Raw genomic sequence first — 48,997 nt, forward strand, 5'->3', positions numbered from 1 at the left:
CCTTTATTCCTCCTTAGCTCAGTCGGTAGAGCATGCGGCTGTTAACCGCAGTGTCGTTGGTTCGAGTCCAACAGGGGGAGTTTTCGGAAACGTGTGTTCCGATTAAATTTAATAATTGGCTCCATGGTCAAGCGGTTAAGACACCGCCCTTTCACGGCGGTAACAGGGGTTCAAATCCCCTTGGAGTCATTTAAATAATGAAATGTGATTTTTGAGGCTTGATTCTGTTACAACATGCCGATGTGGCTCAATTGGCAGAGCAGCTGATTTGTAATCAGCAGGTTATCGGTTCGAGTCCGATCATCGGCTTTTTGGACCTTTAGCTCAGTTGGTTAGAGCAACCGGCTCATAACCGGTCGGTCCTGGGTTCGAGTCCCCGAAGGTCCACTTTTCAATTATTTTGGCCCAGTGGCTCAGTTGGTTAGAGCGCCGCCCTGTCACGGCGGAGGTCGAGAGTTCGAGTCTCTTCTGGGTCGTTAGCAATTGGCTGACGAATATTTACTAATTGCGTCATGGAATCTTAGCTCAGCTGGGAGAGCATCTGCCTTACAAGCAGAGGGTCATAGGTTCGAGCCCTATAGGTTCCATATGCCGCAGTGGCGGAACTGGCAGACGCACAGGACTTAAAATCCTGCGGGACTTATACTCCCGTACCGGTTCGATTCCGGTCTGCGGCATGATTTTAAGTGAGAGAAACGTTGTAAAATCAACGTTTCTCTTATTTTTTTTCTTATAGGTTTTGAACACACTTGAACACAATTTTTACAATCTGGGCTACTAAAATAGCTATTTTAATTTTTCATCTCCCTGTAGTCCTAGTTTAGGGCTAATACGGAATTGGATACAGTAGGTTGTGAAAACAGCTGAATCAATCCGGCTAAAGCGGAATTGGATACAGTAGGTTGTGAAAACAGCTGAATCAATCCAACTAAATCCAGCATTATAAAAAGAAAATATGTTCGATATTTTATTGCGGAATTTTTGATATCATGGTATTATATATGTATGAAAGAAAATCTTACATATTACCGTACTTGTGTGTGTAAGATTAATTATCATATGGTATGGCCAGTGAAATACCTGAAGGGGATCTCCGGCAGGAAACTTTTCAAACGTTTTCCGGAAATAAGAAACCAGCTTTGGAAAGGGGAGCTGTGGAACCATTCCAGACTGCCCAGGAAGTCTGCAGGCTGCTGGACAAGGCATGGAAGTCTTTTTATGCCCTGAAAAGATCCGGAGGGATCGAGACTCCCAGACCGCCGCGGTTTAAGCAGAAAAGTATCCCCATTACCTATATGCAGATGGGGATCGTGTATGAGCGGGATACGGGCAGAGTCCGCCTTTCCCTTCCAAAGGCATTAAAAAATATATGGAAGAAACGTATCAGATCCATGAAAACTTTCTTTACCTTGAAAATAAGATTTTCAGGGGCATGGATCAGACCAAACAACTGCGGATATACCCGCCGGAGAAGGGAAACTGTAAAATTATTGTTGTTTATGAGGTCCCTGACCAGGAAGAACTTCCACAGAACGGACATGAACTGTCTATTGATCTGGGGCTTCATAACCTTATGACGTGTTATGATTCCGAAAATGGGAAGACGTTTATCCTGGGCAGGAAGTACCTTGAATTGGAAAGATATTTTCATAAAGAGATCGCAAGGGTGCAGGCCCAGTGGTATGGACAGCAGTCAGGAAAGGGAGTCAAACATCCGGTCACATCAAAACATATCAGGAAGTTATATAAAAGAAAACAAGACTCAGTAACGGACTATCTGCACAAGATCACAAGATATCTTGCAGAATACTGCCGGGAACAGGGGATCACCTGTGTCGTTACAGGGGATATCAGGAACATCCGGAGAGAAAAAGACCTGGGACACAGGACAAACCAGAAGTTTCACAGCCTGCCGTATAACAGGATCTACATCATGCTGGAATATAAGCTGAAAAGATATGGGATCCGTTTTGTAAAACAGGAAGAAAGTTATACCAGCCAGTGCAGTCCGCTGTCACCAGAAGTAGGGAAAAGATTTGAGGAACCGTCCAACCGGAAAGAGAGAGGGTTGTACAGAGATGGAAACAGAGTCTATAATGCAGATGCGGTAGGCGCATATAATATCCTGAGAAAATATCACTCCGTATCCGGAGTAAAAAAAGAACTGTCCGTAACCGGACTGAAAACACCGGAAATAATAAAAGTAGCTGTATAGCTCTAAAGAGCAAACAGTAGTGGTGCCATGGATGCACCCTGAAAAAAGGCGGTATCCCGCCTTAATTCAGATGCTCTGGTAACTCAGTTACCGAGTAATTCACAATAAAGATAATAAGAGATAAACAGAAAGAGAGAAACAAAGTAATGTCACAAAAACAAAACACGTTAACAAGAACAGGAATCGTAGCACTTCTTGCCTGTGTATGCTGCATTTTATGGGGAAGTGCAATTCCGGTGATCAAGACGGGATATAGCTTGATGAATGTAGATTCCGCAGACACTGCCAGTCAGATCGTATTTGCCGGAATTAGATTTACATTGGCGGGAATTCTGGTTCTGATATTTGCATCTGTTCGTGAGAAAAAGATTATGATCCCGGACAGGGAAATCCTGAAATATGCTGTGCCGGTATGTCTGGCTCAGACAGTAGGACAGTATTTTTTCTTTTATATAGGCGTTGCGCATACGTCCGGAGTTAAAGGTGCTATCATTACCGGGCTTGGAAATTTTATCGCAATTTTATTGTCCTGTCTGGTTTTTCGAAAAGAACGTATGACGGGGAGAAAAATTGCAGGCTGTGTACTGGGATTTGCAGGAGTTGTAGTAATTAATCTTATGGGAAATTCTCTTGATATGGGATTTAAGCTGGCAGGAGAAGGATTCATTCTGATTGCACAGCTTTCCTATGGAATCTCTACGGTACTGATCAATCTTTTTTCCAGAAAAGTCTCTCCGGTGGTATTGAGCGGAACCCAGTTTACGATGGGAGGGATTGTCCTGACATTGATTGGTATCGGAATGGGGGGTCATTTGGGAAATGTTACAGTGGGAGGTGTGGCTATTATCTTTTATTTGGCAATGGTTTCTGCGGTGGCTTATACACTCTGGTCGGTTCTGCTTGCATGGAACGATGTCTCGAAAGTTGCTATTTTTGGATTTGTCAATCCGTTGTGCAGTGTGATATTGTCCGCATTGATACTTGGAGAGGTAAAGCAGGCATTCAATATCGGAAGTCTGGTGGCTCTGATCCTGGTTTGTGCCGGAATTTATATTGTCAATGCGAAGATAAAAGACTCGAAAAGGGAAATATAAAACCATGTAAGCAAAAGGGGTTGTTTTGAAAATGTAATTCAGCGATATCCCATAAACGAGTATAAAAAAATGAAGCAGACAAAACATCTGCTTCATTTTTTTATACTTGTATTCTGTCTGCAACTTCGTTTCCCAGAACGATTTTTCGATCAGCGGAAGAAATGATCAGAGAGTCGTGGAATTTCCGAAGGACGCGGATCGTACTGCCTTCATGAATGTCCATATCGTGCATAGCTTTCATAACTTCTGGCAGTCCGAACATCCATTTGATCGTATAAGTGCTTCCCTGACTGGATTTTGATAATGAATGCATAAAAACAACCTCCTTGCATAAAAATAAGGCGGGTAATTAAAATTTACCTGGTGTCAGGTATTTGTCATACCTGAAATTGACAGAGACACATGGAAACGGATTACCATAAAATTACTAAAAGTTAATATCAGATAATTTGTTTCTTAAGTTTTAATAATTGTATAACTGCAAGTGCCAGTTCGTCAATTATAACATTATTCTATGCAATATCTGAATAATCCTTCATTTATTCGGATATTTCAGGCTGACTGAGGCTTTTTTATTTGTGCAATCAGATTCGCAGACAAGTAAATGATATAGTTATTTCGATAGATCAGGCAAGTCCTTGGATTCAATTCCGGATATCCGATTACTCGAAAGTCATTCTACGAATTTCAGATTTTCCAGAGCATAGCGGAGTGCCATGCACATCAGTTCATTTCTCGAACGTCCGCTTTTTGCAGATAATTTATCATATTCTTCCTGAAGTTCACGTTCAAGTCGGATGGTCATAGTAATAGATTTATCCTCTTTTTTATCAGTATATTTTGGCCGGACAATAAAATCTTTTGTCATGATTATACCTCCTATAATATAAAGTATAATTACAAGGCATTGACATTGATATATCACAAAACTATAATACATATATGTAACACTATACAAAAGAAAAAGCATTGCCATAGGTTTATATGCTACAAAAGAGGGGAATATTATAATTAGTGTAGCAGTAGATTTCCGGAATAATTTTACGCTTAAATTTCTTATTTCTGCATTACCATTGGTTGTTATAGCTACCGCTACGTCTTGAAATAAAAATTTATTCGGAAAGATTATTTCAAGAATCAACTTGTTAGTACACTGATGATTGGCTGGGATTAATTTTTAGAGAGTTAGAAGAATAATGAAAAGTATAATTCAGAAATTGTACAATCTGTACATGGAAGAAAATGACAGGACAGACATTGAGAGGCTGAGAACACAGGGCGATGATCTGTGTAAAAAGAAAAGAGAGGATGCCTATCAGTCATACCAGAAACTACGCTCCAGGCTGACAGGAGAACTGGCAGAGGAACTGGACATACTGATGGATAAACATCTGGAAATATTTCCACAGGAATTGGAAAACAGTTTTGAGGCAGGATTTAAAACAGGAGCAAAATTGATGTGTGAAATTTTTTCAGAAGAGGCAGAGACAATAAAGAGATACGGTTCGTTCCGCGACCAATGACAAGAAAGACAAAAGCTTATAGATTTGCAGACAGATGCCCGTGGAGAGATCCGCAGGCATTTGTCTGAGGAAAAATGTTAGTTAATCGTAACTGTTCAGTTCCCTGCAGATAGCAGACTGCTGAATAGTTAAAGCTATTCAATAAACCGCGATTGCATTTTTGTTACTTTAGACAGTCGCAGGAGGTTCATCCTTATCAGCAGTTGTAAGAGTATTAAATGGAATCTCATTTAAAAGCCGCTCAATCGTATGCATATGCTCATTCATAATTTTTTCTGCAAGAGGTGCATCTTTGTCAGTTATTGCATGAACAAGTCGTGTGTGTTGAGAATCAATTTCAGGTGCATCGTTGTTCTTTTTCATAAAATAAGAACGTATTCCGGTAATCATGTTTTCTGTAAGCTGGGCAGAGGCATTCAACACGCTCAGGATTAATGGATTTGCAGAAATCTGTGCAATTTTCATATGCAGATCACGATCCAGATCACCGCGGACTTTTTCATCCTGGGTGCTGTCCAGTTTGGCAATAATAAGCTGGAGTTCAGCGGCATCTAATGGTGTACAGTTTTGGGCTGCGAGAAATGCAGCTTTACTTTCCAGTGCACCTCGAAGCTGCAGGGCGTCCTGAATTTTACTGTTATACATCTGAAACAGGATAGATAATGGTTCAGTAAGACAGTTGCGGAGATCTGCTGCAATATAATTAGCGCCGCCATGTACGCTGACAGTAATCCCCAGCAGGGAAAGTGCTTTCAGAACTTCACGTAAAGCAGGTCTGGAAATTCCGAATTCTTCAGCCAGAATACGTTCCGCCGGAAGAGCATCTCCCGGTTTCAGTTCTCCTGTCTGGATTTTCTCGATGATCTGTTTGAGAACATCATGGAATGTGCTGGTTTTATCTATTTTTCTAAACATCTATTTTCCTCTTTCTTTATCCTTTTGTCATACAGCGGAATGCACGTATATTCATTATTATAACTTATAAAAACACAGATGCAACTGATTCTTTTTGAATTTATTGTGTCTGTTTACTGTCCTTAAGATGTTAGTGTTCGCATATAGTTATTAGCCTGAACATGCAAGCCAAGTCCGTCAGTGCGTAAAAATCATTCCTGCAATCTGCACGCCCCACCTACAGGACCTGCCACTGGCAGTTCCTTACGGATGCATAGCAACTTTGCGGTATATTTTGCAGAAAGCCTTTTTCAAACACACTCTAAGACAGAGGATTTTGACGTAAACTTGCAAAAAGTTATAACTTGTTTATAAATTTTATAATTTTATTAGAAATTAGACAAATTTCTCTCACATTTATACGTTATGATATTTACATCTTAAGGAGATGACAGACCTTAAGAAAAAATCTTTCCTTTCCCTAAAAAGTGTAAAATGAACAGTAGATCACCGCTCAACCGACAAGATCGCCGGAGGGGCGGTGATTTTATTTTATAAGAATCCTGTGCTGGGTTCTTATGAACGTCTGTAACGGTTGAAGCAGGCGTAGATTTCCTGAGAACGTGGGACGGCATAACCACAGGAAATTTTATGGTTGTCTGCGAAGAAAGCCAAACCGTTTTGAGTCATATTTTTTTGCAGGAATTCTACGATTTCAGGAAGTGTTCTTTTTCCATCAATCAGATGCTCTACCGCATATTTCAGAAGGAGGCTTAAAGCGGCAGTCTGTTCTGTATCGATCAGCTGCTCGATATAGCGAAGATCGATTTCCTGCCGGCCAAGAGAGAATCCGTCTGTTTTAGAGACTTTGGCTTTTAAACGTTCAGGTCTGTCATTATTGTGCTGGTAGCTGTTACGCTGTGAAGAACCAGAAGATTGCACTGCTTTCGTCATTATACGATGACTTTCTGGAATGCGAAATTCCGGAACCGGAACATTCGCCAGAGGATATTGGCCGCATAATGATTTGACAGAAGCGGTAATGTCCTTGGGTATATAATTGTCCATCTGAATGACTGTGTCTGCAATATGAAAGAATGCTCCGGAACTTCCAGCTACCAGTATGGTAGAAATACCTGCTTTTTCATAAAGGTCACGTGCACGCTCAAGGAAAGGCGTGATTGGCTCTTTATCCCGTTGAATGACTTGCTGCATAAAGGCGTCCCGTACCATAAAATTAGTGGCAGAAGTATCTTCATCAAGAAGGAAAAGCTGGCTTTTTGCTTCTATACTTTCTACGATTCCGGCCGCCTGGGAAGTACTTCCGCTGGCGTCCAGTGTGGAAAAACAATGGGTATCTTTTTTATTTGGAAGGTCATTGATGAAGAGAGAAATATCGACATCTTTGATAAAACGGCCTTCCTCAGAACGAAGCTTAACAGCTGTGTTATCTGTGATTACATATTCGCGTCCATCTCCTAGGATATGATTATATACGCCAAGTTCAAGCGCATTCAGAAGAGTAGATTTGCCATGATAACCACCGCCTACGATCAAAGTGATTCCCTTTGGAATTCCCATTCCTGTGATTGTTCCTTGGTGTGGAAGCTCCATGGAAATACGCAGACTTTCAGGAGAATTGAAAGGGATGGAATCCTTCATAGGGCGGGAAGAAATGCCGCTTTCTCTGGGAAGAATAGCACCATCAGCTACAAATGCGCAGAGATTTCGGCAGGACAGTTCATGACGGATGAATTCCTGATCTTCGGCAAGCTGCATGTAATTTAACAGATTCTGTGCATCAAGACTGTAATAGAAGAAAGACTTGCGAACACATACAGGCAGAAAATCAAAAAGAATTTTTTCCAGTTCTGTGGCGTTAATGGTACGTCCATTGGCAGGAAAGCCTACAAAGAAACGGACGGTTATGCCTTTTGCATTGATTTCACATGCTGTTCGGGAAAGAATTTCCTGATCGCAGTGGCTTACTGTGATAAGACCGCTTTTACCGGAGCCTTTTGCACGGAAACTAAAGTGGCTGACCTGTTTTTCAAACTGGCGGGTGAGGTAGTCACAAAGAGTTGTTCTGGAGAGAAAATTTTTATAATATTCTTTCGGAAAGCGGGCATCTGTGTGGGAAATCTGGACGCTTACGTGAGAAGGGGATGCAAAAGGATCACCCTGTACATGGTCGATGGAAAGAAGATAATTTCCGAAATGATAGACACCTTTCAGAGCTTTGTAGGCTGGATAACTTTTTCTGTTTATGGAATGAAGCTGCTGACGCAGCTCTTCTGAATTATTCATGTGGAAACCTCCTGAATTATTTGATAGATTGTTACTATTCACACACCACTATTCTGAGAGGGATTGTCATGTATATGCCAAAATCTCGGGACATACAAGTTCAAAATCCGTTTTTGCAGACAATCTGAAATGAATTTTGGTTACCTTATAAAAGAACAGAGTGAAATAGTTATGTAGGCTTTAAATATAACTATAATAGAAGCGGAGACGATTGTCCAGACACAGGAAGTTAGGAATAAAAAACTTTTTGAGCATAATATCATTGTATGGAAAAATTAAGAAGGATGTTTTATAATAGAGAAAGCAATACTAGTACAGCGAATATTAAGTAACTGCTATATTGACTTGTCTGATTTTTCATCTGCGGCGTTGTCGTCAATCGCCGTAGCCACCGCTACGCCTCATTCCTCCGCCTTGCAGCTGAAGAAATCATCCTGCGTCAATATAGCAGAAACTTAATTTTCGCTGTACTAGGAATAAGAGTCAGATAGAAAGGCGGAATCATAAATGGAACGTAGAAATGCATGGCTTTCTTATACAGAAGCAGAAGAAAAAGAATTAGAAAAGACTGCAAAAGCATATAGAAACTTTCTTAATGCAGGCAAGACAGAACGCGAATGCGTGATACAGATCGTGAAAGAAGCCCGCGAAGCAGGTTACGAATCTCTGGAAGAAAAGACTGCAAAGGGTGAGAAACTGAAATCCGGAGATAAAATTTATACAGTAGGAATGAAGAAAATTGTTGCGCTTTTCCATATCGGTCAGGATGATATTGAAGAGGGAATGAACATTCTGGGTGCACATATCGATTCTCCGCGTCTTGATGTAAAACAGAATCCTCTCTATGAAGATACAGACCTCGCATATCTGGATACTCATTACTATGGAGGTGTTAAGAAATACCAGTGGGTAACACTTCCACTTGCGATCCATGGAGTAGTAGTAAAGAAAGACGGAAGTGTAGCAGAGGTAAATATTGGTGAAGATGAAGAAGATCCAATCGTATATATTACAGACCTTCTGATCCATCTGGCAGGAAAGCAGATGCAGAAAAAAGCTGCCGAAGTAATTGAGGGAGAGAATCTTGATATTCTGATCGGAAGCAGACCATTAAAGGATCTTCCGGATGATAAGAAGAAAGAGGCAGTGAAACAGAATGTACTGAATATCCTCAAAGAGAAATATGCTATAGAAGAAGAGGATTTCCTTTCTGCTGAACTTGAAATCGTACCGGCAGGTAAGGCAAGAGAGTGTGGCCTTGACAGAAGTATGATCGCGGCTTACGGCCAGGACGACAGAGTCTGCGCGTATACTTCTCTGATTGCAATGCTTGAGATGGAAGCACCGAAACGCACCTCATGCTGTCTGCTCGTAGACAAAGAAGAAATTGGAAGCGTAGGTGCAACAGGAATGCAGTCCCGTTTCTTTGAGAATGCAGTGGCAGAACTTCTGGATGCAATGGGCTGCTACAGTGAGCTGAAATTAAGAAGAGCGCTGAAGAATTCCAGCATGCTTTCCTCCGACGTAAGCGCGGGTTATGATCCTTCCTATGGAGAAGCATTTGAGAAAAAGAATGCCGCTTATCTGGGAAGAGGTATCGTACTGAATAAATTTACCGGAGCAAGAGGTAAATCCGGATCAAATGATGCAAATGCAGAGTATGTGGCAAGAGTAAGAAATATTTTTGATACTCATGAAATCGCATTTCAGACTGCTGAGCTTGGTAAAGTAGATGTAGGTGGTGGCGGAACAATCGCATATATCGCAGCTTTATATGGAATGGAAGTAATCGACAGCGGTGTTGCGGTACTGAGTATGCATGCGCCTTGGGAAGTAACGAGCAAAGCGGATGTTTATGAAGCTAAGAAAGCGTATAAGGCATTTTTACTGGATGCATAAAAATATGAAGAAAATGCAGTTTTTGTTTCGTTTATAGTTAACAGAGACTTGCTGATTCCACAGAAAAGGACAGAACTTTTTGGAAAATTAAGGATCTGTCCTTTTCTTTATAGCAATTTCAGAAAATACTGTAATTAATCCAGCCCATCAGAGAGTGAAACCCTGCTGGACTGTCTTACTTGCATTATTTTCTGGAATTGTTATAGGAAATTACTTTGTAATTTTTCCGGGATATAATAAGATCCGTCGGGATGAATGAATTATAGCGGACAATATATTGTATATTGGAATTGCGGGATAAATGGAGGAAAAAATGGGAGAAGCGCTGATCAGAGTAAAAGATTTGTGTAAGATATATAATCCCGGTGAGAATGAAGTGCGGGCACTGGATCATATTAATCTGGAAATCGATAAAGGTGAATTTGTTGCGATCATCGGACAGTCGGGATCCGGGAAATCTACGTTTATGAATATGCTGGGATGCCTGGACGTTCCTACTTCCGGCGAATATTTTCTGAATGGTACAGATGTATCTACGATGGAAGACAATGAACTTTCAGAAGTGAGAAATCGAGAGATTGGATTTATTTTTCAGGGATTTAATCTGATTTCCAATCTGACTGCCATAGAGAATGTAGAACTTCCCCTGGTATATAGGGGTGTAGACAGAAAAACCAGACATAAACTCGCCGTGGAATCCCTGACCATGGTCGGACTTGAGAAACGAATGGATCACAAACCAAATGAAATGTCAGGCGGACAGCAGCAGAGGGTTGCCATTGCCAGGGCGATAGCAGCGCAGCCACCGGTAATCCTGGCGGATGAGCCGACTGGAAATCTGGATTCTGCGTCCAGTAAGGAGATTTTGCAGATTTTGAAAAATATGCATGAGCAGGGGAAAACAGTCATACTGATCACTCATGATAACGGGATTGCTGCACAGGCGAGACGTGTGGTCAGGATTATAGATGGCAAGATCGAGTCAGATTTCGTTAATGAAAACTATGGAAAGGAAGAATACGTGAAAAACCAGCTGGATGCCTGAATGATGTTTGGAAAATAGCAGGTGTATTAAGCTGCATACGGAAAGCTATATTATTGGAGTGAGATAAATAACAGAATGATTGCATTAACTGCATTATTTTCTCAAATTGCTATAGACGTGAGGAGGAATCAGGTAAAATTATGAAAAAAAAGAAGAGTAAAAAGAAAATTATCATAGGTGCAGCTGCTGTTTTAGTTGTTGCAGGCGGTGTTACGGTAGCAGGACAGAGAAATTCAAAGGAAACGCAGATTACGCAGGTGTCGGTAGTAACGGCTGAGATGGGAGACGTTGAAGAAATCGTAGATGCTACAGGAACAGTAGGAAGTGAAGAGGAAAAGACATATTATTCTCCGGTAAACGCAGAGTTAAAAACAGTTTCTTTTTCCCAGGGAGATGTGATAAAAAAAGGAACGAAGCTGATTGAATTTAACACAGAGGATCTGGAGAAAGATAATCAGAAAGCTGAACTGAATTTAAAATCAACGAAATATGATACGAAAGACACCCTGAATAAATCTGATAAAGCAGAGAAGAAGCAGAAAGATGCGAAAAAGAATGTTCAGGAACTTGAGAAGAAGATAAAGGATAAGAAAGCTTATGTGGCGTCTTTGAAGTCTCAGATTTCGGCGGCAACAGCTGCGGCTCAGCGGGAAGCAGCAGCTCAGGCGTCCGCACAGGCAGCAGCCCAGGCACAGGCGCAGCAGCAGGAAGCGCAGGCAAAAGCCCAGGCCGAGGCGAAGAAACAGCAGGAAATTCAGCGCAAATATCAGGCGGCGCTTAATACATATAAGACAGAAACCCTGCCACAATACCAGCAGAAACTTTCCGGGCTGAATTCGCAGTATAACCAGGCACAGAGTACCTATAATCAGGCAGACACTGCATATCAGATGGCATTTGCCACATGGCAGGCAGATCCTTCTGATGAAAATATACAGGCCCTGAATGTTGCAGAAACTTCCAGAACTCAGGCACAGATTGCAATGCAGCAGGCAAAACAGGCATATGAGGATTATAAACAGCAGACACCTCAGATGCCGGACCTGTCTGATTTTACTCAAAATAGTTCCGGATTTTTAGAAGAGTTTACAGATGGTACAGAAGATGATACATCAGAGGAAGATACAGCGTCGGGAGATTATGCCTATAGTGGAAGTGACAGCAGCGCAGTAACTGCCGATACTTCTGCGTTGGAGAGTGCTTTGGAATCAGCCAGCGATGAACTCGCCGAGCTTCAGTCGGATTTGGCTTCTGAGAAAGCAATCGCAGAAGCAGATTCCACGAGTCTGACAAAAGAGGAAAAAGAGAAGTTAAAAGTAACCGATAACCTTTCTGAATTGGATGCAAAATCAGCTAAAGAGCTGGTGGAGGAAGGAAAGAAAGGAATCACAGCGGAATTTAATGGAATCGTTTCCAAGGCAGATATCAAACAGGGAGCGGCAGTTACCCAGGGAATGGAGCTTTTTACCATCCAGAATACAGATAAAGCGAGTGTGGATGTGACTCTTTCCAAATATGATTATGATACGGTAAAAGAGGGACAGTCTGCAGAAATCACACTTGGTGATAATACTTATCAGGGTACGGTGACTAAGATGAGTCATATTGCAGTGCAGAATGAGAAAGGCACACCTGTCATTTCTGCGACAGTAAGTATTGATGATCCGGATGATGATATTTTCCTCGGAGTAGATGCAAAGGTCAAGATTCATGCAGCATCTGCAAAGAACGTTGTAACTCTTCCGGTGGAAGTAGTGAATATCGGAAAAGATGGATCTTTCTGCTATGTGATAGAGGATGGTCTGGTGACGAAAAGAGATATCACAACAGGAATCAGCTCAGAGGACTATGTGGAAGTTATAGAAGGAATCAAGGAAGGCGAAGAAGTAATTTCTGATCTGGGAGATTATACAGAAGGAATGGAAGTACAGTCAGTTTCTGATCAGACAGGAGAGGATGCCGATGAGTAATCTGTATGAATATATCAAAATGGCAGTCCATAATATTATGGCAAATAAAGGCCGTTCTTTTCTGACTATGCTTGGTATTATCATTGGTATTGCATCCGTAATCGCAATCGTGTCTATCGGTGAGGGAACTAAGAATCAGATGAACAGTGAGATTGATGACATCGGTGGCGGACAGATTGCCATCAGTGTCAGCAGTGACGCCCAGACAGCGGAAGAGTGGATTACTGCTGATGATGTGGAGGCGATCAGAGAGCTGGACGAAGTGGAAGGTGTAAATGTTTCTGATTCTTTTGACGGAGAAACGACTACCGGTAAGGGAAACTTCACACTTATGGTGACCGGAGAAGGACCTGATGCGAAGTTGTTAAATAATGCAACAATGAAGCATGGAGTCTATTTTGGGGAAAATGAGGTCCAGGAAGGGAAAAACGTCTGTGTTATTTCTGATTCAGATGCGAAAAGGCTCTTTGGTACAGATGATGTTGTGGGAATGAGCATAGATGTTAACTGCTATGGTCTGACTAAGGGCTTACGTATCTGCGGTGTGACGACGCAGAAGGAGAATGGAACTTTTGTAAGCTATACATATGAAGGAATGCCGGTTACGGTTAATGTTCCATATACGACAATGAATGAGTTTACCGGTGTATCGGATTATTTTTATTCTGCGACGATACAGGGAGATAAGAGTCTGGACAGTCAGAAGATTGCAGACAAGGTAGTGAGTCTGCTGGAAAAAAGACATCAGTGTGCTGGTGAGGATTATTTCCAGGTGCAGAGTTTTCAGGATATTATGAGTTCTATGAATCAGATGCTGGATATGGTAACTGCATTTATCTCCTTTGTCGCAGGAATTTCACTGCTGGTTGGAGGAATCGGCGTTATGAATATCATGCTGGTTTCTGTCACAGAACGTACCAGAGAAATTGGCATTCGTAAATCATTGGGAGCGAAGACTTCTTCTATTATGATGCAGTTTCTGGCGGAGGCAGCGATTCTGACCGTAATTGGTGGTCTGATAGGAATTGTACTGGGTGTGATCGGAGGGTATGCGACCTGCTCAATCATAAGCAGTAGTATGGAGATGACGATCACACCTGGAATCAGCCTGAAGACGATCCTGGCGGCAACACTATTTTCCTGTGCGGTGGGTGTTTTCTTCGGAATCTATCCTGCCAAAAAGGCCGCAAAACTCAGCCCGATTGAGGCACTTAGACGTAATTAAGTTGTTGCAATTGCCATAATTGTGCTGTTCAAAAGAAAAAAATAAAAAAATTCAAAAAAAGTGTTGACAAATCATTCAGTATAGAGTACAATACTCATTGTTGTGAGGGAAACGAAATAAGAACTTCACAAGGATGTGCGTTTAGCTCAGCTGGATAGAGCGTTTGGCTACGGACCAAAAGGTCGGGGGTTCGAATCCTCTAACGCACGCTAATGAAAAATAGGACAGAGCATGAAGCTCTGTCCTATTTTTTTGTTCGAGTCCGGGTCGGACTCGAACGGGTTCAATCTACAAGGCTACCTGACCCTTTGGTTAGTCAGGTTCTGATAACAAATCCCGGAATGTTATGGTTAATTTTATACCAGAACATTCCGGGATTTGTTTATATCTTTTTTACTGAATCAAGTAAGTGGATGATCGGATAAATTTATCCGTTTGATATCAGCATTTCTCCGCAATATCATAGATAAGGCGTTCAGTATCTTCCCATCCAAGGCATGGATCAGTGATGGAGCATCCTGGGGTCATGTGATCGCTGATATCCTGGCGGCCCTCGAGAAGATAGCTTTCGATCATAACACCTTTAACCAGCTTTTTGAGATCCGGATTATAGTTGCGGCTGTGAAGTACTTCTGAAACAATACGGATCTGTTCCTTGTATTGTTTGTTGGAGTTTGAATGGTTGGCATCTATGATGATGGCAGGGTTCTTAAGATCTTTTTTGGCATACAAAGCAGACAGACGCATCAGATCTTCATAGTGGTAGTTAGGAATAGTCTGTCCGTACTGGTTTACACCACCTCTGAGAATTGTATGTGCCAGATCATTTCCTGAAGTTTCCACATCATTTCCTCTGTAGATGAAGTGGTGTGGATGCTGTGCAGCAGTGACGGAATTCAGCATAACAGAGAGATCACCGCTGGTAGGATTCTTCATACCGACAGGAATATCCATGCCGCTGGCAGTGAGACGATGCTGCTGGTTCTCTACAGAACGTGCACCTACAGCTTCGTAGGAGAGAATATCATCCAGATAGCTGCGGTTTTCAGGATAAAGCATCTCATCTGCAGAAGAGAGTCCTGTCTCCTGCATAACTCTCATGTGCATCTTGCGGATAGCAATAATTCCGGCAAGAAGGTCAGGAGCTTTATCAGGGTCTGGCTGATGAAGCATTCCTTTGTAACCGTCACCTGTGGTACGGGGCTTATTTGTATAAACTCGCGGGATGATCATCAGTTTGTCAGAGACTTTATCTGCCACTGTTTTCAGTTTGCGTACATATTCGCAGACTGTATCTTCGTTATCAGCGGAACAAGGTCCTACAAGGACGATAAATTTATCTGATTCACCGGTGAAGATACGGCGTATTTCTTCATCGCGTTGTTTTTTTACTTCTTTGAGTTCCTGGCTGAGAGGGTACTGAGATTTCAGAACCTCCGGTAAAGGGAGCTCGTGATTGATTTTCATAGACATGATCTGTTTCCTCCATATAAGTACATGCAGGTCTTTGATAATGCCGGAACTCAGGAATACTTTATACCTGACCGGACTGCCTGCACATTTTCCTTTACAAGTATAACATGGTGTTATCTAAAATTCCAGTACTTTAACACTTTAAACTGACATATTTTGAGAGAATGTAATCAGACCGTTTTTTATGCCTGTTTCTTAGCTTCACAAAAATGCTTTCAGATGTTACAATCAAATAAAAGATATGAGGAAAGAAATATCAAAAGAATACCAAAGAAAGTCGGGGTGAAGGTTATGGAGATTAAGAGTATTTTGATAAAGGACACAACCAGAGAGGAAAGAAAACAGATTGTGGAGGAATCTTTTGGGAATATTTCTGCAAGCTGTGATGGCTGTATGGCGGGGCTGGCAGAGATGTATCAGGAATATATTGATGGTACGAAGGAAATCCGCGACATTAACATGGAGTTTAATGCACATTACGTACGGGAAGATTTGGATGAGAAATCAAAGAGAAGCTGCCCGATGTAGATAAAACAACTATATGGGAAACTTGCAGACCCCGAATATGCAGGAAATAACAAGATAACAGGTGGAAAAGAAAATGAAGAAAACAATTTTTGAAGAACTGGGCGGCACTTATGTTAGATGTGGGGATTACTTTATCCCCAATCTTACTTTGCCGGAGGAAGAAGAACCGAGATTTGTTGGAGTATGGGGACAAAGGCATTTGAAGTATTTGAAGGAATACCGCAAGACTGTATATCTGGATCTGATGATGAGTGGCAGACTGAACAGTTATCTGGCAGATATAGAGGAACAGGCACAGGAAAGATTTGGAAAAATTGTGGAGCAGATGAAACAGGCTCAAGGAATTACCGAACAGTTAAAGGCAGATAACGCATTGGAATGGGTAGGCAGGATGAATAATATTCAGGCGTGTGCGAGAGAGATTGTGGACAAAGAGATAATTTACCAGTAAAAACATAATGGAGGGCAAGTCAGGAAATGGCTTGCCCCCTACTTTACAATAATACTGTTTGATGTATAATTAAGAACAACAGGATAAGTTGAAAGTTATGGAGGTGAAAAATGTATTTCACAGACGAAAAAGACTATATTATGCGAATGATAAAAGAAATGGTAAGAGTATTATTTTCTTTAATGTTTGGGAAAAAGTATGTTTCTGTTGAACTTGAAAAAGAAAATAAATATGAAGTATCAGGGAAAAATTTGAAAGATTTTCTTGATATGATTGATTCTGGGGAAATTAACGAAGCAGAGAATATACTTTTAGATAGCATTGATTATACAGACAGAAATGAGGTAATGGCAGCAGCTCTTTTCTACCAATACCTTAGTGAGAAGGATAGTGAGTTTTTGAAAAATAATAATTATACAAAAGAAGAAGTGATGTCTGGTTTTAAGCAATTACTTATGCAGTCAGGATATACTGATTTGCTATGTTTGGTCAAAGCTGAAGAGTAATGTAGAAAATTCAAAGAGATAAGAGTGATCGGTTGAAAGGAGAAATTGTATTATATGTTCTATATTGTTTTTGACTTTATGATGGCAGTGATTATGTTTTTGTTTGGAATGTGGTTTTATAAATCAGAAGGAAAAGCTGCTAATTTCTTGTCGGGTTATAATATGAAATCAGCGGATGAACGAAAGAAATACGATGAGAATGCTATGTGTAAGGCATATGGAAAAAGAATGATGTTTATGTCAGTTCCTTTTATTATTGGAATAATCATAGATATCCAATATCAAGGAATTGGTTGTTTGATTGCATGGGGGATATGGTTTATTATGTTTGTTTTGTTGCTTATTGATAGGCATAAAAGAGAACGTTAAATTTCAGTTGCGAAAATTGATGTGACAATTACATATGGCGAGAAATTGAAAAGAAAAATTAGAAAATTATTTTGAAAGAGAGTGTCCGTAATGTAGAAAGGGGGAAAAACAAGATTGAAAAACATGAAAATAGATGCAAATGGAACAGAAATCAGAGTGATGGGCGATGTTGTTAATGAGGATGCTTACATTTCACTCACTGATATTGCAAAATATAAAAATCCAGACAATGCTTTTATCGTGGTAGCAAACTGGATGCGCAATCATTCTACGATTTCATTTTTGGGCTTATGGGAACAAATTCACAATCCCAATTTTAAACCTATCGAATTCGATAGGTTTAAAGCAGAATCTGGAGATAATGCTTTTACATTGACACCACAGCAGTGGATAAAAGCAACGGATGCAATCGGTATCGTATCAAAATCGGGACGATATGGCGGTACTTATGCTCATACGGATATAGCGTTTGAGTTTGCTTCATGGATTTCTCCGGAATTTAAGCTTTATATCATCAAAGATTATCAGAGACTAAAGAAAGATGAAGCAGATCGGTTAGCGATTGGCTGGGATGTAAAGAGAGAACTTTCAAAAATAAACTATCGTATCCACACAGATGCGGTAAAAGAATTTTTAATAACTCCCACATTATCTCCGCAGGAAATGGCATATACATATGCGTCAGAAGCAGATATTCTAAATATGGCTTTGTTTGGAAAAACAGCAGCACAATGGAGAACTGAAAAAGGAATAAAAGGTAAAACTCCTAATATCAGAGATTTTGCTTCTGCGGAAGAATTGGTTGTGCTTATCAATCTGGAAGATACAAACGCAGATTTGATAAGACAGGAAGTGCCTAAAATTGAAAGGTTAAAAATATTAAGAGAAAAAGCATATAGGCAATTAGAGCTTTTGAGAAAGAACCAAGATACGATTGCGGCATTAAAGAAAAATCTTATTGAAGATACAGAAACAAATGGTTGATTTCCTAAGCAAAACCGCTTATAATCTGAATCGGAATATATTGCTATTATCCACAGCTACGGAGCGGGTGTTATCAATACCGATAACAAATTGATAACATTAGCCTGTATAGGCAGGATAATATGGATAAATCAAATAATTGAAGGAAAAGCGAACATGGCAATAAATAATCTCTAAACAAAATTGATTAGTAATTGTCGAGTTTGAATAATATTTTGTAACTGTTCAGCGGTCCACTAACTGTGAAGGTACTGAACAGTTATAATATTTTTTGCTCATCTTGTATTCAGTAAGTTGAGTTTAACCGAATCAAGTAAGTCCCCTGCTTCAATTGCGAGAAGCAATAAGCAGTGGGTGGGACTTGCTTGTATCAGGAGGGGTACAAGCCCCTCCTGATAAACTGCGGAGCAGTTATTCGGTTATGAGCAAGTAGCGAAAGCGGATTGCGAATATCCGATTGACTCATCCAAAAGCCGGAATGAAAAGAAAAAGATTCATTCTGGCTTTTTAATGTTTTTATTTGTCAGGATATTTCAAGATGCGGAGCAAAAAGAATTATGTTATGATAGAAGCAGCGTTTAAGAGAAAAAAGAACCAGCCGGATATGTGCAGTAAAAGTGGAAAATCCGTCTGATTTATTTAATATATAGAGAGGGGAAAGGGGTATATGGACATTAATGGCATGAATTATCGTGTACAGAAAGCAGAATCAAAAGAGGAGAATATCCAGACAGAACTTCTGCTTATATTTGTACTGGAAGGGGAAATGTCTCTGAGATATCAGGATGAGAAATATCTGATGAGAGCAGAGGATATTATTCTGATCAATCCGGGAATCAGTTATGAAATACATGATATCCGTAATGCCATGTATGGAATCGCATCTTTTTCCATGAGACTGACAAATTCATTGCTTCAGAACAGGCATATGATCTTCTACTGTAATTCTGTAGTAGATGAGGGACATTCTTATCAGGATTTAAGAGATATTTTCTTTCAGCTTACAGCAGAATATACATCCCGTGCGCATCAGACAAACTGCTACATCAACAGTATCATGCTGAAACTTCTGGATTGTCTGGTGGAGCATTATCAGTTAAATAAGGAAAGTATGGAAGTGTACGAAACAGAAAATGATGCCAGAATGCGTGAGATCATGCAGTATATTCTGTCAAATCTGGATCAGGAGATCAGCCTCAATGAACTGGCGGATCAGATGTTTGTATCAGCGTCTACTCTGTCGCGTATTTTTAAGAAGAATACAGGCGTTTATTTTGCAGATTATGTTATGCAGCTTCGAGTAAAGACTGCACTGGGACTGCTGAAATATTCAGAACAGAATATGACCCAGATTGCCATGACTTCCGGATTTACAAACTCGGCTTCTTTTAACAGAGCATTCCGTAAGATCATGGGGGTGACTCCTACAGAATACAGGGAATCTTATCGCACTGAGAGTATGAAACATGAGAAGCATAAAGAAGAGCAGGAAACAGAAATTCGCGAGGAATTAAAGAAAAAAGGATATGAACTTGGCAAGCAGGAGCGGACCACAAGAGTCTGTATTGATATGGAAGAGAATCAGGGCAGGAAATATGTAAAGACCTGGAACCGCATGATCAATATAGGACCAATATGGGATCTGAATAAGGCAAATGTCCAGTTTCATACGCTTCAGTTAAATGAGCAGCTGCATTTCCGATATATCCGTGTGTGGAATGTTTTTTCCAGAAAAATGATGATCAATGATGGAAAAACAATCGGCCAATATAATTATGACAGTGTCAATCAGGTATTGGACTTCATGGTACAGAATCGTCTGAAACCGTTTCTGGATCTGGGAAGAAGACCGGATACGGCGCTTCGCTCCGATGGTAAGGAAGTATTTTTTGAGGAACAGTATATTCCTTTTGCGTCCAGAGAAAACTGGGAATGTATGATGGATGATTTTCTGAGTCACATTGTAGACCGATATGGACAAGAAGAGGTATCCGAATGGATTTTTGAACTGGATCGTGACTGTATCCATGGGGACGATTCTGCAAATCTCAGACTGTATCAGGATGAACAGTATGATTTTTTTGAGGCATGGAAATATCTGTATTATGTGGTTAAAAATAAAATTCCGGATGCCAAATTTGGAGGAGTCAGCAGTATTGTGGTGAAAGACTGGAAGTTTCTTGTAAATTTCTATGAGCGCTGTAACCGGGAAAATGTAAGACCGGATTTTGCATCTTTTATTGTATTTCCTTATGATGTTTATAATACAGATAGTAATGAGATTGTGAGGAAAATTTCCCAGAATGAGTTTAATGAGGAGAACCAGATCCGTGAGATAAAGAAACTGCTGGAGCAGACAGGACTTGCGGATACTCCGATTTATATTACTGAGTGGAACAATACCATATCCAATCGTAATTATCTGAATGACAGTTGTTTTCGTGCGGCATATCTGGTAAAGAAAGTGGAAGCTCTGGTAGATCAGGTGGAAATGCTTGGGATTATGAGCGGAAGCGACTGGGTATCCAGTCATATGGATACGGTTGGCATTGTTAATGGAGGGATTGGACTTCTTACAAAGGATACAATCCGCAAACCCGCGTATTTTGCAGTGGATTTCCTGAATCAGCTTGGAGAATATCTGCTGGATAAGGGATCAAATTACATAATTACGCGTAAGGAAAGCGGGGATATTTATATTCTCTGCTTCTATTATTCATGGTTCAGACGCAGTTATTTTCTACAGGAAGAGGATGTGGATCTGCGCAAATGCAGCTCTATGGTATTTGAGGATGAAAGCCCGGTTCATTTGGATTTTCATTTCGAAAATCTCAAAGAGAGCGGGGAATATTATCTGAAAAAACGTACACTGAACAGGCAGAACGGAAGTATTCTGAATGAATGGGGAAAATTCCAGTATGATCTCAGACTGACAAGACAGGATGTGAAATATCTCCAGGGAATCAGTTCACCGACACTTTCCCAGAGTCGTGTGAAAGTGATCAGTGGAGACAATACACTGGATATGAAAGTGGTTTTGGAGCCACATGAGATTAGTCTGATCCATATTTTCTGCAGAAAATAAAATATGTTCATAAATAAAATCGCTGAATTATGGTAAAAGTGCTATGATTACTGATTGTCAGATTATTAATTTGACAATTGGTAACAGTACAAAACCAGATTCAGTGATTTTGTTTATTTGTCTATGTATTAAAGAAGTCATCAGCAGAGGACAAATCCTGAAGGAAGTTCTTGTAGATTATGAGGTTTATTTATCAGCAGGGAATGAAATCTGGCATTGCCTGCGGATTTCGTCCATCAGTTTCATGGCATCCAGAGAACGCTGTGTGTGAAGCTGATTCTGTTCCTGATCTTGGATCATGCGGATAAAATGTTCCACTTCATATTTCATATTATTTTCCGGCTCTCTGGAATAAACGACTTCTTCGGTTCCATCATTATAAATGATTTTCACATCTTCCGGGCAGTTGATCTCACGGATCAGCATGACACCTTTTTCGCCCTGAATCTCACTTGGCACTTTTGAATTTGTAATCTTGGAATATTCCACTTCTGCAATCATATCCGGATATCTGGCAAGGATGGTTCCTGCGCCGTCAATGTCTCCTCTGATCATATCTGAAAATCCGACAACTTGCTGAGGTTTTCCAAACAGACAGAGCAGGCCATGTACACAATAGGTTCCAATATCCATTAATGCTCCGGCAGAACAGTCTCTGCGGAAAATATTGTGGTCCTGCCCCTGAAGAAAACTGTCATAGCGACTGGAATACTGACAATAATTTACAGTCGCTCTGCGGATTACACCTAATTTATTCAGGTTTGCTTTTAAAGCATCCATTCCCGGATCAAATACAGAACGCATGGCTTCTAATAAAATCACATTATTTTCTGCAGCAGTCCGGAACATTTCTTCTGCCTCGTTCATGTTTGATGCAACAGACTTTTCGCAAAGTATATGTTTGCCTGCTTTCATCATTTGAATTGCCTGTGAGCAGTGAAAGGCGTTGGGGCTTGCTATGTATACAGCATCAATTGTCTGGTCTTCTGACAGTGATTCCAGATTATCATAGAATTTTTTTACACCATAAAGTGATCCAAATGATTTGGCATTCTCTATATTTCTTGAATATACTGCTTCTAGCTTAAATTCCGGTATATTATCAGCAGCATTAAGAAAATTTCTGGTAATCTTGCTGGTTCCTATGGTAGCAAATTTTATTTCTGACATGATTAATTCCCTCCTGAGATATATTCGGTGCAGTGCTATATAACGACGAGCGGATGATTTTATCTATCGGACTTTTAGCTGCTGCTCGGATGAAAAGATCTGATATTATTTTCAACCTGTCAGAACTTTTTGACAAGTGTTTTATGTATTTTATTTTCAAGATTCTTGCTGTTTAATTTTGCAGGAACGATAAGTGCAGACTTTTTGCAATAAATGTTTGACGATTGTTGCAGAGACATTTTTTGAATCTCTTGTTTGAAAATATTGGGACGGATTGCAGAAATTTTGCAGAGATTTTGCAGAGGCGATTTTGATAAAATACAATCATCAAATGATTGACAGACCGGTTGTTGATTAGATGCAAAACAAAAAAAGAAAGACGGAAGAACGAAAAGAAAAACTAAAAGTAATAAGAAGAGAAAAGAGGTAAATAAAAAGATGGAGAAGAAGCAAAAAGCTACAAAAGCAGCCACCATCTGCTATGGATTTGGGGATCTGGCTTCTCAGTTTGTGTGGACTTATGTTGGCTCATATCTGACAATTTATTACACGGATATCGTAGGCCTGACACCGATCGCAGTATCTGTAATCATGATGCTGGCACGTATCTGGGATGCAGTGAATGACCCGATAATGGGTGCGATCGCAGAGAGAACCCGATCGAAATTCGGAAGATTTCGCCCATACATAGCATTCGGAGCGCCATTTCTGGCAATTTTCAGTGTACTGACCTTTACTAATCCATTTGGTGGTAAATCCGCTGTAGGAGTAATTTGGGCAGCTGTAATTTATATTATTGCGGGTATGCTTTATACACTGGTAAACATTCCTTACGGTGCGCTGGCAGCGGTCATGACAGAGGATGCGGACCAGCGAAATGTGTTAAATACATCCAGAAATATCGGCATGAATCTGGGTATGGTGATTGTTAATGGTGTATCTGCAGGTCTGGCACTGAAATTCTCAGGAGCAGGAGCTGAGGTTGCCAACGGACATGGATATATGATGGTAGCGGTAGTTTATGCGATCATTGCAGTTCCTATGTTTCTGGTTGTTTTCTTTACTTCAAGAGAAGTGGTACAGCCAATGGGAGAGCCGCAGCCGTTCTCTTTTAAAGATACAGTGAGCAATCTGGTGAAGAATAAATACCTGATGATCATTACTCTGGTCATGGCACTTCAGATGACAGCGTTTATGGGAAGAATCGCAGTGACAGCATATTATGTGATCTACTGCCTTGGATCTTTTACAATGATCGCGTTGATCATGACAATCCCATCTCTGGGAGGTATCGTAGGATCATTCTTTGTTCCGTTTTTGGCAAAAAAGATTGGAAAAAGAAATGTGCTGATGTGGTCAATGATCATTCAGGGAATCGGTCTTGTGATCATGTATCTGGCACCATTTGATAATATGAAGATGGTTCTTGCAGGAGATATTATCTTTGGTCTGTTTAACGTAGGATTTCCAATGAGTCTTTCTATGGTGGCAGATTCTGTAGATTATATGGAACTAAAAACAGGAGCACGTACAGACGGTACTGCATATGCAACTTATGGTCTTGCTACGAAGTTCGGCAATGCAGTAGGCGGTGCATTTGGTGTTGTGATCATGAGTGCATTTGGTTATGTGGCTAATGCAGAACAGACACCACAGGCATTGAAAGGTATCAACTTTACGGTCAATCTTCTTCCGGCAATCCTGTTCTTTGTGGCAGCCGCAGCGTGCCTGCTCTGGAGAATGAGTGATAAGGATGCAGATGAGATCCGGGCAAAATTAAGAGAGAAACATAATGTTTAAAAGATAAGCAGAAATAAAAACAGGAGGTAGAAACATGTATAAATATGAAAAAAAAGGTCCTAAGCGTGGAGTTGCATTATATAGCTACTCTGCAGAATTTGGACTGACAAAGACACTTGAGGATTGCTTTGAAGATCTTCACGATATGGGTGCTCACGGAGTAGAGATCCTTGCGAATACACATATTGAAAATTATCCATATCCAACAGATGAATGGGTTGAAAACTGGTGGAGACTCTGTGATAAATATGAAATCGTTCCTGTAGAATATGGCAACTGGATTGATTCACATGTATTGGGTGACAGAGATCTGACAACAGAGGAATCTGTGGAAATGCTGAAACGTGATATCCGTCTGGCTCACAGACTTGGATTTACCGTTATGAGAACCAAAATGCCGGTGATCAATGATCTTCTGGAACCTGTAAAGAACTGGAAAGAGATCATCAAAGGGGCTCTGCCGCTGGCAGAAGAACTTGGGATCAAGATGTGTCCGGAAATCCATACACCATCTAATCTGCAGGGAAAACTGGTAACTGATTTCGTGGACTTTATCAAAGAAACCGGTACAAAAAACTTCGGATTAAACATTGACTTCTCTGTTTTCAGAACAGAGTTCAAAGAGGGGGAATGGATTGATCCTAACTATACTCCGAATAAACCGAAAGATATCATTCCGCTTCTTCCATATATTTATTGCTGCCATGCAAAATTCATCAATATGAGTGACGATTTCCAGGAAACTACAATTCCTTATCCTGAAATCATTAAAGTTATGCAGGAAAATGGATATGAAGGTTATCTTCTGAGTGAGTATGAAGGTGCTGATAAATATGAAGATGGCTATGAAGTTGGACAGACACTGAGAAAACAGCATATCATGCTGAAAAATCTGCTGGGAGATTAAGGAGGAGAGTACATTATGGAAAAACAGGTTATTCAGTCCGTTGGATTCAGAAATATAAAAGACGAAGAAGGAAATGTAACAGGTTTTCAGTTTAAGGTAAGACTGCCTTATTACAGAGGAATTTTCCTTTCACAGATTCGTCCTGGTACATTATATGTAGACGGAGAAAAGATTGAAAAAGAGGATATTGTGTGGAATATCAAAGGAGAAGATTTCACAAACGAAGAAATGGCAGCAGATTTCCAGACTCACTGGGCAGTTACTACTCCTGCAGTTCTGAAAGTGAAGAAACCAGGCGGTCTCGCACAGGGGTATCATGACTTGAAATATGGTTTCTGCTTTACATCTTCCTATATGCCTCCGATCATCCAGTCAAATCTGGATCCAGATCAGGAAAGCATGATATTTATGCCGGAGTTCGGACATCATGTGAATGAGAGACGACTTCTGATCGTATAAAAAATAAAGAATACAGACAGTGGTTACCTGTCTGCATCTTAGTAAATATAAAACCCGTCCAGAGTGTTATTTCCGGACGGGTTTTATAATCTTATGGTGTGCAACAGATATAATGCATTTATTGCAGAGCTGTTTTCACAGGTGATGGATTGTGCAAAAAATTTATGAGAAAGTGAAAACTCGGAAAATATTTTGAAGAGGCAAAAAGGTAATATATAGTCAGAAAGAAACAAGAGCACTTCAAAAAACAAAATAATAGGAAAAGAAAAGCTGATAAGTAATGATAAGCAGACAATTAAGAAAGAGAGGAAAAGAAAAATGAGTAAGAAACTTCCAGTTGGTATTCAGGTTTATGGATTAAGGGATCTCCTGGAGAACACTCCTGAGAACTTCAGGGATGTAATGCAGAAAGTGAAAGATTTAGGATATGATGGTGTAGAACTGGCAGGTCTTTACGGACTGAAACCGGAGTATGTAAAAGAGGTTCTGGATGAAGTTGGGCTGATTCCAATCAGTGCACATGTGCCATTTGCAGACATGATGGAGAACTTAGATCAGATCATCAAAGATTATACAACGATCGGCGTGAAATATCTGGTAATGCCTTACATGGCAGAAGAATACCGTCCGGTTAACCCGGAAGGATTTAAGAAATTCCTTCCACTTCTGAATGAAGTAGGAGAGAAGATCCATAATGCAGGTATGACATTCCTTTATCACAATCATGACTTTGAGTTTGTCAAACTGGAAGATGGACAGTGGGGATATGATGCAATGTTCGATGCAATTCCACATGACAATCTGATGTCAGAACTTGATACCTGCTGGTGTGATGTAGCAACAGGGGAAGCACCGGAATTTGTTAAAAAGTATACAGACCGTATCCCGGTTGTACATCTGAAAGACTACATCAAAAAAGGTGAAGTTAAGAACATGTACAAACTGATCGGTATTGAGACAGAAGAGGAAGAGGGAGACACAGGCTACTTCGGATTCCGTCCGGTAGGTTTCGGACAGATGATCTGGGAGCCGGTACTGGAAGCATCTCTGGAAGCCAATGCAAAATGGGTGATCGTAGAGCAGGATGAGCATTACGAGATGGAACCACTGGAATGCGCAAGGAGAAGCCGTGAGTATCTGAAGATTCTTGGATGGTAGAAATGGAAATAAAATTCGTAACAGATTTTGAGTTATACAGAAAAAGATTAGAAAACGAAAAAAGGAGATATAAATCATGAAAGAAATTAGAATCGCCATTATCGGAACAGGAATGATTTCCCACAGACATATGACAGTTATCCAGAATCTGCAGAAAAAAGGACAGGCTCTTAAAGTTGTAGCTGCAGCAGAGATCGACAAATCAAAACTGGAAGCATTCGGAAAACAGTATGGAATCCCGGAAGAGAACCTGTATCAGGACTTCCGCGAAATGCTCAAGAGAGATGATATCGATGAAGTAGAAGTATGTGTACATAACAATCTCCATACATCTGTAGCAACAGCAGTTATGGCAGCAGGATTTGACTGCTATTCAGAGAAACCAATGGCAGCAAGCTACGCAGATGCAAAAATTCTCTATGATGCACAGAAGAAATATGGAAAGAAACTTGCTGTACAGATCAGCTCTATCTACAACCCGCAGACACGTATCGCAAAGAAGATGATCGAAGAAGGCAAACTTGGTAAAGTTTATCATGCAAGAAGTGTAGGCCACAGACGTCAGGGACGTCCTGGATATGATATGCCATTCTTCAGCAAAGATTTCATTAATCCTAAGGTTGGCGTACACGGACCACTTTTCGATCTTGGTATTTATCATCTGGCTCAGATGCTTTATGTACTCGGCATGCCGGAACTTGAAAGTGTATATGGTTTCCAGTCCTGCGACTACTGGACAGATGAAAGAATTGACAAGATTGCAAACCGTACAGCTCCTGTAGAAGACCTTGGTGTTGGTATGGCACGTTTCAAAGGCGGTCTTTCCATGGATATCTATGAAGACTGGGCTATGCATATGGATGATATCGGAACAAGCTTTATCGCAGGTTCTACAGGCGGTCTGAAATTTATGGATGTAGATACCACAGGCGGTCCTCTTGCAGTTCCGGAAGGTGGACAGATCATGGGCGGCGGTGCTCTTCAGAAACCTAGATTAGAGTGGTTCGGCGTTGATGCAGAAGGAAATCTCTTTGACAATAAACTTGACTGCGCAATCGGTGATATCACAGGTCAGCAGGAACTGATGCTTCATCCTGAAATGGAAATGTATAATGACAACCAGTTACAGTGGTACTCCTACTTAAGAGGAGATTTAGACGATACAACAAGAATCGACTCCCCATACATTGCAATGCAGACAGCATTCCTTTCCGAAGGTGTGGTACTTTCCAGTGAACTCGGTCGCAGCGTAACAGCAGATGAGATTAAGGCTATGTCCAAATCCATCGCACTCCGCGAACAAGAAACACCATTTGGAACAATCAAATACGATTTCGACGAATATAAACCAGAATAAGATAAAAACAAAATAAAATGATGTAACAGATAAAGCACAGGTAGTTCAGATATCTGTGCTTTATCTGGAAATGGGGTAAATATAGACAGAAATTATTTCGAGAATTATGTAAAAGCCTACCATGGGGAAGAAGAATTTCTGGTACAGATTCCACAGGTACGCCGTGTCCCGAGACTTATGGATGCAGTGCGTGAATCTGGCCGCACAGGTAAATCCATTGATTTTGAATAAAATCAGTCTGATTTTTTTCAGGAGATTCAAACTATGACATCAGAAGAAAAAAGAATAGAATTGTGTGCTCCTGATGGAAACAAAAAGAGAGCATGTTATGCAAAGCCAGTAGTGATTGAAAGTAACTGCTGGTTTGGGGAAAATGTAACAGTGTGTTCAGGTGTAACAATTGCAGAAGGCTGTGTGATCAGGGAAATTACAGAAATGGATTCTGTAAAACAGATGCCGGCATGTATGGCGCAGTGAAGATAGTATTATAAATATTTATCTTCGACAGTACTGCCACGTGACTGTCTTGGAGTCATGCCGTAAAGCTCCTTGAAAAGCCGGTTGAAAATGGTCTGATTGGTGAAGCCGCTTTCATTCATTACCTCAGAAACAGGCAGGTCGGTAGTTGCGAGGAGGCGTCCGGCGTGGGAAATCCGCACCTCGTTTAAATAACGCAGAAAAGTAATTCCCATATGCTGTTTAAAAAAACGGCAGAAATATTCTCTGCTGAAACCTGTCTGTGCTGTCATCTCATCCAGAGTGATTTTTTCCATGTAATGTTCATTTACATAGGTGATGATCTCACGGATGGTATCATTGGGGTGATTTTGTGCGGTTGCAGCTCCCGGTGGAGAATAAACAGAAAAATATCGGATCATATCTGCAAGCATCAGCAATGCCGTGCCGTCTGAACGCATGGCGCTGGTGCTTTCGTCTTCTATATTGGTACGGGTCAGGTCATGGGCGAGCTGACACAGATGGATGTATTGCGTAGACTTTGGATCGTCTAAAGGCACAGGACGGCACTTGATATGATATAATTCCAGATCCGGACAGTAAACAGAGAGCTGTTTTTTGTCTACATGGATGCACAGAAACATATACAGATTGGAACTGGAATGGATAGAGTGCACTTCGCTGGAGTCAAAAACGATCAACTGGTTGCGGGTAAGAGTAATCGTTTCATGATCTACATGGATCGTAACTTCTCCGTTCAGGCAGAATAAGATCTCCATAGCTTCATGCCAGTGCATGGGCAGATGGGGGCTTTCAAGTGCTGCATGGAAACCTGGATTCCCAGATTCCCCAGGGGATGCAATGCTTCATGATATGCTTTTGCCATGGGAAATCCCTCCTTTATATTTCTTGAATGTCAATATCATTGTAAAACAGGATAATTATAGCACTGGTTTCATATTGAAAACAAGGCTAAAATACAGGATGTAATAAGGGAAACAAAGAAATGTAAAAAATAAAGAAAATAACAGGAGAGGATAAAATGAGTACAGTAGCTATTTCTAAAAATAATGCAATGACTATAAACAAAAAAGCAACATGGGTAGAACGTTTCAAAAAATATGTTCTGGATAATGCTGATTATTTTGCAGCAAGCTCCGCAATGCTGACAGGCAATTCTTCTACAGCAGTACAAATCATGAAGGACTCCAGACGTTATGCAGCAAAACACTAATCAGATAATAAAAACGGAAATAAGAGAAATAGAAATAACAGAATCAGATATAAAAAAGCAGTCACTGCGTTACAGGAAATTTAATTTTCCGTGTAATGTGTTGGCTGTTTTTTTTATTCTTTTACAATGGGAAGTGCTTCATGGATGATCTCACGCCCTTTATAAAGACGGCTGTCGATCCAGTGACCATATTCGGCAGGGACAATCTCATATTTTTTTAAAAGTGTAAACTATTTACGAGGATTGCTATAGGTCAGGATAAGATGGAATATGAGAATTTGCCAGAATTTCGATGCCATGTGCACCACAGTCATACATATCTTTCAGACAGTCTTCCAGATCCATAGATATACCGTACTCGCCGGAATAACTGAAAACAGAAAGTGTTCAGACTTTATTTTTGAAACTATGCAATAAATGACAGGTAGTTGTTTCGTCTGTTGCATACATTGAGACAGAGGATGCAATATACGGCTATGAAATGGAAATCTGTGAAAGGCAAGACAGAAGTAAAAAATATAGAATAAAAACAGATAGAAAAAGAGAACGCATACAAAACAAATACAGATATGCGACATATATCTGAACTACATGAAATCAATGAAAAATAGAATTTTAAAATGAAAAGGAGAAATCAATCATGAAGAGAAAAGCATTAGCAGTAGTTTTAGCAGCAGCAATGACAGCAAACATCGGAGCAGTTACCACATTTGCAAAAGATGCAGAGGGCACACATATTTATGTTCTGACAGCATCAGAAGACCATGGTTGGACAGGTTCTGTAGCAACTTTTGCCAAGGAAAAAGCAGAAGAGATTACCAATGATGGAACTTATACAGCAGAAGTTATCACTTCCGCAGATGCAAATGAACAGATTACAAAGATTGAAGATATCGTAGCAAGTGGAGAGGACAACATTGCAGTTGTAGTTCAGCCGATGGATGATACTGTACAGTCTGCAATCCAGCAGTTAGTAGATGCAGAAATCCCATATGTAGCATTTGACAGAATCATTGATGCAGTTGCACCGTCAGCAGTATCCAATGTTAAAGGTGACAACGAAGGTATCGGCGCAGGTGCAGCCGCTTATTTCGTAGAGCAGGGAATGCAGCCTGGAGATGCAGTTTATGTATATGAAGGCGATACTTCATCCGTAACAACTCTCCGTGACCAGGGATTCACAGAATACCTGACAGGAGAAATTGAATTTGATGGAAAAACAATCGAAGATAATCTGAAATGGACGGAGGATGATCTGAAAGCAATTACTTATTCCGGAGCTATGAACTGGAGCCGTTCTGATACAAAAGAATCCTATGAATCTCTGATGGGAGATGAATCTAACGCAGCTATTAAATGGTTCTACGCAGAAGATGATGAACTTGCAATGGGGATTCTGGAAGCATTAAATGGTGGCGGAATCAGTGATTCTACAAAAGAAGCCATCTATGAGACAAAACCTGTGATCACAGGATGCGGTGGTCTGGATGAGTATTATGAAGTACTCAGAGGAAACTCTTACACAGATATTACAGAAAATCTGGGCGGTGTCATGAGCGTTACTTACAGCCCTGCAATGATTCAGACAGCAATCCAGGATATGGTAGATTATCTGGACGGCAAAGATGTAGAACAGGATCATGTGATTGCATGTGAGAATGTAACACCTGTGAATGTAGACGAATATCCGTCTTTCTAAATGAATGTAGAGCAGTTATCCGGCAGAATGGTATTTTATATGTCCGGTTATATAACAGTCAGCTTCTAAGTAACAGTTACTTTTATTATTGGGTTTTTTCTTTCAGGAGTGGTCGCTCCCTCCTGAAGGAATGCCCTCCACAGGGAGGCGCAGTAAATAGAAATGAAGATACTGGAAATGAAAAATATCTGTAAATCATTCAGCGGAGTACCGGTTCTCAAAAATGTAAATCTTACAGTAAATGCCGGAGAGGTACATGCATTATTAGGAGAAAACGGAGCCGGAAAATCCACACTGATGAATATTCTTACAGGTATTCATTCAAAAGATAAAGGAACCGTCACCTTTGACGGAAAGCAGTATGATCATATGACGATTCGCGAATCCGAGAAAGCGGGAATCGCCTTTGTGCATCAGGAATTAAATTTATTTAATGACTTAATGGTATACGAAAACATTTTTCTGAACAATGAATATCAGAAGGGATTTGGCAGACTGGATAAGAAAAGAATGATTCGGGAAGCCAATGAACTTTTTGAGAAACTGGGCGTTTCCATTGATGCAGAGGAAAAAGTAGAGCATTTAAAAACCAGTGAAAAGCAGCTTCTGGAGATTGCAAAAGCATTGTTTTTCCATGCGAAGCTTCTGATTTTGGATGAGCCTACTACTTCTCTGAATAATGAGGAAATTGACCATTTGTTTGAAATTATCAATAGATTGAAACAGCAGGGAACGGCATTTATTTTTATTTCACATAAGATGCCGGAAATTTTTGCACTTGCAGACCGTTATACTGTGTTATGTAACGGAGAATATGTGAATAGCGGTGAGATGAAAGACATTACACCACAGCATGTAACTGCGCTGATGGTGGGAGAGAAATATTCCGCAGAGGATGTTTACTGTCCGAGAAAGAATGGAGATGTTATTTTAAAACTCTCAGATTTCTCAGGTGCTGGTTTTTCTCATGTAGATCTGGAGGTCAGAAAAGGACAGATCATCGGAATTACCGGACTTCAGGGTTCCGGAAGCGGAGAGGTGCTGCAGGGAATGTTCGGGGCGCTTCACGTAAGCCATGGCAGCATGGAAGTAGCAGGAAAAAAGGTTCCGCTTAATTCCATTCATGGTGCTATGAAAGCAGGAATTGCCATGCTTGCATCCAACCGAAAAGAGAATTCGGTAATTCCGGATATGAGCCTTCTGGAGAATATGTATCTGGCAGAGCAAACGCTTTCTGTCGGGAAATTTCATATCAGAAAGAAAGAGGAAGAGGAGAAATTTCAGCAGTATAAAAAGACGCTGAGCATCAAAGCTCAGGACAGTTCTGACAGTATTCTATCACTCAGCGGCGGAAATCAGCAGAAGATTTTTCTGGCAAGATGGTTGAATACAGATGCGGATATCCTGCTTCTGGATAATCCTACACAGGGAATTGATGTAGGTGCAAAAGCGGAGATTTACAGACTGATCCTCCAGCTTGCGGAGTCCGGAAAAACGATTCTGATCAATACGCTGGAGATTCCGGAGATACAGAAAGTAGCAGATTATTGTGCAGTTTTCTATGAAGGGACAATTGTGAAAATACTGCCGCATGAAGAGATTGACGCAAAGACGGTTATGATGTATTCGACAAATGCAGTAACCGCATAAGAGTTGTAGTTTACATGGGAGGCTTTAAGATGAAGAAAAAAAGTAAGGGATTTTCACATATTTGGTCCCAGTATAGTTATATTATAGTATTTTTTGTAATCTTTGCGGTTTATGCCATTGCCAGTAACGGGCTGACGTGGAGTGCAGTAATGAATATTTTCAGACATTCCGCAGTAATCGGAATCATTGCCATGGGTATGGGACTGATTTGCCTGACAGGGGAGATTGACCTTTCGGTGGGCTCTATGCTGGCAATGACTGCCGGATTTGCTGTAGTTGTCTACAATAAAACAGGAAGTATCCTGGTTACTTTGATTTTTGCACTGATATTTGGTGCATTCTGCGGACTGGTCAATGGTGTGCTGGTAGGATGGGCAGAAATGCCGGCGTTTATTGTGACACTGGCAACTATGCTGATCTTCCGTTCACTGGCACAGTATATCTGCCAGCATATTGATAAGGCACTTATTGGCGGTGGAAGTTCTGTGTATCGTATGGATTCCAAGATTTCCAGTTATCAGAGTTTCTATCAGCTTGGAAATGGAAAGGTAGCGACTATTCCATATGTTGGAATTTTTCTGATACTGATTACGATTTTATTTGTGTATCTTTCTACAAGCACAAAGTTTGGAAAGAAAATTTATGCAATTGGAAGTAATCAAAAAGGTGCAATGCTGTCAGGAATCAATGTGAGTCTGATGAAGATCAGTGTGTTTGTAGTTGCAGGACTTCTGGTTGGACTGGGAGCATTTCTCTGGATCGCCATGAACGCATCCTGTGACCCGGCAACTACCGGAAAGAGCTATGAAATGTACGCGATCGCAGCAGTAGTTCTTGGCGGGATTAGCATGTCCGGCGGCAAAGGCCAGTGCCTGGGAGTATTCTTTGGAGCAATGTCTTATACGATCATTGATAAGATTATTGTCGCACTGAAAATGGATTCTCTTATTAACGATGCAATCAAAGGAACCATTCTCCTCCTCGTAATTCTCATCCAGACAGCAGGACCGAAGATCAGGGAGAAATTGAGAAAATGATACAGTAAGTAATGATGACCGATAAGGTGCGAAAACGTGTATACTACGATTCTGATAGACATAGATTGATTATTGAACTTACATATTGCTAAAGTTATAATAAGATCAGAGATTTCACAGATTTCTGGTCTTATTTTATGTTAAAAGATATGAGTGATATTTGTTGATCAGAAAAGTTTGGGAAGGTTATATGATTTTACCAGGGAAGGGGAAAAGAATTGTGGTTACAGATCTTACGAAGGAGCATCCGAACAAAACGTTGTGGCGTTTCCTGTTGCCGATGATGCTCAGCGTGATGTTTCAGCAGATTTACAATATTGCAGACAGTATGATCGCAGGAAAATTTGCGGGAGAGGATGCGCTGGCTGCAGTTGGAGCATCTTATCCGATCACTGTGATATTTATGGCATTTGCGGTGGGAATGAATCTGGGAACTTCGGTGATTGTGTCCAGATTATTCGGAGCAGGTGACAGAAAAGGGGTAAAAAGAGCAGTTACAACTGCATTTGTGGCATCAGGGGTACTTGGAATTGCACTGACTGTGTTTGGATGTGTGGCATGCAGAAGTATGATGGTATGGATCCGGACACCGGAGAATATTCTGGCAGATGGAGAACTGTATCTGAAGATTTATGTGTTTGGATTACTTTTCCTGATGCTTTACAATGTCTGTACAGGTGTCTGTACGGCGCTTGGAGATTCTAAGACTCCTCTGTATTTCCTGCTTGGTTCTTCTGCCGGAAATATTCTGTTGGATTTTCTGTTCGTGGCGAAATTTCGCTGGGGAGTTAGTGGTGTAGCATGGGCAACATTTATTGCGCAGGGGATTTCGGCAATCCTGGTTTTGATCACGGTGCTTCACAGACTCAGTGCCATGACTGCGGATAAACAGCCGCTATTTGATGTAAAATTATGCAAACAGATTCTGGCAATCGCAGTGCCGAGTATTTTGCAGCAGAGTGTGCTTAGCGTAGGAAATCTGGTGGTGCAGGCGATTATTAATCAGTACGGTTCAGCAGTTGTAGCAGGATATTCAGGAGCAATTAAGCTGAATACTTTTGCTGTTAATATTTTTATGACGCTAGGTTCCTGTTTGTCCAGTTATACTGCACAGAACCTGGGTGCAGGGAAGCCGGAGAGGATTCCCATGGGATTTAAAACGGGTTTAAAATTGTCAGAACTGACAGCATTGCCATTTGTGATTCTGTACTTCGGTTTTAGCCACCAGATGATGAGTTTGTTTCTTAATGCAGAGAGCACAGGAGCATTGGATGCAGGTGTGGCATTTCTACATATTGTATCGCCTTGGTATCTGATGATTGTGGTCAAGCTTATGACGGATGGGATTATTCGTGGATATGGTGCTATGCTTTATTTCGTATTGGCTACGATTCCGGATCTGATTTTGAGAATTATATTTGCACTCATTTTCTCGCAGAAATTTGCAAGTACAGGGATCTGGATGGCATGGCCGTTTGGATGGCTTGCGGCTACGGGACTGACGATTTTCTTTTACAGGAAAGTGCTGAAGAAGATGGGGGTTTTAGAAGGAAAATAATATACCAGCTGAATAATTTTTAAAGTCGGTTAAGGAGGTACGTTTAGAAGATGGGTTTATACGCGATTGGTGATTTTCACCTGTCATTTACAGTCAATAAACCAATGGATGTATTTGACAAGAGATGGAAGAATCACGTAGTGAAAATAGAGAAATACTGGAAGAAGAAAGTAACAACACAGGATACGGTAGTGATCACAGGTGATCATTCCTGGGGACGGAATCTGGAGGAGTGCCGGGCGGATTTAGACTTTATTATGGCTCTGCCGGGCAGGAAGATTCTGCTTAGGGGAAATCACGATATGTTCTGGGATGCGAAGAAGACAGAAAATCTGAATGAGATGTTCAGAGGAAAGCTGGAATTTTTGCAGAATAATTTTTATACATATGAGGATTATGCGCTGGTGGGAACCAAAGGCTACTGTTATGAAGGAAAAGACAGCTATGAGCATTTTCTGAAGATCCGAGAGCGGGAGTTGGGGCGGCTGCGCTGCTCTTTTGAAGCGGCGAAAGCAGCAGGATATGAGAAGTTTATCATGTTTCTTCATTATCCACCTACAAGTATTGGAGAGATGGAGAGTCCGTTTACCCTGATGGCACAGGAATTTGGCGCCGAGAAGGTGATCTATTCTCATTGTCATGGAGAGAAGCGGTATGATGACAGCTTTAAAGGCTATGTGGATGGAATAGAGTACAAGCTGGTGTCAGGAGACTATCTGGACTTTAAACCGGAGCTAGTATTACGCTAATGGTAATCTTTATATCGGTATTCGATTATAGGTGGGTAGTGGAGTGCGAATATCTGTTTAATATTAAGCATCAGTAGTATAGAAAAAATCCCTGGGAAGTATTATACTTTTCAGGGATGATTTTATGTGTTTTGAGAGAAAATATTTCCGGGGAGAAATGAGAAAATGAAGATTTACTACAGAGAGAAATCTGGCGGGATTGAAATTCTGCGGTGTTTTGGAATAGAAAGCAGAGTTGAGATTCCGGGAATGATAGATGACAAATTGGTGATCAGTGCGGCACCGTATGCATTTTCCAGTCATATGGATGAGAAAGAAGAACTGAAAAATGCCAGCCTGTGGGAAGTGTCAGAGGGTCTTGGGTTTGGCAGAGAAGAGCATGTTCTGGCAGGAAATGATGTGGAGGAGATTGTTTTTCCTTACACTTTAAAAGAGATTGGACGATATATTTTTTATGGCTGCGGGAATCTGAAAAAGCTGGAGTTTTCTGACAGCCTGATGCAGATAGGCTGTGGTGCATTTACAGGCTGCCATGCATTGGAGAAGCTGACTGTTCATATGAGACAGGGAAAGAAGTCAGGCGTTAAGGAAATGCTGGGCGAGATGTGGCAGAGAATTGATGTGAACTTTCTCTATGAGTATGAAGAAGATAGCATAGAAAAACCAGATATGATGTATTGCAGAGAAAATAAATCAGAGGCAAGGCTTGTATTTCCGGAGCATTATGATGAGGCAGTTGAGAACACTCCGGCGCGTATTCTGTATACGGAATATCATGGATCAGGCAGCAATTACAGGCAGTGTTTTTATGATAGGGAGCTGAATTATCAGGAATATGACAGGCTTTTTGAAATGGCGGTGGCCATGGATAAGCTGGAAGTTCTGGTTGATATGTCATTTGGCAGACTGGAGTTTCCTTATGAACTGACCGGGAAAGCCAGGGAGAATTACAGGGAATATATCCGTAAGAATCTGGGAGATATTGCAGAATATCTGGTAAAGCAGGAGGATATGCACAGATTGGAAGTGATATCCTCGCAAAAACTCTGGACACTGGAAGGAATTGATTCTGCGTTGGATTGTGCATCTAAGAGAAAAGAAACGGAAGTATCCGCATTTTTGATGAATGAAAGAGCAAATCTGGTGGATAATACGGCAGGAAGTGAACGTATAGATGTGGATAAGCTGCAAAATAGTCAGGAAGCTGACAGGACAGAGCAGGGGAAAAATGAACAATCACAAACTACAGAAAAATCTTTGAATAGAAGAACTATACTAAGAAAAAAGAGGTTTGAACTGTGATAGATATAGGGGAAAATAATGATGCAGCCAGAGGATAAAATACAGGAAATAGCAGAAAGAGCAGAGCGTTTGCAGGAAATCGGCAGCAGTATTCTCAGGGCTGCGCGGGATGAATTATATCTGGGAATGCGGTTTTTGGATGTGGCGCTGAGCAGTTTTTCTTATCAGATGGATGGTCAGGTCCATGGATTTGGAACGGATGGAAGAGTGATGTATTTCCAGCCGCAGATGCTGGGAGGCTTATATAGAGAGAACAGGATTCTGGTGAACAGAGGGTATCTGCATATGGTATTCCACTGTATTTTCCGGCATTTTGCATGGAGCGGTACAGAAGGTAAGAAGAGAGCAGACGATGGAATCACAATCCAGGAACGTATGCGTGATCTGAGTTGTGACATTGCAGTGGAGCATATGATAGATGGGATGAACTATCGGAGTATCCGTTTCTCACGCAGTCTTCTGCGAAGGGAAACCTACCGTCTCCTTGAAAAAGAGGGAAAAACCCTCAACGCACAGAGAGTATATAAAATATTGTCAGAATGGAATCTGAACGAAAAGGATCTTACAAATCTGGAACAGGAATTTCGCACAGATGACCACAGATACTGGGAAAGTAAGAAACCGGATCAGAAACCGAATCCCATGCTCAGCCGCAAATGGGGGGAGATCAATGATGGAATCGAGACGGATCTGGAAACCTTTTCCCAGGAGGCAGGTGAGCGGGATGGAGATTTCCTGGAGCAGATAAAAACAGAGAACAGAAGCAGGTATGATTACAGAGAATTCCTGCGGAAATTTGCAGTTTTTCATGAAGAACTGGCAGTGGATGGTGACAGTTTTGATTACAATTTCTATACTTATGGTCTGCGTCTCTATGGAAACATGCCGCTGATCGAACCACTGGAATCCAAAGAAGTTAAGAAGATAGAGGAATTTGTGATCGTCATCGATACTTCCATGTCCTGTTCAGGAGAACTGGTGAGAAAGTTTCTGGAGGAAACATACGGTGTGCTTAGTGAGAGTGAGAGCTTTTTTACAAAAATCAATGTGCACATCATTCAGTGTGATGAGAAAGTCCACACAGATAAAAGGATTACCTCCCGGAAAGAAATGAAAGACTATATGGAACATCTGGAACTGTATGGAGATGGCGGAACAGATTTCAGGCCTGCATTTGAATGGGTGGACAAACTGCTGGAACAGCATGAATTTCATAACCTGAAAGGGCTGATCTATTTTACGGATGGATTCGGGATTTACCCGAAGAAAATGCCGCCATATAAGACTGCATTTGTGTTTATGCAGGATAATTACAGAGATGTGGATGTGCCGGTATGGGCCATGAAACTGATCCTGGATGAGGATGATTTTGATAAGTCAGACAGGCAATGAAATAAAAAGCTGAGTAAAAGTAAGAAGTGTTCAGCAGGAAAGGATTTACATTATGGATATAAAGCGAGCAAAACAGGAGATAAAGGACTCAATAGAAGCATACCTTGCGAAGGATGAATTTGGAGAATATCTGATCCCTGCCATACGCCAGAGACCGATTCTCCTTATGGGGGCACCGGGAATCGGTAAGACGCAGATTATGGAACAGATCGCCAGGGAATGTAAGGTAGGTCTGGTATCTTATACCATCACCCATCACACCAGACAGAGTGCAGTAGGACTACCCTTTATCAAAGAGAAAACCTTTGGAAGTGAGAGTTTTTCTGTCACAGAATATACTATGAGTGAGATTATTGCTTCTGTCTATGAAAAGATGGAAAAAACAGGTCTCAGAGAAGGGATTCTTTTTATTGATGAGATCAACTGCGTCTCAGAAACTCTGGCGCCGATGATGTTGCAGTTCCTTCAGGGAAAGACTTTTGGCAATCAGAAAGTACCGGAAGGCTGGGTGATCGTGACGGCAGGAAATCCACCGGAATATAATAAATCGGTCCGTGAATTTGACGTAGTAACCCTTGACAGAATCAAGAGAATCGATGTGCAGCCGGATTTTGAAGTATGGAAAGAATATGCCTATGAGCAGGGAATCCATCCGGCTGTGATTTCTTATCTGGAGCTTCGCAGAAAAAATTTCTACAGAATGGAAAATACGGTAGATGGCCGTATTTTTGCTACCGCCAGAGGCTGGGAGGACCTTTCCAGGCTGATTCAGGTGTATGAAACACTGGGAAAAGATGTGGACAGGGAAGTGGTATGTCAATATATTCAACACCCTATGATTGCGAAGGATTTTGCCGCATATCTGGCATTGTACAACAAATATAAGACAGACTATGCAGTTGAAGAATTACTGCAGGGAAAATGGACGCAGATTATCATACAGAAAATAAGAAATGCATCTTTGGACGAACACTTAAGTCTGGTGGGGCTTTTAAATGGAAAATTAAGTCAGCTGTTCACAGAATGTTATTTCACAGATTCTTATATAACAAAACTGTATGAATATATGGTATATTATAGAGACAACCTTGCAAATATTTCTCTGAAGGCAGTTTGTCAGAAAGCGGAGAATGATCTGGAGTCAGCAAGAAAAGCAGAACTGCTGACTCGAAATGAGGAGAAAACGTTTCTCAGAGTGAATACTTTTCTGGAAAATATCTGGCTGAAGATGGAAGGAATAACGCAGGCCGAATGTGATATTTACGAGAAAGTAAAGGAAGCTTTTTCCAGAGAGGCAGATGACTTGGAAAAGCAGACAGAAACGGTTGCTCAGACATTGCAGAATGTTTTTGATTTTATGGAGACGGCTTTTGGAGACAGCCAGGAAATGGTAGCATTTATTACAGAATTAAATGCAAACTTTTACAGTATCTGGTTTATCCGGGAAAACGGCTCTGCTCAGTATTATCGTCATAATAAGGGACTATTGTTTGATGATAGACAGAAACTGATCCTGGGGCAGATGGAGGAATTGGAAAGTACAATGAAACGGGGGATTATTGATGGTGTCTGAATTAAGATTTGAGACAAAAAAAATCAGAATGGCTGATCTGGGAAAGGAGAGCTGTGTGCCAGATCTCCTTGGAGAACTGACTATGCAGAATCAGCTGGAATTTCATCTGGACGAAACAGATGAGATCTATGAAGGATATGGACGCGTAAAAAGTGCTTATCCATATCGGCAGAGGAACACTTATACAAGAGAGCTTAAGGAGATGGAAATACATACAGCAGTTCTTGAGAACAGATATTTAAAGGCTGTATTTCTTCCGGAATTCGGAGGCAGGTTATGGGAACTCTGGGATAAATATACAGGAAGAAACCTGCTGTATACCAATGATGTTCTGCAGTTTAGCAATCTGGCAGTACGTAACGCCTGGTTTAGCGGAGGTGTGGAATGGAACATAGGTATTATCGGACATAATCCTTTTACAACTGAACCGATTTACACCGCACAGACTGTTAATGAAGATGGGGAACCGGTTCTGCGTATGTATGAATATGAGCGTATTCGAAAAGTGACTTATCAGATGGACTTCTGGCTGGAAAAAGACAGCAGCTTTTTGAATTGCCGGATGCGTATTGTAAATGAGGGAAAAGAAGTAGTACCAATGTACTGGTGGAGTAATATGGCGGTTCCGGAATACAAAAACGGAAGAGTTGTTGTGCCGGCGGTACAGGCATTTACATCAAGAGGAACACAGGTTACGAAGGTAGATCTTCCGATGGTAGAGAATATCGATATCTCTGATTATACTGCTATAAAAAAATCCGTAGATTATTTCTTTGATATTCCGGCTGGATGTCCGAAATATATAGCAAATATAGATGAAACCGGTTATGGTTTATTGCAGATTTCGACAGATCGTTTACGTAGCAGAAAGCTTTTTTCCTGGGGAAATCAGGATGCATCTAATCACTGGCAGGAATATCTCACAGATAAGGCAGGACGTTATCTGGAGATTCAGGCAGGACTTGGAAAGACACAGTATGGATGTATTCCGATGGCACCTCACACAGCCTGGGAGTGGATGGAACAGTATGGTTCTGTTCAGATTTCTGAAGATGTGCTGGAGAAAGAATACAGAGAACGTACAGTTCTGGTAACCGAAAAGATTCTTGAGACAGGACTTCACGAAAAGTTGAAAGAGAAACTGGAAACATCAAAAGAGATGTCAAGAAAAAAAGCGCAGACAGTATATAGAGGAAGCGGATATGGGGCACTTGCAGTGCATGGAGAAAGTACAAAACATCTGGAATTTTCTATGAAAGCTGTAAATGAATCTCAAGCTGAAAATTCAAAAGAAGAGGCAGTTTTGGAAAAATGGAAGCATTTTTTTGAAACAGGAATTTTGCATTGTCCGAAACCACTGGAAGTACCAGATGAATTTATGATAGATGAGACAAATGTAGATTTCCTGGAAGCTCATATGGAAGAAAATGCACAGAACTGGTATGCGTACTATCAGCTTGGGCTGGGATATTATCGAAAAGAAGACTACGGGAAGGCAGAGAAAGCTTTTGAGGATTCGCTCAAATTGAGAGAAAGTGCATGGGCATTCCATGGTCTTAGCTGTGTAAAACTGATGCAGAATGAAAAGGATCAGGCTGGCAGATATATCCTTCAGGGAATGGCGTTTGAGCGAAAAGAACTGTCTTATCTGAAAGAAGGATTCAGAATTCTTTTGCTGGCAGAGAAATATGAAGAATTAAGTCATTTCTATCGGAAATTGGATAAAGAAGAACAAGAAGACAGCAGACTGAAACTGGGGTATGTCCAGGCACTTCATGGGCTGAAACAAGATAAAAAGGCGCTTGATCTACTGGAAAGTAAAGGTGGTCTCATACCAGAGGATATTCGTGAAGGAGAGGATTCCCTGGGGAAGGTCTGGAAAGAATTGTATAAAAGTGTCTATAAAAAAGAGGGAAAACTTCCACATAAATTTAATTTCCAGGCAAATTAGCATTGGATTTTCGGATAAATAGTGGTATGCTGATGGATAAAAAGATGATTTGAGATAAAGAATCATATAGGAAACGAGGAGGAATATAAAATGGAACTTGAAGTATTAAGAAAAGATATGGTTGCAGCTATGAAAGCGAAGGATAAAGTGACAAAGGAAGCGGTGTCTTCTCTGATTGCGGCAGTAAAGAAAGTGGCTATTGATGAGGGATGTCGTGATGAGATCAAGAGTGATCTGGTTGACAGAGTAATCCTGAAAGAGCTGAAAACTGTAAAAGAACAGCTGGATACCTGTCCGGAGAGTCGTGAGGATCTGAAGGCTGAGTATCAGGCCAGATATGATGTGATTGCTAAATATGCTCCGAAGCAGATGGATGCCGCAGAGATTAAAGCATATCTAGAAGAGAAGTTTGCAGAGGTTCTTGCAACAAAGAATAAGGGACAGATCATGAAGGCTGTTATGGCTGATCTGAAGGGAAAGGCAGACGGTAAGGTGATTAATCAGGTGGTTGCAGAGATCTGCAAATAAGAGGCTGCTTATTTCTGACGGAACAGATAGGAATATGTGATTTACCGCAGTATCGTGTGAAGTGGCAGATACTGCGGTTCTTTTTTATAGTTTCAGATGGGACGTGCGAAAAAATAAACTATTTTTTCGCACTGGTTACTGGTAATTATAATGTGTAAATTTAGTGTAATAGTGGAAAGAGGTGAAAGAATATGGAGTTTCAGCATGAACTGATCATTCCGAATGAAGGACTGCCGTTTAAGGTGTTTCTTTTTGAGGGTGGAAATGGAAATTATGTGAGGGAGAAGCATTGGCATACTTCGATTGAGATTTTTGCAGTTATGGAGGGGCATCTGGAGTTTTTTTTGAATAAGGAGGAGTATCCGTTAAAGGCCGGGGAGCAGTTGATTATTAATTCTAATGAGATTCATTCGATTCATGCGGCAGAGCGAAACAAGACTGTGGTGTTGCAGATTCCTCTGAAGCAGTTTGAGAATTATTTTACGGCGCAGCGTTTTATTCGGTTTCGCAGTCAGGATGCGGAGGCGGATGGAAAGCTGGCTTCGCTGATTAAGAAGTTGTATAAGGTGTATACAGCGAGGGATACGGGATATGAATTCAGGACGATGTCTTTGTTTTATGAGATTATGTATATGCTGGTCAAGAATTATCGATTGACGGAGGCATATGAGAAGGAGATACGGCATAGCCGTAAGTTGGACACTTTGTCAAAAATCACCACTTATATGCGTGAACATTATAAAGAAGATCTGAAACTTTCGGATCTGGCGGCTACATTTGGTTATTCTGATGCGTATTTGTCGCGAATGTTTCAAAAATATGCAAAAATCAACTATAAAACGTATTTGCAGGACATTCGTATGGCATATGCGTACAGAGATTTGATGAATACGGACCATACAATTAGTCAGATTGCACTGGATAACGGATTTTGCAGCAGCCGCGGTTTTTCGGGGGAATTTCAGAAGAGATACGGGATTCTGCCGAGTGAGATGCGTAAGCAGGAAAATCAAAAATGTCAAAAAAACGCTATAGAATAGTCAAGAAAAATGGCGAAAAGGGATAGTCTGTCTGCTATACTTAAGTCACAGTAAAGATAACGTGAAAGTCCTTGGTGTGCCAACAAGGTGATGTTCCGAATGATTTTGTCAGTACATTAGAGGAAAAAGGAGGTTTACAGGTGAAGATTCAGAATGTAGCAGACGCTTCTTTCCACAAATATGGAAAGGTGCTTGAGGGGTATGATTTCAGTGCTCTTCTTAAAGAAATGAAACACACACCGGTTCCGGATGATGTTGTTTATGTTCCTTCTGTAGAAGAACTGGAAGCATTAGACGTAGCAAAGGAATTACAGAATAAAGGGTTCGGCGGAATTCCGATTGAGATTGGATATTGCAACGGACATAACAAGAAATTGAATGCAGTAGAGTATCATCGCAGTTCAGAGATTAATGTAGCTGTAACTGATCTGGTTCTGCTGATCGGAAGCCAGCAGGATATTACTGATGAGCTTACATATGACACTTCTAAGATCGAAGCATTTCTTGTACCGGCAGGAACAGGTATTGAGGTATATGCAACAACACTTCATTACGCACCATGCAATGTACAGGATGGCGGATTCCAGTGTGTAGTTGTACTTCCGGCAGGAACGAATACTGATCTCACATTTGAAACTGCAAAGACAGGCGAGGACAGCTTGCTGACAGCTAAGAATAAATGGCTCATCGCACATGAAGATGCAGCGATTGAAGGTGCAGTAAACGGACTTCGCGGAGAGAATATCACAATTGACTGATTTCAATAATCTGGTCAGAACTCTGTGGACAGAGTGAGCAGGTTACGAATATAGAGCAATTGTAAACAGTAACCGGCAATAGAATCAGAATGATATGGTTTTTGAAAATAATAATCAGAACGAAACCTAATAAACCTAATATTTAACATAAGGAATTTCAGAAAGAAAAAAGGAGAATTAATCATGATCGATAACATGCCAAAAGTAAAAGTCGGAATCGTAGCAGTAAGCCGTGACTGTTTCCCGGAAAGCCTTTCCGTAAACAGAAGAAAAGCACTTGTAGAGGCTTATACAAAGAAATATGGTGCAGAAGACATTTATGAATGTCCAATCTGTATCGTAGAGAGCGAAATCCATATGGTTCAGGCTCTTGAAGATATCAAGAAAGCCGGATGTAACGCACTTTGCGTATATCTTGGAAACTTCGGACCGGAAATTTCCGAAACACTTCTTGCTAAACACTTCGAAGGACCGAAGATGTTCTGTGCAGCAGCTGAAGAAACACAGGGCGACCTGATCCAGGGACGTGGAGATGCATACTGCGGTATGTTAAATGCAAGCTACAACTTACAGCTTCGTAATGTAAAAGCATATATTCCGGAATATCCGGTTGGTGACGCAGAAGACTGCGCAGATATGATCCATGACTTCCTTCCAATCGCAAGAGCAGTTGAAGGATTAAGCAACTTAAAGATCATCAGCTTTGGACCACGTCCAACAAACTTCCTTGCTTGTAACGCTCCGATCAAACAGCTTTACAACCTTGGTGTTGAAATCGAAGAGAACTCTGAACTTGATCTGTTCGAAGCATTCAACAAACATGCAGGAGATGAGAGAATCCCGGTAGTTGTTAAAGAAATGGAAGAAGAACTTGGTGCAGGAAACAAGAAACCTGAAATTCTTGAGAAACTTGCTCAGTATGAACTGACTCTGAAAGACTGGGTAGAGGCTCACAGAGGATATCGTAAATATGTAACATTAACAGGAAAATGCTGGCCGGCATTCCAGACACAGTTCGGATTCGTTCCTTGCTATGTAAACAGCCGTCTGACAGCTCAGGGCATCCCGGTATCCTGTGAAGTTGATATCTATGGTACATTAAGTGAGTTCATCGGAACAGTTGTAAGCCAGGATACAGTTACACTGCTTGACATCAACAATTCTGTACCGAAGGATATGTACAAAGAGTCTATCGAAGGCAAATATAACTACACACTGAAAGATACATTCATGGGATTCCATTGTGGAAATACAGCTTCCAGCAAGCTTTCCTTCTGTGAGATGAAGAACCAGATGATCATGGCAAGATCTCTTCCGGAAGAGGTTACAAACGGAACTCTTGAAGGAGATATCGTACCTGGAGGTATCACATTCTATCGTCTGCAGAGCACAGCTGATAACAAACTTCGTGGATATATTGCACATGGTGAAGTTCTTCCTGTTGCAACGAAATCCTTTGGTTCTATCGGTGTATTCGCTATTCCGGAAATGGGACGTTTCTACCGTCATGTACTGATCGAGGGAGGATACCCACATCACGGAGCAGTAGCATTCGGACATTATGGAAAAGCTCTGTTTGAAGTATTCAAATATATCGGTGTACCGGTTGAAGAAATCGGATACAACCAGCCGGCAGGCGTAAGATACCCGACAGAGAATCCATGGGGATAATCAGAATTTGATAAAGATTGAATCTGAATTATAAATGATAATAGACTGACGCGATAATTATAAGGCATCCCGGGGTTTTACCCTGGGATGTATTAGATTAAGTGAATGTGAGAAATCCATTCAATAATAAAGAGTAACTGATTTCATATCAGATGCCCTGTTATCAAATCGTGATAATAATGAATGGAACTAAATCAGTAATAATGAAATGCAAATAGTAATGTGATAAAAAGGAGAATAAAATTATGTATTATATCGGTATTGACCTTGGTACTTCCGCTGTAAAACTTCTTCTTATGGAAGATTCAGGAAAAATCTGTAATATTGTTTCAAAAGAATACCCGTTATTTTTCCCGCATCCAGGCTGGTCTGAACAGAAACCGGAAGACTGGTTTGCACAGAGCATGGAAGGTATGAAAGAACTGACAAAGGATATTGACAGAACTAAGGTAGCTGGAATTGGTTTCGGTGGTCAGATGCATGGTCTGGTAACTCTGGACAAAGATGACAACGTAATCCGTCCTGCAATTCTCTGGAACGATGGCCGTACAGGCGAGGAAACAGAGTATCTGAATACTGTGATCGGAAAAGAGAAACTCTCTGAATATACAGCAAATATTGCTTTTGCAGGATTTACAGCGCCGAAGATTCTCTGGATGCAGAAAAATGAACCTGAGAATTTCAAGAAAGTAGTTAAAATTATGCTGCCGAAAGATTACCTGGCATATCGTCTGTCTGGTTCTTTCTGCACAGATGTTTCCGATGCTTCCGGTATGCTTCTGCTTGATGTAAAGAACCGTTGCTGGTCAAAGGAAATGCTGGAAATCTGCGGTATCACAGAAGAACAGCTTCCGAAACTGTATGAGAGCTGGGAAGTAGTAGGAACTCTGAAACCTGAAATTGCAAAAGAACTTGGATTCTCAGAAGATGTAAAAGTTGTTGCAGGTGCCGGAGATAACGCGGCAGCAGCTGTTGGAACAGGTACAGTTGGTGACGGACAGTGCAATATTTCTCTTGGAACATCCGGAACTGTATTTATTTCCAGCAAGAACTTTGGTGTGGATGAAAACAATGCACTTCATTCTTTCTGCCATGCAGATGGAAGTTATCATCTGATGGGATGCATGCTTAGTGCTGCTTCCTGTAATAAATGGTGGGCAGAAGAAATCCTTCAGACAAAGGATTTCGCAGCAGAGCAGGCTCCGATTCAGAAGCTTGGAGAGAATAATGTGTTCTTCCTGCCATACCTGATGGGAGAACGTTCTCCGCACAATAACCCGGATGCAAGAGGCGTATTCTTCGGAATGTCCATGGACAGCACAAGAGCTGATATGACACAGGCTGTTCTGGAAGGTGTTGCATTTGGACTTCGTGATTCTCTGGAAGTTGCAAGAAGTCTTGGAATCAAGATTGAGAGAACAAAAATCTGCGGTGGTGGAGCTAAGAGCCCGCTTTGGAAGAAGATTATTGCTAACGTTATGAACCTGAAAGTAGATGTTCTGGAAAATGAAGAAGGACCATCCATGGGTGGCGCAATGCTTGCAGCAGTAGGCTGTGGCGCTTATCCGGATGTAGAAACAATCGGTAAGAAATTTGCTAAAGTTGTCGATACAGTAGAACCAGATCCTGAGCTGGTTGCGAAATATGAGGAGAAATACCAGAAATTCCGTACACTGTATCCGGCTATGAAACAGTTATTCTAAGAAATACATTGTCGAAGAAATAATAAAGGCAGATTGTAAAATAAAGAGACTATAATAAATACCGCTGTGAATTTATGAAAATAAGTTCATGGCGGTATTTTGTTGTACAAAAACAGGCGGGAAATCTTCCCGCCTGTAAATACCGTTTGAACATATGCAATTATTTCTTTATCAGAATTCTGTTAGATTAGAACAGACCTGTGATCTTACCTGTTTCGTCTACGTCGATTCTCTCGGCAGCCGGAACCTTCGGCAGACCTGGCATTGTCATGATCTC

43 protein-coding genes, 8 tRNA genes and 1 pseudogene are annotated in these 48,997 nt (G+C 40.9%); 43 read left to right on the forward strand and 9 right to left on the reverse strand.

The window, feature by feature from the left end; translation table 11 throughout:
• Positions 1-7 precede the first annotated feature (7 nt).
• From ACTNC0_RS16260 to ACTNC0_RS16305, 10 genes and pseudogenes are all read left to right on the forward strand, one after another.
• Positions 8-80 (forward strand) — tRNA-Asn (locus ACTNC0_RS16260).
• A 37-nt stretch (positions 81-117) separates the two neighbouring features.
• Positions 118-189: transfer RNA gene (locus tag ACTNC0_RS16265), tRNA-Glu, on the forward strand.
• 47 nt (positions 190-236) lie between these two features.
• Positions 237-309: transfer RNA gene (locus ACTNC0_RS16270), tRNA-Thr, on the forward strand.
• A gap of 4 nt (positions 310-313) precedes the next feature.
• A tRNA-Ile gene (locus tag ACTNC0_RS16275) sits at positions 314-387 on the forward strand.
• Between the two features lie 15 nt (positions 388-402).
• A tRNA-Asp gene (locus ACTNC0_RS16280) sits at positions 403-476 on the forward strand.
• Positions 477-514: 38 nt separating this feature from the next.
• Positions 515-587: transfer RNA gene (locus tag ACTNC0_RS16285), tRNA-Val, on the forward strand.
• Positions 588-590: 3 nt separating this feature from the next.
• Positions 591-677 (forward strand) — tRNA-Leu (locus ACTNC0_RS16290).
• Positions 678-1,005: 328 nt separating this feature from the next.
• A pseudogene (locus ACTNC0_RS16295) lies at positions 1,006-1,167 on the forward strand (transposase); the annotation flags it as partial.
• A 202-nt stretch (positions 1,168-1,369) separates the two neighbouring features.
• Positions 1,370-2,215 (forward strand): RNA-guided endonuclease InsQ/TnpB family protein, encoded by an 846-nt coding sequence (locus ACTNC0_RS16300; protein WP_441088209.1) that lies wholly within the window; start codon positions 1,370-1,372, stop codon positions 2,213-2,215.
• Between the two features lie 146 nt (positions 2,216-2,361).
• Positions 2,362-3,309, forward strand: coding sequence for a DMT family transporter (locus tag ACTNC0_RS16305; RefSeq protein WP_441088210.1), 948 nt, complete (start codon positions 2,362-2,364; stop codon positions 3,307-3,309).
• Positions 3,310-3,409: 100 nt separating this feature from the next.
• On the opposite strand, the gene ACTNC0_RS16310 is transcribed toward ACTNC0_RS16305, so the two are convergent.
• A complete protein-coding gene (locus ACTNC0_RS16310; protein WP_441088211.1) occupies positions 3,410-3,622 on the reverse strand; it encodes a FeoA family protein in 213 nt (70 codons plus the stop codon).
• A gap of 360 nt (positions 3,623-3,982) precedes the next feature.
• Positions 3,983-4,177: a CopG family transcriptional regulator gene (locus ACTNC0_RS16315; RefSeq protein WP_055199643.1), complete on the reverse strand. Its 195-nt coding sequence runs from the start codon at positions 4,175-4,177 to the stop codon at positions 3,983-3,985.
• Between the two features lie 328 nt (positions 4,178-4,505).
• Between ACTNC0_RS16315 and ACTNC0_RS16320 the strand changes: the two genes are divergently transcribed.
• Positions 4,506-4,832: a DUF6809 family protein gene (locus ACTNC0_RS16320; RefSeq protein WP_118137673.1), complete on the forward strand. Its 327-nt coding sequence runs from the start codon at positions 4,506-4,508 to the stop codon at positions 4,830-4,832.
• Between the two features lie 168 nt (positions 4,833-5,000).
• On the opposite strand, the gene ACTNC0_RS16325 is transcribed toward ACTNC0_RS16320, so the two are convergent.
• A complete protein-coding gene (locus ACTNC0_RS16325; RefSeq protein WP_441088212.1) occupies positions 5,001-5,747 on the reverse strand; it encodes a FadR/GntR family transcriptional regulator in 747 nt (248 codons plus the stop codon).
• A 555-nt stretch (positions 5,748-6,302) separates the two neighbouring features.
• Positions 6,303-8,033, reverse strand: coding sequence for an ABC-ATPase domain-containing protein (locus tag ACTNC0_RS16330; protein ID WP_441088213.1), 1,731 nt, complete (start codon positions 8,031-8,033; stop codon positions 6,303-6,305).
• 507 nt (positions 8,034-8,540) lie between these two features.
• Between ACTNC0_RS16330 and ACTNC0_RS16335 the strand changes: the two genes are divergently transcribed.
• The 5 genes from ACTNC0_RS16335 to ACTNC0_RS16355 all read left to right on the forward strand — a co-directional run bounded on the left by ACTNC0_RS16335 (position 8,541) and on the right by ACTNC0_RS16355 (position 14,381).
• Complete coding sequence (locus ACTNC0_RS16335; protein ID WP_441088214.1) at positions 8,541-9,932, forward strand: aminopeptidase; 1,392 nt, start codon at positions 8,541-8,543, stop codon at positions 9,930-9,932.
• 313 nt (positions 9,933-10,245) lie between these two features.
• Positions 10,246-10,977 (forward strand): ABC transporter ATP-binding protein, encoded by a 732-nt coding sequence (locus ACTNC0_RS16340; protein ID WP_055199655.1) that lies wholly within the window; start codon positions 10,246-10,248, stop codon positions 10,975-10,977.
• A 140-nt stretch (positions 10,978-11,117) separates the two neighbouring features.
• Entirely contained in the window at positions 11,118-12,947 is a 1,830-nt protein-coding gene (locus tag ACTNC0_RS16345) for an efflux RND transporter periplasmic adaptor subunit (protein WP_441088215.1), read from the forward strand.
• A complete protein-coding gene (locus ACTNC0_RS16350; RefSeq protein WP_441088216.1) occupies positions 12,940-14,172 on the forward strand; it encodes an ABC transporter permease in 1,233 nt (410 codons plus the stop codon). Before ACTNC0_RS16345 ends, ACTNC0_RS16350 begins: the two co-directional genes overlap by 8 nt.
• Positions 14,173-14,307: 135 nt before the next feature.
• Positions 14,308-14,381 (forward strand) — tRNA-Arg (locus ACTNC0_RS16355).
• Positions 14,382-14,613: 232 nt separating this feature from the next.
• Here the strand turns inward: ACTNC0_RS16355 and ACTNC0_RS16360 are convergent.
• Positions 14,614-15,645 carry a 3-deoxy-7-phosphoheptulonate synthase gene (locus ACTNC0_RS16360; RefSeq protein WP_441088217.1) on the reverse strand — a complete coding sequence of 344 codons (1,032 nt, stop codon included), beginning with the start codon at positions 15,643-15,645 and terminating at the stop codon, positions 14,614-14,616.
• A 291-nt stretch (positions 15,646-15,936) separates the two neighbouring features.
• Here ACTNC0_RS16360 and ACTNC0_RS16365 point away from each other — a divergent pair, with 291 nt between their 5' ends.
• From ACTNC0_RS16365 to ACTNC0_RS16390, 6 genes are all read left to right on the forward strand, one after another.
• Positions 15,937-16,173 (forward strand): hypothetical protein, encoded by a 237-nt coding sequence (locus tag ACTNC0_RS16365; RefSeq protein ID WP_022380801.1) that lies wholly within the window; start codon positions 15,937-15,939, stop codon positions 16,171-16,173.
• A gap of 73 nt (positions 16,174-16,246) precedes the next feature.
• Positions 16,247-16,624, forward strand: coding sequence for a TnpV protein (locus ACTNC0_RS16370; protein WP_441088218.1), 378 nt, complete (start codon positions 16,247-16,249; stop codon positions 16,622-16,624).
• A 110-nt stretch (positions 16,625-16,734) separates the two neighbouring features.
• A complete protein-coding gene (locus ACTNC0_RS16375) occupies positions 16,735-17,130 on the forward strand; it encodes a DUF6483 family protein (protein ID WP_004614494.1) in 396 nt (131 codons plus the stop codon).
• Positions 17,131-17,184: 54 nt separating this feature from the next.
• A complete protein-coding gene (locus ACTNC0_RS16380; RefSeq protein WP_117814605.1) occupies positions 17,185-17,499 on the forward strand; it encodes a DUF3784 domain-containing protein in 315 nt (104 codons plus the stop codon).
• Between the two features lie 123 nt (positions 17,500-17,622).
• The gene (locus ACTNC0_RS16385; protein WP_191403263.1) at positions 17,623-18,483 is read left to right on the forward strand and encodes a KilA-N domain-containing protein; all 861 of its coding nucleotides are present in this window, start codon (positions 17,623-17,625) and stop codon (positions 18,481-18,483) included.
• 667 nt (positions 18,484-19,150) lie between these two features.
• Positions 19,151-21,568 (forward strand): GH39 family glycosyl hydrolase, encoded by a 2,418-nt coding sequence (locus ACTNC0_RS16390; protein ID WP_441088219.1) that lies wholly within the window; start codon positions 19,151-19,153, stop codon positions 21,566-21,568.
• Positions 21,569-21,754: 186 nt separating this feature from the next.
• Here ACTNC0_RS16390 and ACTNC0_RS16395 read toward each other — a convergent pair whose 3' ends face one another.
• A complete protein-coding gene (locus ACTNC0_RS16395) occupies positions 21,755-22,738 on the reverse strand; it encodes a Gfo/Idh/MocA family protein (RefSeq protein WP_441088220.1) in 984 nt (327 codons plus the stop codon).
• 438 nt (positions 22,739-23,176) lie between these two features.
• Here ACTNC0_RS16395 and ACTNC0_RS16400 point away from each other — a divergent pair, with 438 nt between their 5' ends.
• The 6 genes from ACTNC0_RS16400 to ACTNC0_RS16425 all read left to right on the forward strand — a co-directional run bounded on the left by ACTNC0_RS16400 (position 23,177) and on the right by ACTNC0_RS16425 (position 28,896).
• Positions 23,177-24,538, forward strand: a complete 1,362-nt coding sequence (locus ACTNC0_RS16400; protein ID WP_441088221.1) for an MFS transporter — start codon at positions 23,177-23,179, stop codon at positions 24,536-24,538.
• Positions 24,539-24,572: 34 nt separating this feature from the next.
• Positions 24,573-25,445 carry a sugar phosphate isomerase/epimerase family protein gene (locus ACTNC0_RS16405; RefSeq protein ID WP_441088222.1) on the forward strand — a complete coding sequence of 291 codons (873 nt, stop codon included), beginning with the start codon at positions 24,573-24,575 and terminating at the stop codon, positions 25,443-25,445.
• 15 nt (positions 25,446-25,460) lie between these two features.
• Positions 25,461-25,904 (forward strand): C-glycoside deglycosidase beta subunit domain-containing protein, encoded by a 444-nt coding sequence (locus tag ACTNC0_RS16410; protein ID WP_441088223.1) that lies wholly within the window; start codon positions 25,461-25,463, stop codon positions 25,902-25,904.
• 318 nt (positions 25,905-26,222) lie between these two features.
• A complete protein-coding gene (locus tag ACTNC0_RS16415; protein ID WP_441088224.1) occupies positions 26,223-27,062 on the forward strand; it encodes a sugar phosphate isomerase/epimerase family protein in 840 nt (279 codons plus the stop codon).
• A gap of 76 nt (positions 27,063-27,138) precedes the next feature.
• Entirely contained in the window at positions 27,139-28,419 is a 1,281-nt protein-coding gene (locus tag ACTNC0_RS16420) for a Gfo/Idh/MocA family protein (protein ID WP_441088225.1), read from the forward strand.
• 264 nt (positions 28,420-28,683) lie between these two features.
• Positions 28,684-28,896, forward strand: a complete 213-nt coding sequence (locus ACTNC0_RS16425) for a hypothetical protein (RefSeq protein ID WP_441088226.1) — start codon at positions 28,684-28,686, stop codon at positions 28,894-28,896.
• A gap of 8 nt (positions 28,897-28,904) precedes the next feature.
• Here the strand turns inward: ACTNC0_RS16425 and ACTNC0_RS16430 are convergent, their stop codons facing one another.
• Positions 28,905-29,654, reverse strand: a complete 750-nt coding sequence (locus ACTNC0_RS16430; RefSeq protein WP_441088227.1) for a helix-turn-helix domain-containing protein — start codon at positions 29,652-29,654, stop codon at positions 28,905-28,907.
• Entirely contained in the window at positions 29,633-29,761 is a 129-nt protein-coding gene (locus ACTNC0_RS16435; RefSeq protein WP_441088228.1) for a hypothetical protein, read from the reverse strand. The genes ACTNC0_RS16430 and ACTNC0_RS16435 overlap by 22 nt, the downstream gene beginning before the upstream one ends.
• 156 nt (positions 29,762-29,917) lie before the next feature.
• On the opposite strand from ACTNC0_RS16435, the gene ACTNC0_RS16440 reads away from it, so the two are divergent.
• The 15 genes from ACTNC0_RS16440 (at position 29,918) to xylB (ending at position 48,720) form a co-directional block, all read left to right on the forward strand.
• Positions 29,918-30,109 carry a hypothetical protein gene (locus ACTNC0_RS16440; RefSeq protein WP_441088229.1) on the forward strand — a complete coding sequence of 64 codons (192 nt, stop codon included), beginning with the start codon at positions 29,918-29,920 and terminating at the stop codon, positions 30,107-30,109.
• A 640-nt stretch (positions 30,110-30,749) separates the two neighbouring features.
• Positions 30,750-31,808, forward strand: coding sequence for a substrate-binding domain-containing protein (locus ACTNC0_RS16445; RefSeq protein WP_441088230.1), 1,059 nt, complete (start codon positions 30,750-30,752; stop codon positions 31,806-31,808).
• A gap of 162 nt (positions 31,809-31,970) precedes the next feature.
• Positions 31,971-33,458, forward strand: a complete 1,488-nt coding sequence (locus tag ACTNC0_RS16450) for a sugar ABC transporter ATP-binding protein (protein WP_441088231.1) — start codon at positions 31,971-31,973, stop codon at positions 33,456-33,458.
• A gap of 29 nt (positions 33,459-33,487) precedes the next feature.
• Complete coding sequence (locus ACTNC0_RS16455; RefSeq protein ID WP_441088232.1) at positions 33,488-34,495, forward strand: ABC transporter permease; 1,008 nt, start codon at positions 33,488-33,490, stop codon at positions 34,493-34,495.
• A gap of 220 nt (positions 34,496-34,715) precedes the next feature.
• Positions 34,716-36,053 (forward strand): MATE family efflux transporter, encoded by a 1,338-nt coding sequence (locus ACTNC0_RS16460; protein ID WP_441088240.1) that lies wholly within the window; start codon positions 34,716-34,718, stop codon positions 36,051-36,053.
• A 50-nt stretch (positions 36,054-36,103) separates the two neighbouring features.
• Positions 36,104-36,802: a metallophosphoesterase gene (locus ACTNC0_RS16465; protein ID WP_441088233.1), complete on the forward strand. Its 699-nt coding sequence runs from the start codon at positions 36,104-36,106 to the stop codon at positions 36,800-36,802.
• A 165-nt stretch (positions 36,803-36,967) separates the two neighbouring features.
• Positions 36,968-38,104, forward strand: a complete 1,137-nt coding sequence (locus ACTNC0_RS16470) for a leucine-rich repeat protein (protein WP_441088234.1) — start codon at positions 36,968-36,970, stop codon at positions 38,102-38,104.
• 21 nt (positions 38,105-38,125) lie between these two features.
• Entirely contained in the window at positions 38,126-39,496 is a 1,371-nt protein-coding gene (locus tag ACTNC0_RS16475) for a vWA domain-containing protein (RefSeq protein ID WP_441088241.1), read from the forward strand.
• A gap of 52 nt (positions 39,497-39,548) precedes the next feature.
• A complete protein-coding gene (locus tag ACTNC0_RS16480; RefSeq protein WP_441088235.1) occupies positions 39,549-41,069 on the forward strand; it encodes an ATP-binding protein in 1,521 nt (506 codons plus the stop codon).
• Positions 41,059-43,020, forward strand: coding sequence for a DUF5107 domain-containing protein (locus ACTNC0_RS16485; protein ID WP_441088236.1), 1,962 nt, complete (start codon positions 41,059-41,061; stop codon positions 43,018-43,020). Before ACTNC0_RS16480 ends, ACTNC0_RS16485 begins: the two co-directional genes overlap by 11 nt.
• A 90-nt stretch (positions 43,021-43,110) precedes the next feature.
• Positions 43,111-43,548: a GatB/YqeY domain-containing protein gene (locus ACTNC0_RS16490; RefSeq protein WP_117676738.1), complete on the forward strand. Its 438-nt coding sequence runs from the start codon at positions 43,111-43,113 to the stop codon at positions 43,546-43,548.
• 191 nt (positions 43,549-43,739) lie between these two features.
• Positions 43,740-44,588 (forward strand): AraC family transcriptional regulator, encoded by an 849-nt coding sequence (locus tag ACTNC0_RS16495; RefSeq protein ID WP_441088237.1) that lies wholly within the window; start codon positions 43,740-43,742, stop codon positions 44,586-44,588.
• Between the two features lie 140 nt (positions 44,589-44,728).
• A complete protein-coding gene (locus ACTNC0_RS16500) occupies positions 44,729-45,346 on the forward strand; it encodes a DUF4867 family protein (RefSeq protein ID WP_441088238.1) in 618 nt (205 codons plus the stop codon).
• Between the two features lie 186 nt (positions 45,347-45,532).
• Entirely contained in the window at positions 45,533-47,017 is a 1,485-nt protein-coding gene (locus ACTNC0_RS16505) for an L-fucose/L-arabinose isomerase family protein (protein ID WP_441088242.1), read from the forward strand.
• A gap of 245 nt (positions 47,018-47,262) precedes the next feature.
• Positions 47,263-48,720 (forward strand): xylulokinase, encoded by a 1,458-nt coding sequence (gene xylB / locus ACTNC0_RS16510; RefSeq protein ID WP_441088239.1) that lies wholly within the window; start codon positions 47,263-47,265, stop codon positions 48,718-48,720.
• A gap of 187 nt (positions 48,721-48,907) precedes the next feature.
• Here xylB and ACTNC0_RS16515 read toward each other — a convergent pair.
• Positions 48,908-48,997, reverse strand: a 90-nt coding sequence (locus ACTNC0_RS16515; protein ID WP_441088243.1) for a formate--tetrahydrofolate ligase, incomplete at its 5' end; no start/stop codon positions are given.

Origin of the sequence: Blautia sp. HCP3S3_B11 (assembly GCF_052064435.1) — a bacterium.
Taxonomy (GTDB): domain Bacteria; phylum Bacillota; class Clostridia; order Lachnospirales; family Lachnospiraceae; genus Blautia_A.

Excerpts from the sequence above, each read along its gene's own strand:
- ACTNC0_RS16300 (WP_441088209.1), top strand. The coding sequence starts at position 1,370 with ATGGAAGAAACGTATCAGATCCATGAAAACTTTCTTTACCTTGAAAAT.
- ACTNC0_RS16305 (WP_441088210.1), top strand. The coding sequence starts at position 2,362 with ATGTCACAAAAACAAAACACGTTAACAAGAACAGGAATCGTAGCACTT.
- ACTNC0_RS16310 (WP_441088211.1), bottom strand. The coding sequence starts at position 3,622 with ATGCATTCATTATCAAAATCCAGTCAGGGAAGCACTTATACGATCAAA.
- ACTNC0_RS16315 (WP_055199643.1), bottom strand. The coding sequence starts at position 4,177 with ATGACAAAAGATTTTATTGTCCGGCCAAAATATACTGATAAAAAAGAG.
- ACTNC0_RS16320 (WP_118137673.1), top strand. The coding sequence starts at position 4,506 with ATGAAAAGTATAATTCAGAAATTGTACAATCTGTACATGGAAGAAAAT.
- ACTNC0_RS16325 (WP_441088212.1), bottom strand. The coding sequence starts at position 5,747 with ATGTTTAGAAAAATAGATAAAACCAGCACATTCCATGATGTTCTCAAA.
- ACTNC0_RS16330 (WP_441088213.1), bottom strand. The coding sequence starts at position 8,033 with ATGAATAATTCAGAAGAGCTGCGTCAGCAGCTTCATTCCATAAACAGA.
- ACTNC0_RS16335 (WP_441088214.1), top strand. The coding sequence starts at position 8,541 with ATGGAACGTAGAAATGCATGGCTTTCTTATACAGAAGCAGAAGAAAAA.
- ACTNC0_RS16340 (WP_055199655.1), top strand. The coding sequence starts at position 10,246 with ATGGGAGAAGCGCTGATCAGAGTAAAAGATTTGTGTAAGATATATAAT.
- ACTNC0_RS16345 (WP_441088215.1), top strand. The coding sequence starts at position 11,118 with ATGAAAAAAAAGAAGAGTAAAAAGAAAATTATCATAGGTGCAGCTGCT.
- ACTNC0_RS16350 (WP_441088216.1), top strand. The coding sequence starts at position 12,940 with ATGAGTAATCTGTATGAATATATCAAAATGGCAGTCCATAATATTATG.
- ACTNC0_RS16360 (WP_441088217.1), bottom strand. The coding sequence starts at position 15,645 with ATGTCTATGAAAATCAATCACGAGCTCCCTTTACCGGAGGTTCTGAAA.
- ACTNC0_RS16365 (WP_022380801.1), top strand. The coding sequence starts at position 15,937 with ATGGAGATTAAGAGTATTTTGATAAAGGACACAACCAGAGAGGAAAGA.
- ACTNC0_RS16370 (WP_441088218.1), top strand. The coding sequence starts at position 16,247 with ATGAAGAAAACAATTTTTGAAGAACTGGGCGGCACTTATGTTAGATGT.
- ACTNC0_RS16375 (WP_004614494.1), top strand. The coding sequence starts at position 16,735 with ATGTATTTCACAGACGAAAAAGACTATATTATGCGAATGATAAAAGAA.
- ACTNC0_RS16380 (WP_117814605.1), top strand. The coding sequence starts at position 17,185 with ATGTTCTATATTGTTTTTGACTTTATGATGGCAGTGATTATGTTTTTG.
- ACTNC0_RS16385 (WP_191403263.1), top strand. The coding sequence starts at position 17,623 with ATGAAAATAGATGCAAATGGAACAGAAATCAGAGTGATGGGCGATGTT.
- ACTNC0_RS16390 (WP_441088219.1), top strand. The coding sequence starts at position 19,151 with ATGGACATTAATGGCATGAATTATCGTGTACAGAAAGCAGAATCAAAA.
- ACTNC0_RS16395 (WP_441088220.1), bottom strand. The coding sequence starts at position 22,738 with ATGTCAGAAATAAAATTTGCTACCATAGGAACCAGCAAGATTACCAGA.
- ACTNC0_RS16400 (WP_441088221.1), top strand. The coding sequence starts at position 23,177 with ATGGAGAAGAAGCAAAAAGCTACAAAAGCAGCCACCATCTGCTATGGA.
- ACTNC0_RS16405 (WP_441088222.1), top strand. The coding sequence starts at position 24,573 with ATGTATAAATATGAAAAAAAAGGTCCTAAGCGTGGAGTTGCATTATAT.
- ACTNC0_RS16410 (WP_441088223.1), top strand. The coding sequence starts at position 25,461 with ATGGAAAAACAGGTTATTCAGTCCGTTGGATTCAGAAATATAAAAGAC.
- ACTNC0_RS16415 (WP_441088224.1), top strand. The coding sequence starts at position 26,223 with ATGAGTAAGAAACTTCCAGTTGGTATTCAGGTTTATGGATTAAGGGAT.
- ACTNC0_RS16420 (WP_441088225.1), top strand. The coding sequence starts at position 27,139 with ATGAAAGAAATTAGAATCGCCATTATCGGAACAGGAATGATTTCCCAC.
- ACTNC0_RS16425 (WP_441088226.1), top strand. The coding sequence starts at position 28,684 with ATGACATCAGAAGAAAAAAGAATAGAATTGTGTGCTCCTGATGGAAAC.
- ACTNC0_RS16430 (WP_441088227.1), bottom strand. The coding sequence starts at position 29,654 with ATGGAGATCTTATTCTGCCTGAACGGAGAAGTTACGATCCATGTAGAT.
- ACTNC0_RS16435 (WP_441088228.1), bottom strand. The coding sequence starts at position 29,761 with ATGGCAAAAGCATATCATGAAGCATTGCATCCCCTGGGGAATCTGGGA.
- ACTNC0_RS16440 (WP_441088229.1), top strand. The coding sequence starts at position 29,918 with ATGAGTACAGTAGCTATTTCTAAAAATAATGCAATGACTATAAACAAA.
- ACTNC0_RS16445 (WP_441088230.1), top strand. The coding sequence starts at position 30,750 with ATGAAGAGAAAAGCATTAGCAGTAGTTTTAGCAGCAGCAATGACAGCA.
- ACTNC0_RS16450 (WP_441088231.1), top strand. The coding sequence starts at position 31,971 with ATGAAGATACTGGAAATGAAAAATATCTGTAAATCATTCAGCGGAGTA.
- ACTNC0_RS16455 (WP_441088232.1), top strand. The coding sequence starts at position 33,488 with ATGAAGAAAAAAAGTAAGGGATTTTCACATATTTGGTCCCAGTATAGT.
- ACTNC0_RS16465 (WP_441088233.1), top strand. The coding sequence starts at position 36,104 with ATGGGTTTATACGCGATTGGTGATTTTCACCTGTCATTTACAGTCAAT.
- ACTNC0_RS16470 (WP_441088234.1), top strand. The coding sequence starts at position 36,968 with ATGAAGATTTACTACAGAGAGAAATCTGGCGGGATTGAAATTCTGCGG.
- ACTNC0_RS16475 (WP_441088241.1), top strand. The coding sequence starts at position 38,126 with ATGCAGCCAGAGGATAAAATACAGGAAATAGCAGAAAGAGCAGAGCGT.
- ACTNC0_RS16480 (WP_441088235.1), top strand. The coding sequence starts at position 39,549 with ATGGATATAAAGCGAGCAAAACAGGAGATAAAGGACTCAATAGAAGCA.
- ACTNC0_RS16485 (WP_441088236.1), top strand. The coding sequence starts at position 41,059 with ATGGTGTCTGAATTAAGATTTGAGACAAAAAAAATCAGAATGGCTGAT.
- ACTNC0_RS16490 (WP_117676738.1), top strand. The coding sequence starts at position 43,111 with ATGGAACTTGAAGTATTAAGAAAAGATATGGTTGCAGCTATGAAAGCG.
- ACTNC0_RS16495 (WP_441088237.1), top strand. The coding sequence starts at position 43,740 with ATGGAGTTTCAGCATGAACTGATCATTCCGAATGAAGGACTGCCGTTT.
- xylB (WP_441088239.1), top strand. The coding sequence starts at position 47,263 with ATGTATTATATCGGTATTGACCTTGGTACTTCCGCTGTAAAACTTCTT.